At 72.0% G+C, this 56416-nt stretch carries 53 protein-coding genes and 1 pseudogene (2 of these 54 cut by a window edge); 30 read left to right on the forward strand and 24 right to left on the reverse strand.

The genetic code is table 11. The features are described from left to right. Both ABEA82_RS32995 and ABEA82_RS33000 read right to left on the reverse strand, forming a co-directional pair. Positions 1 to 30 carry the 5' portion of a PaaI family thioesterase gene (locus ABEA82_RS32995; protein WP_345665395.1) on the reverse strand. It extends 459 nt beyond the left edge of the window, so 30 of the gene's 489 nt are visible here — the first part of the coding sequence; it begins with the start codon at positions 28 to 30; its stop codon lies beyond the left edge, outside the window. Positions 31 to 86: 56 nt separating this feature from the next. Further along, the gene (locus tag ABEA82_RS33000; RefSeq protein WP_345665396.1) at positions 87 to 2366 is read right to left on the reverse strand and encodes an FdhF/YdeP family oxidoreductase; all 2280 of its coding nucleotides are present in this window, start codon (positions 2364 to 2366) and stop codon (positions 87 to 89) included. Positions 2367 to 2654: 288 nt separating this feature from the next. On the opposite strand from ABEA82_RS33000, the gene polA reads away from it, so the two are divergent. Further along, positions 2655 to 5381, forward strand: a complete 2727-nt coding sequence (gene polA / locus ABEA82_RS33005; RefSeq protein ID WP_345665397.1) for a DNA polymerase I — start codon at positions 2655 to 2657, stop codon at positions 5379 to 5381. 528 nt (positions 5382 to 5909) lie between these two features. Here polA and ABEA82_RS33010 read toward each other — a convergent pair. Continuing rightward, positions 5910 to 6767 (reverse strand): DUF4184 family protein, encoded by an 858-nt coding sequence (locus tag ABEA82_RS33010; protein ID WP_345665398.1) that lies wholly within the window; start codon positions 6765 to 6767, stop codon positions 5910 to 5912. 362 nt (positions 6768 to 7129) lie between these two features. Between ABEA82_RS33010 and ABEA82_RS33015 the strand changes: the two genes are divergently transcribed. The 3 genes from ABEA82_RS33015 to pgfA all read left to right on the forward strand — a co-directional run bounded on the left by ABEA82_RS33015 (position 7130) and on the right by pgfA (position 10194). After that, positions 7130 to 8902, forward strand: coding sequence for a lytic transglycosylase domain-containing protein (locus ABEA82_RS33015; RefSeq protein ID WP_345665399.1), 1773 nt, complete (start codon positions 7130 to 7132; stop codon positions 8900 to 8902). Between the two features lie 139 nt (positions 8903 to 9041). After that, complete coding sequence (locus ABEA82_RS33020) at positions 9042 to 9176, forward strand: SPW_0924 family protein (RefSeq protein WP_345665400.1); 135 nt, start codon at positions 9042 to 9044, stop codon at positions 9174 to 9176. Positions 9177 to 9201: 25 nt separating this feature from the next. After that, the gene (gene pgfA / locus ABEA82_RS33025; protein ID WP_345665401.1) at positions 9202 to 10194 is read left to right on the forward strand and encodes a cell envelope lipid trafficking protein PgfA; all 993 of its coding nucleotides are present in this window, start codon (positions 9202 to 9204) and stop codon (positions 10192 to 10194) included. Here pgfA and hrpB read toward each other — a convergent pair. Further along, positions 10184 to 12724: an ATP-dependent helicase HrpB gene (gene hrpB, locus ABEA82_RS33030; protein ID WP_345665402.1), complete on the reverse strand. Its 2541-nt coding sequence runs from the start codon at positions 12722 to 12724 to the stop codon at positions 10184 to 10186. The genes pgfA and hrpB overlap by 11 nt on opposite strands. Before the next feature lie 112 nt (positions 12725 to 12836). Next, positions 12837 to 13649 (reverse strand): class I SAM-dependent methyltransferase, encoded by an 813-nt coding sequence (locus tag ABEA82_RS33035; RefSeq protein WP_425588578.1) that lies wholly within the window; start codon positions 13647 to 13649, stop codon positions 12837 to 12839. Positions 13650 to 14010: 361 nt separating this feature from the next. On the opposite strand from ABEA82_RS33035, the gene rpsA reads away from it, so the two are divergent. From rpsA to ABEA82_RS33055, 4 genes are all read left to right on the forward strand, one after another. Continuing rightward, positions 14011 to 15504 (forward strand): 30S ribosomal protein S1, encoded by a 1494-nt coding sequence (gene rpsA, locus ABEA82_RS33040; protein ID WP_345665403.1) that lies wholly within the window; start codon positions 14011 to 14013, stop codon positions 15502 to 15504. A gap of 168 nt (positions 15505 to 15672) precedes the next feature. Next, positions 15673 to 16611 carry a PAC2 family protein gene (locus ABEA82_RS33045; RefSeq protein ID WP_345665404.1) on the forward strand — a complete coding sequence of 313 codons (939 nt, stop codon included), beginning with the start codon at positions 15673 to 15675 and terminating at the stop codon, positions 16609 to 16611. A gap of 124 nt (positions 16612 to 16735) precedes the next feature. Then, on the forward strand, positions 16736 to 17356 hold the full coding sequence (gene coaE, locus ABEA82_RS33050; protein ID WP_345665405.1) for a dephospho-CoA kinase: 621 nt from the start codon (positions 16736 to 16738) through the stop codon (positions 17354 to 17356). A gap of 50 nt (positions 17357 to 17406) precedes the next feature. After that, positions 17407 to 17787, forward strand: coding sequence for a tetratricopeptide repeat protein (locus ABEA82_RS33055; protein ID WP_345665406.1), 381 nt, complete (start codon positions 17407 to 17409; stop codon positions 17785 to 17787). 32 nt (positions 17788 to 17819) lie between these two features. On the opposite strand, the gene ABEA82_RS33060 is transcribed toward ABEA82_RS33055, so the two are convergent. After that, complete coding sequence (locus tag ABEA82_RS33060) at positions 17820 to 18083, reverse strand: DUF6343 family protein (RefSeq protein WP_345665407.1); 264 nt, start codon at positions 18081 to 18083, stop codon at positions 17820 to 17822. 160 nt (positions 18084 to 18243) lie between these two features. On the opposite strand from ABEA82_RS33060, the gene ABEA82_RS33065 reads away from it, so the two are divergent. The 3 genes and pseudogenes from ABEA82_RS33065 (at position 18244) to ABEA82_RS33075 (ending at position 20039) form a co-directional block, all read left to right on the forward strand. Further along, positions 18244 to 18924, forward strand: coding sequence for a class I SAM-dependent methyltransferase (locus ABEA82_RS33065; RefSeq protein ID WP_345665409.1), 681 nt, complete (start codon positions 18244 to 18246; stop codon positions 18922 to 18924). Positions 18925 to 18933: 9 nt separating this feature from the next. Continuing rightward, positions 18934 to 19455: pseudogene (locus ABEA82_RS33070) on the forward strand (protein kinase family protein); the annotation flags it as partial. A 122-nt stretch (positions 19456 to 19577) separates the two neighbouring features. After that, a complete protein-coding gene (locus ABEA82_RS33075; RefSeq protein WP_345665410.1) occupies positions 19578 to 20039 on the forward strand; it encodes a DoxX family protein in 462 nt (153 codons plus the stop codon). 18 nt (positions 20040 to 20057) lie between these two features. On the opposite strand, the gene ABEA82_RS33080 is transcribed toward ABEA82_RS33075, so the two are convergent. After that, positions 20058 to 20579 (reverse strand): RNA-binding S4 domain-containing protein, encoded by a 522-nt coding sequence (locus ABEA82_RS33080; RefSeq protein WP_345665412.1) that lies wholly within the window; start codon positions 20577 to 20579, stop codon positions 20058 to 20060. 337 nt (positions 20580 to 20916) lie between these two features. Between ABEA82_RS33080 and ABEA82_RS33085 the strand changes: the two genes are divergently transcribed. Then, complete coding sequence (locus tag ABEA82_RS33085; RefSeq protein ID WP_345665414.1) at positions 20917 to 21621, forward strand: uracil-DNA glycosylase; 705 nt, start codon at positions 20917 to 20919, stop codon at positions 21619 to 21621. 35 nt (positions 21622 to 21656) lie between these two features. On the opposite strand, the gene ABEA82_RS33090 is transcribed toward ABEA82_RS33085, so the two are convergent. Further along, positions 21657 to 22313: a GntR family transcriptional regulator gene (locus tag ABEA82_RS33090; protein WP_345665416.1), complete on the reverse strand. Its 657-nt coding sequence runs from the start codon at positions 22311 to 22313 to the stop codon at positions 21657 to 21659. Positions 22314 to 22484: 171 nt separating this feature from the next. On the opposite strand from ABEA82_RS33090, the gene ABEA82_RS33095 reads away from it, so the two are divergent. Together ABEA82_RS33095 and ABEA82_RS33100 are read left to right on the forward strand one after the other, a co-directional pair. Continuing rightward, a complete protein-coding gene (locus ABEA82_RS33095; RefSeq protein ID WP_345665518.1) occupies positions 22485 to 23936 on the forward strand; it encodes an NCS1 family nucleobase:cation symporter-1 in 1452 nt (483 codons plus the stop codon). A gap of 5 nt (positions 23937 to 23941) precedes the next feature. Further along, positions 23942 to 24679: an aspartate/glutamate racemase family protein gene (locus ABEA82_RS33100; protein ID WP_345665418.1), complete on the forward strand. Its 738-nt coding sequence runs from the start codon at positions 23942 to 23944 to the stop codon at positions 24677 to 24679. Here the strand turns inward: ABEA82_RS33100 and ABEA82_RS33105 are convergent. Together ABEA82_RS33105 and ABEA82_RS33110 are read right to left on the reverse strand one after the other, a co-directional pair. Then, a complete protein-coding gene (locus ABEA82_RS33105; protein ID WP_345665420.1) occupies positions 24674 to 25279 on the reverse strand; it encodes a gamma carbonic anhydrase family protein in 606 nt (201 codons plus the stop codon). The genes ABEA82_RS33100 and ABEA82_RS33105 overlap by 6 nt on opposite strands. A gap of 10 nt (positions 25280 to 25289) precedes the next feature. Continuing rightward, positions 25290 to 25703, reverse strand: coding sequence for a RidA family protein (locus ABEA82_RS33110; protein WP_345665422.1), 414 nt, complete (start codon positions 25701 to 25703; stop codon positions 25290 to 25292). A 153-nt stretch (positions 25704 to 25856) separates the two neighbouring features. Here ABEA82_RS33110 and ABEA82_RS33115 point away from each other — a divergent pair, with 153 nt between their 5' ends. Next, positions 25857 to 26633: a nucleotidyltransferase domain-containing protein gene (locus tag ABEA82_RS33115; protein ID WP_345665424.1), complete on the forward strand. Its 777-nt coding sequence runs from the start codon at positions 25857 to 25859 to the stop codon at positions 26631 to 26633. Positions 26634 to 26639: 6 nt separating this feature from the next. Here the strand turns inward: ABEA82_RS33115 and ABEA82_RS33120 are convergent, their stop codons facing one another. Next, positions 26640 to 27617 (reverse strand): expansin EXLX1 family cellulose-binding protein, encoded by a 978-nt coding sequence (locus ABEA82_RS33120; protein ID WP_345665425.1) that lies wholly within the window; start codon positions 27615 to 27617, stop codon positions 26640 to 26642. Positions 27618 to 27877: 260 nt separating this feature from the next. Between ABEA82_RS33120 and ABEA82_RS33125 the strand changes: the two genes are divergently transcribed. Continuing rightward, positions 27878 to 29776, forward strand: coding sequence for an FUSC family protein (locus tag ABEA82_RS33125; protein WP_345665426.1), 1899 nt, complete (start codon positions 27878 to 27880; stop codon positions 29774 to 29776). A 51-nt stretch (positions 29777 to 29827) separates the two neighbouring features. Here the strand turns inward: ABEA82_RS33125 and ABEA82_RS33130 are convergent, their stop codons facing one another. Next, complete coding sequence (locus ABEA82_RS33130) at positions 29828 to 30772, reverse strand: endonuclease/exonuclease/phosphatase family protein (RefSeq protein ID WP_345665427.1); 945 nt, start codon at positions 30770 to 30772, stop codon at positions 29828 to 29830. Between the two features lie 52 nt (positions 30773 to 30824). Between ABEA82_RS33130 and ABEA82_RS33135 the strand changes: the two genes are divergently transcribed. Then, the gene (locus ABEA82_RS33135) at positions 30825 to 32189 is read left to right on the forward strand and encodes an amidohydrolase (protein WP_345665428.1); all 1365 of its coding nucleotides are present in this window, start codon (positions 30825 to 30827) and stop codon (positions 32187 to 32189) included. A gap of 265 nt (positions 32190 to 32454) precedes the next feature. Further along, positions 32455 to 32637: a hypothetical protein gene (locus ABEA82_RS33140; RefSeq protein WP_003989511.1), complete on the forward strand. Its 183-nt coding sequence runs from the start codon at positions 32455 to 32457 to the stop codon at positions 32635 to 32637. A gap of 25 nt (positions 32638 to 32662) precedes the next feature. On the opposite strand, the gene ABEA82_RS33145 is transcribed toward ABEA82_RS33140, so the two are convergent. The 3 genes from ABEA82_RS33145 to ABEA82_RS33155 form a co-directional block, all read right to left on the reverse strand. Further along, entirely contained in the window at positions 32663 to 34636 is a 1974-nt protein-coding gene (locus tag ABEA82_RS33145) for an ABC transporter ATP-binding protein (protein ID WP_345665429.1), read from the reverse strand. Positions 34637 to 35018: 382 nt separating this feature from the next. Beyond that, complete coding sequence (locus ABEA82_RS33150) at positions 35019 to 35453, reverse strand: hypothetical protein (protein WP_345665430.1); 435 nt, start codon at positions 35451 to 35453, stop codon at positions 35019 to 35021. Next, on the reverse strand, positions 35450 to 36139 hold the full coding sequence (locus ABEA82_RS33155) for an ATP-binding protein (RefSeq protein WP_425588576.1): 690 nt from the start codon (positions 36137 to 36139) through the stop codon (positions 35450 to 35452). Before ABEA82_RS33155 ends, ABEA82_RS33150 begins: the two co-directional genes overlap by 4 nt. 220 nt (positions 36140 to 36359) lie before the next feature. On the opposite strand from ABEA82_RS33155, the gene ABEA82_RS33160 reads away from it, so the two are divergent. The 3 genes from ABEA82_RS33160 to ABEA82_RS33170 all read left to right on the forward strand — a co-directional run bounded on the left by ABEA82_RS33160 (position 36360) and on the right by ABEA82_RS33170 (position 38366). Next, positions 36360 to 37220, forward strand: a complete 861-nt coding sequence (locus ABEA82_RS33160) for a helix-turn-helix domain-containing protein (protein WP_345665432.1) — start codon at positions 36360 to 36362, stop codon at positions 37218 to 37220. Continuing rightward, entirely contained in the window at positions 37221 to 37475 is a 255-nt protein-coding gene (locus ABEA82_RS33165) for a DUF397 domain-containing protein (protein WP_003989506.1), read from the forward strand. It begins immediately after the preceding gene. Between the two features lie 78 nt (positions 37476 to 37553). Beyond that, positions 37554 to 38366 (forward strand): SAM-dependent methyltransferase, encoded by an 813-nt coding sequence (locus ABEA82_RS33170; RefSeq protein ID WP_345665433.1) that lies wholly within the window; start codon positions 37554 to 37556, stop codon positions 38364 to 38366. Positions 38367 to 38414: 48 nt separating this feature from the next. On the opposite strand, the gene pdxR is transcribed toward ABEA82_RS33170, so the two are convergent. Continuing rightward, positions 38415 to 39827 (reverse strand): MocR-like pyridoxine biosynthesis transcription factor PdxR, encoded by a 1413-nt coding sequence (gene pdxR / locus ABEA82_RS33175; protein WP_345665434.1) that lies wholly within the window; start codon positions 39825 to 39827, stop codon positions 38415 to 38417. A gap of 98 nt (positions 39828 to 39925) precedes the next feature. Here pdxR and ABEA82_RS33180 point away from each other — a divergent pair, with 98 nt between their 5' ends. Continuing rightward, positions 39926 to 40402, forward strand: coding sequence for a carboxymuconolactone decarboxylase family protein (locus ABEA82_RS33180; RefSeq protein WP_345665519.1), 477 nt, complete (start codon positions 39926 to 39928; stop codon positions 40400 to 40402). Positions 40403 to 40454: 52 nt separating this feature from the next. Here the strand turns inward: ABEA82_RS33180 and ABEA82_RS33185 are convergent, their stop codons facing one another. From ABEA82_RS33185 to ABEA82_RS33195, 3 genes are all read right to left on the reverse strand, one after another. Continuing rightward, on the reverse strand, positions 40455 to 41945 hold the full coding sequence (locus tag ABEA82_RS33185) for a glutamate synthase subunit beta (RefSeq protein WP_345665435.1): 1491 nt from the start codon (positions 41943 to 41945) through the stop codon (positions 40455 to 40457). A gap of 126 nt (positions 41946 to 42071) precedes the next feature. Beyond that, positions 42072 to 42551, reverse strand: coding sequence for an anthrone oxygenase family protein (locus ABEA82_RS33190; RefSeq protein WP_345665436.1), 480 nt, complete (start codon positions 42549 to 42551; stop codon positions 42072 to 42074). 260 nt (positions 42552 to 42811) lie between these two features. After that, positions 42812 to 43510: a DUF2293 domain-containing protein gene (locus tag ABEA82_RS33195; protein ID WP_345665437.1), complete on the reverse strand. Its 699-nt coding sequence runs from the start codon at positions 43508 to 43510 to the stop codon at positions 42812 to 42814. Positions 43511 to 43576: 66 nt separating this feature from the next. On the opposite strand from ABEA82_RS33195, the gene ABEA82_RS33200 reads away from it, so the two are divergent. Together ABEA82_RS33200 and ABEA82_RS33205 are read left to right on the forward strand one after the other, a co-directional pair. Beyond that, positions 43577 to 44209, forward strand: a complete 633-nt coding sequence (locus ABEA82_RS33200) for a nucleoside/nucleotide kinase family protein (protein WP_345665438.1) — start codon at positions 43577 to 43579, stop codon at positions 44207 to 44209. A 129-nt stretch (positions 44210 to 44338) separates the two neighbouring features. Next, positions 44339 to 44767, forward strand: a complete 429-nt coding sequence (locus ABEA82_RS33205) for a CBS domain-containing protein (RefSeq protein ID WP_345665439.1) — start codon at positions 44339 to 44341, stop codon at positions 44765 to 44767. Positions 44768 to 44845: 78 nt separating this feature from the next. Here the strand turns inward: ABEA82_RS33205 and ABEA82_RS33210 are convergent, their stop codons facing one another. Further along, entirely contained in the window at positions 44846 to 45973 is a 1128-nt protein-coding gene (locus ABEA82_RS33210) for a magnesium and cobalt transport protein CorA (RefSeq protein ID WP_345665440.1), read from the reverse strand. Between the two features lie 282 nt (positions 45974 to 46255). Here ABEA82_RS33210 and ABEA82_RS33215 point away from each other — a divergent pair, with 282 nt between their 5' ends. Next, positions 46256 to 47050, forward strand: a complete 795-nt coding sequence (locus ABEA82_RS33215) for a methyltransferase domain-containing protein (RefSeq protein WP_345665441.1) — start codon at positions 46256 to 46258, stop codon at positions 47048 to 47050. Positions 47051 to 47069: 19 nt separating this feature from the next. On the opposite strand, the gene ABEA82_RS33220 is transcribed toward ABEA82_RS33215, so the two are convergent. Together ABEA82_RS33220 and ABEA82_RS33225 are read right to left on the reverse strand one after the other, a co-directional pair. Beyond that, a complete protein-coding gene (locus ABEA82_RS33220) occupies positions 47070 to 47984 on the reverse strand; it encodes a carbohydrate kinase family protein (protein ID WP_345665442.1) in 915 nt (304 codons plus the stop codon). Next, a complete protein-coding gene (locus tag ABEA82_RS33225; RefSeq protein WP_345665443.1) occupies positions 47981 to 48889 on the reverse strand; it encodes a pseudouridine-5'-phosphate glycosidase in 909 nt (302 codons plus the stop codon). The genes ABEA82_RS33220 and ABEA82_RS33225 overlap by 4 nt, the downstream gene beginning before the upstream one ends. Positions 48890 to 48995: 106 nt before the next feature. Here ABEA82_RS33225 and ABEA82_RS33230 point away from each other — a divergent pair, with 106 nt between their 5' ends. After that, positions 48996 to 49424: a VOC family protein gene (locus ABEA82_RS33230; RefSeq protein ID WP_345665444.1), complete on the forward strand. Its 429-nt coding sequence runs from the start codon at positions 48996 to 48998 to the stop codon at positions 49422 to 49424. 42 nt (positions 49425 to 49466) lie between these two features. Here ABEA82_RS33230 and ABEA82_RS33235 read toward each other — a convergent pair whose 3' ends face one another. Together ABEA82_RS33235 and ABEA82_RS33240 are read right to left on the reverse strand one after the other, a co-directional pair. After that, positions 49467 to 50021 (reverse strand): methylated-DNA--[protein]-cysteine S-methyltransferase, encoded by a 555-nt coding sequence (locus tag ABEA82_RS33235; protein ID WP_345665445.1) that lies wholly within the window; start codon positions 50019 to 50021, stop codon positions 49467 to 49469. 47 nt (positions 50022 to 50068) lie between these two features. Next, positions 50069 to 50953, reverse strand: coding sequence for a glycerophosphodiester phosphodiesterase (locus ABEA82_RS33240; protein ID WP_345665446.1), 885 nt, complete (start codon positions 50951 to 50953; stop codon positions 50069 to 50071). A 283-nt stretch (positions 50954 to 51236) separates the two neighbouring features. Between ABEA82_RS33240 and ABEA82_RS33245 the strand changes: the two genes are divergently transcribed. From ABEA82_RS33245 to ABEA82_RS33260, 4 genes are all read left to right on the forward strand, one after another. Continuing rightward, entirely contained in the window at positions 51237 to 52109 is an 873-nt protein-coding gene (locus ABEA82_RS33245) for an MHYT domain-containing protein (RefSeq protein WP_345665447.1), read from the forward strand. 40 nt (positions 52110 to 52149) lie between these two features. Continuing rightward, complete coding sequence (gene uvrB, locus ABEA82_RS33250) at positions 52150 to 54297, forward strand: excinuclease ABC subunit UvrB (RefSeq protein WP_345665448.1); 2148 nt, start codon at positions 52150 to 52152, stop codon at positions 54295 to 54297. A gap of 139 nt (positions 54298 to 54436) precedes the next feature. Then, entirely contained in the window at positions 54437 to 55015 is a 579-nt protein-coding gene (locus ABEA82_RS33255) for a TerD family protein (RefSeq protein ID WP_010039633.1), read from the forward strand. Positions 55016 to 55091: 76 nt separating this feature from the next. Continuing rightward, on the forward strand, positions 55092 to 56416 hold the 5' portion of the coding sequence (locus ABEA82_RS33260) for a TerD family protein (protein WP_345665449.1). The gene runs 691 nt beyond the window's last position; only the first 1325 of its 2016 coding nucleotides appear in the window; its start codon is at positions 55092 to 55094; its stop codon lies off the right edge, out of view.

The raw sequence follows: 56416 nt of genomic DNA on the forward strand, positions 1-56416 counted from the left end.
CGGGAACTTCACATGCTGCTGCTCACCCATGGGGCCCGGCTCCGTTCGTCCTCATCGCTCGGCTGCGTCTCTCGCTGAGCGAACGCTCAGTCGGTGGCCGATTGTTCCAGACGCACCACGACGGACTTGCTGGCCGGGGTGTTACTGGTGTCCGCCGTGGCGTCCAGCGGCACCAGCACGTTGGTCTCCGGGTAGTACGCGGCGGCGCAGCCCCGGGCCGTCGGGTAGTGCACCACGCGGAATCCGGGCGCCCTGCGCTCCACGCCGTCCTTCCACTCGCTGACCAGGTCGACGTAGCCGCCGTCCGCCAGCTTCAGGGCCCGGGCGTCCTCGGGGTTGACCAGCACGACCCGGCGGCCGTTCCTGATGCCCCGGTAGCGGTCGTCGAGGCCGTAGATCGTGGTGTTGTACTGGTCGTGCGAGCGCAGTGTCTGCAGCAGCAGGCGGCCCTCGGGCAGCTCCGGGTACTCCACGGGCGCGGCGGTGAAGTTGGCCTTGCCGGTGGCCGTGGGGAAGCGGCGCTCGTCGCGCGGGGCGTGGGGGAGCGCGAAACCGCCGGGCCGGGCCACGCGCGCGTTGAAGTCCTCGAAGCCGGGGATCACGCGCGCGATACGGTCCCGGATCGTCGCGTAGTCCTTCTCGAACTCCTCCCAGGGCGTGGCGCTGCTCTCGCCCAGCACGCGGCGGGCCAGGCGGCAGACGATGGCCGGCTCGGACAGCAGCTGCCGGCTCGCGGGCTCCAGCCGGCCCCGGGAGGCGTGCACCATGCCCATCGAGTCCTCGACGGTCACGAACTGCTCTCCGCTGCCCTGGAGATCACGTTCGGTCCGGCCGAGCGTCGGGAGGATCAGGGCCCGCGCGCCGGTGATCGCGTGCGAGCGGTTGAGCTTCGTCGACACGTGCACGGTCAGCCGGGCCCGGCGCATGGCCGCCTCGGTGACGTCCGTGTCGGGGGAGGCGGAGACGAAGTTGCCGCCCATGGCGAAGAAGACCTTCGCCTCGCCGTCGCGCAGGGCGCGGATGGCCCGTACGACGTCGTAGCCGTGCTCGCGCGGAGGGGCGAAGCCGAACTCCTTCTCCAGGGCGTCCAGGAACGCCGGGGCGGGGCGCTCGAAAATGCCCATGGTGCGGTCGCCCTGCACGTTCGAGTGGCCGCGCACCGGGCACACGCCGGCGCCCGGGCGGCCGATGTTGCCGCGCAGGAGGAGGAAGTTGACCACTTCGCGGATCGTGGGAACGGAGTGCTTGTGCTGGGTGAGGCCCATGGCCCAGCAGACGATGGTGCGCTCGGAGGCGAGGACCATGCGGAGGGCTTTCTCGATGTCCTCCTGGGTCAGGCCCGTCGCCTTGAGCGTCTCGTCCCAGTCGGCGGCGCGGGCGGTCTCGGCGAACTCCTCGTAGCCATGGGTGTGTTCTTGGACGAACGCCTCGTCGACCGCGCCCTCGGTGTCGAGGATCAGCTTGTTGAGAAGCCGGAAGAGGGCCTGGTCGCCGCCGATGCGGATCTGGAGGAACAGGTCGGTGAGGGCGGCGCCCTTGAGCATGCCCTGCGGGGTCTGCGGGTTCTTGAACCGCTCCAGTCCCGCCTCGGGCAGCGGGTTGACGCTGATGATCTTCGCCCCGTTGGCTTTGGCCTTCTCCAGGGCGGAGAGCATGCGCGGGTGGTTCGTGCCCGGGTTCTGGCCGGCGACGATGATCAGGTCGGCCTTGTACAGGTCCTCCAGCAGGACACTGCCCTTGCCGATGCCGATGGTCTCGGAGAGCGCCGATCCGGACGACTCGTGGCACATGTTCGAGCAGTCGGGCAGGTTGTTCGTGCCGAGCTCGCGGGCGAAGAGCTGGTAGAGGAACGCGGCCTCGTTGCTGGTGCGGCCGGAGGTGTAGAAGACGGCCTCGTCGGGGGAGCCGAGGGCGGCGATCTCCTCGGCGACGATGTCGAAGGCGCGCTCCCAGGTGACCGGCTCGTAGTGCGTGCCCCCGTCGGGCAGGTACATGGGGTGGGTGAGGCGGCCCTGCTGTCCCAGCCAGTAGCCGCTGCGGCCGGCCAGGTCGGCGACCGGGTGCGCGGCGAAGAACTCGGGCGTCACCCGGCGCAGGGTGGCCTCCTCGGCGACGGCCTTCGCGCCGTTCTCGCAGAACTCCGCCTTGTGCCGGTGCTCCGGCTCGGGCCAGGCGCAGCCCGGGCAGTCGAAGCCGTCCTTCTGGTTCACGCTCAGCAGTGTCAGCGCGGTGCGCTTCACACCCATCTGCCGCTGGGCGATGCGCAGCGTGTGCCCGATCGCCGGGATCCCCGCTGCCGCGTGCTTCGGGCCGGCGACCTGTGGCGCGTCCTGAACCGGATCACTCTTGGGCGGCTTCGACACCATCGCACGCTCCCCTTCGACTGCGCAGTGAGGTCCGCGTCAGATCCTCGCACGGGGTGGTGACATCGGTGCCGGGGCGGGGGCGGATACGGGCCGGGTGTGTGCACGGGCACACAGGGCGACGTCCGGGGTTCTCACCCGGTGAGCTTCGTCGGCGGCGGGGGGAGAGGGGCCTTCGGCTGGGGGAGAGGGGCCTCCGGCTGGGGGGAGGGGCCGGCTGCGCTGTCCCGGGGTGCCGGTCGGCGTCGGGGGCGGGGCCGAGTGTCAGTGGGGCGTGGCAGGATCGGGGGCGTGGCAGAGACAGCATCGAAGACGACCGACAAGACCTCCGGCGGCAGCCGCCCGCGACTGATGCTCATGGACGGGCACTCGCTGGCCTACCGTGCGTTCTTCGCGCTGCCCGCGGAGAACTTCACCACCGCGACGGGCCAGCCGACGAACGCGATCTACGGCTTCGCGTCGATGCTGGCCAACACGCTGCGTGACGAGGCGCCCACGCACTTCGCGGTCGCCTTCGACGTCTCCCGCAAGACCTGGCGGTCGCAGGAGTTCACGGAGTACAAGGCGAACCGCTCCAAGACGCCGGACGAGTTCAAGGGCCAGGTCGACCTGATCTGCGAGCTCCTCGACGCGATGGGCGCGGCCCGCTTCGCGGTGGACGGCTTCGAGGCCGACGACGTCATCGCCACCCTCGCCACCCAGGCCGAGGCCGAGGGTTACGAAGTGCTGATCGTCACCGGCGACCGCGACTCCTTCCAGCTGGTCAGCGAGCACACCACGGTGCTGTATCCCACCAAGGGCGTCTCCGAGCTGACCCGCTTCACCCCGGAGAAGGTGTTCGAGAAGTACGGGTTGACGCCCGCCCAGTACCCCGACTTCGCGGCCCTGCGCGGCGACCCCTCCGACAACCTCCCCGGCATCCCCGGCGTCGGTGAGAAGACCGCCGCGAAGTGGATCAACCAGTTCGGCTCCTTCGCGGAACTCGTCGAGCGCGTGGAAGAGGTCAAGGGCAAGGCCGGCCAGAACCTCCGCGACCACCTGGAAGCGGTCAAGCTCAACCGCCGGCTCACCGAGCTGGAGCGCCAGGTGGAGCTCCCCAAGGGCGTCACCGACCTGGAGCGGGCCGCCTACGACCGCAAGGCCGTCGCGATGGTCCTGGACACCCTGGAGATCCGCAACCCCTCGCTGCGCGAACGCCTCTTCGCCGTCGACCCCGGCGCCGAGGAGGCCGAGACCACCCCGATCAGCACCGACGGCGTCCAGCTGGACGGCACGGTGCTCGGCACCGGCGAGCTCACCGGCTGGCTCACGGAGCACGCCACCCAGCCCCTCGGCGTCGCCACGGTCGACACCTGGGCACTCGGCACCGGCTCGGTCGCCGAGGTCGCGCTCGCCGCCCCCGGCGGACCGGCCGCCTGGTTCGACCCCACCCAGCTGGACGAGGCCGACGAGAGGGCCTTCGCGGCCTGGCTCGCCGACGCCGCCCGGCCCAAGATCCTCCACAACGCCAAGGGCGCCATGCGCGTCTTCGCCGAGCACGGCTGGAGCGTCGAGGGCGTCACCATGGACACCGCGCTCGCCGCCTACCTGGTCAAGCCGGGCCGCCGCTCCTTCGACCTGGACGCGCTCTCCCTGGAGTACCTGCACCGCGAGCTGGCCCCCGCCGCCGAGGCCGACGGCCAGCTCGCCTTCGGTGAGGACGAGGGAGCCGAGGCCGAGGCCCTGATGATCCAGGCCCGTGCCGTCCTCGACCTGGGCGAGGCCTTCGAGAGCCGCCTGGAGGAGGTGGGCGCCGCCGACCTCCTGAGGGACATGGAGCTGCCCACGTCCGCGCTGCTCGCCCGTATGGAGCGGCACGGCATCGCGGCCGACCGGGCCCACCTGGAAGCCATGGAGCAGATGTTCGCCGGTGCCGTCCAGCAGGCGGTGAAGGAGGCCCACGCCGCGGCCGGGCACGAGTTCAACCTGGGCTCGCCCAAGCAGCTCCAGGAGGTCCTCTTCGGCGAGCTCGCCCTGCCCAAGACCAAGCGCACCAAGACCGGCTACACCACGGACGCGGACGCGCTCGCCTGGCTCGCCGGACAGACGGACAACGAACTGCCGGTGATCATGCTCCGCCACCGCGAGCAGGCCAAGCTCCGCGTCACCGTCGAGGGCCTGATCAAGACGATCGCCGCCGACGGCCGTATCCACACCACGTTCAACCAGACGGTCGCCGCCACCGGCCGCCTGTCCTCCACGGACCCGAACCTGCAGAACATCCCGGTCCGCACCGACGAGGGCCGGGCGATCCGCCGCGGCTTCGTCGTCGGCGAGGGCTTCGAGTCCCTGATGACCGCCGACTACAGCCAGATCGAACTGCGCGTGATGGCCCACCTCTCCGAGGACGAGGGCCTGATCGAGGCGTTCACCTCGGGCGAGGACCTGCACACCACGGCCGCCTCCCAGGTCTTCGCGGTCGAGCCGACCGCGGTGGACGCCGAGATGCGCCGCAAGATCAAGGCCATGTCGTATGGCCTGGCCTACGGCCTCTCCGCCTTCGGCCTCTCCCAGCAGCTGAACATCGAGGCGGCGGAGGCGCGCGCCCTGATGGACGCCTACTTCGAGCGGTTCGGCGGCGTACGGGACTACCTGCGCCGGGCGGTCGACGAGGCCCGGGCGACGGGCTACACCGCGACGCTCTTCGGACGCCGCCGCTACCTCCCCGACCTCAACAGCGACAACCGCCAGCGCCGCGAGGCGGCCGAGCGGATGGCACTCAACGCGCCCATCCAGGGCACGGCGGCCGACATCGTCAAGATCGCCATGCTGAAGGTGGACAGCGCGCTGAAGGAGGCCGGCCTGACCTCCCGCATGCTGCTCCAGGTCCACGACGAGATCGTGCTGGAGGTCGCCCCGGGGGAGCGCGCGACCGCCGAGGAACTCGTCCGCCGCGAAATGGCGAACGCGGTCCAGCTCCGCGTCCCCCTGGGCGTCTCGGTGGGCTCGGGCCCGGACTGGGAGTCGGCAGCGCACTAGTACGTTCCCGGAGCGGGTGAGACGGGGCCCTCGGCAGGAGCACGGCCGAGGGCACCCGCCAGTGGCAGCCGGGGGAGCCCCGATGTCGGACGCGTCACTCGCGTGGCCCCCGAGAAGGCGCCCGTGCTCCCGGCGGTCGCAAGGATGCGGGCATGGGCATACGCACGCTCCTCCGCCGCACGGCAACAGGCGTGGCACCCCCGCAGGTCCCGCCCTTCGCGGTCGCCGCGAGCACGGTCCGCGTCCCCGCCACCTTCACTCCGGCCCTGCGCCGGGCGACGGAGGACCTACGGCGGCACCTGGCCCCCACACGGGGACCGGTAGGCATCACCGGCGCGGACACGCCCACCGCGCCAGGCCCGGGCATGCCCGCTCACCTGGGCGACACCGAAGCGGTCCCCGGCAACGCCAGGGCCTCTCTCAGCCGTCCTCGCCCCTGGGCCGGCCTGGCCCGCGGCTGTCTGACTCTCGTCCTCGCGCTGTCACCACGGTCCCGCCCCGCGTTCGTCACGACGGCCACCGGCCCTCTCAGCGGGCGGCCGGACGGCTCGGCTCCGCGTCGTCGGCGCGGCCGGGACCGGCCGGGACCGGGACCGGACGGCGCACCCTGACCACCAGGCCGTACAGCAGCAGCGCCGGAACCAGCCCCGCGCCCGCGCCGAAGCACACCGTCGGAATGATCTCCCAGGGCTTCGCGACCGAGCCCCAGTAGGCCCACCAGTGCGAGGCCCGCTGCACCGCCCCCAGCAGCGCGAAGCCACCGATCATCGCACCGGCCGCCCACCGGTCCCGCGCCGCCAGCACCGGGACCCCCACCGGCTCGCGCACCGGAACCCGCCGCAGCCCGTACGCCACGAACACGACGAGCACGACGGCGGCGACCGCCGAACCGCCGTACTGCAGGTACCAGTACAGCGGCGAGCCCGCCACCTCCCGGCCCAGCACCGGGAACAGCCGCATCCCCCACCGGTCCAGGTGCGTGAACGCGTCCCACACGACGTGCGTCAGCGCACCGAGCACCGCCGACACGTACCACCGCACCACCAGGGACGGCCGCACCCGCGCGCGTGGCACCCCGCACCGGAGCAGCGCGGCCACCCGCCCCTGCCGGGCCCGCGGCAACAGCGCCACCAGCGGCTCGCGCACCAGCAGCCACAGTCCCACCAGCACCCAGGCGATGAGCACATCGACCGTGAACACCCCCGCCAGGGAGTGCGTGACGTCACCGAACTCCATCGCCCCGGACACCGCACTCGCCGCGTAGTAGGTCATGTCGGGCGCGAAGGAGCCCGCCACGAGCACAGCCGGAACCAGCGGCCCCCGGCCGGTGCCGTCGGCGCGTACGGCGGGCAGCACGGCCGCGGCATGGCTCAACGTGAACGGCAACTCGGCTCCTCGTGACGGTCGTTGCCCGGGCGGTCGGAGGGCCCAGTATGCGGGATCGCGAACACCGGCCGCCCGCCACGCCCGCCACGCCCGCCACATGACCAAGTGGTGAAAATCGGTCACAACGGGTGCCCGAGCAAAGGAAGTTGTCGTAGGGTCGCCAGGGTCACCGTGCCCGGGACCGGAGAAACACGGGCCGGAGAAACACGGGCCGGAGGGCAACCACTCGGCCCCCTCGGTCGTCACAACAGAGCGAACGCAACAGAAGACCGCGAACGCAACACGAGCGTGCGAACGCGGAACAGCAGCGCGCGACACACGGAGAGAAGGGCGCTCGGGCGCCCACGGGAGGGGTTCACTCTATGGCGGCGCAATTCGGCAGGAGGCTGCGCAAGGGGGCGGCAACCACCGCCGTGGCCGCGGTAGCGGTCGCGGCCCTGTCCGCCTCCCAGGCTCCGGGTGTGAACGACCACGGCAGACGGAGCGCCGCGGACGCCATACCCTCGCCCGACGCGAGCACCTCCGACGGCAGCGCCACCGGCAACTCGCCCTACTACACGGACCTGCCACCGCTCAACAGCCCGAACCCGTCACCGAGCACCGGAACCGGCCCCGTCACCCCCGGCACCACCGAGGCGGGCATCCCCGCCACCGTCCTCGACGCCTACAAGAAGGCCGAGACCGCCCTGCGCGACGCCAAGCCCGGATGCAACCTGCCCTGGCAACTCCTCGCGGCCATCGGCCGGGTCGAGTCGGGTCAGGCCCGCGGCGGCCGCGTCAACGCCGACGGCACCACCACCTCACCGATCCTCGGCCCGCAGCTCGACGGCAACGGCTTCGCCCTCATCAAGGACACCGACAACGGCGCCTACGACGGCAACAGCGACTACGACCAGGCCGTCGGCCCGATGCAGTTCATCCCGTCCACCTGGGCCTGGGCGGGCCGCGACGGCAACGACGACGGCAAGAAGGACCCCAACAACATCTACGACGCCGCGCTGGCGGCCGGCCACTACCTGTGCCGCGGCAACTGGGACCTCTCCGACCAGAGGGACCTCGACCGCGCGATCCACAGCTACAACAACTCGCGGGAGTACCTGAACCTCGTCATGAGGTGGCTGGAGTACTACCGCAAGGGCACGCACGAGATCCCCGACGGCACCGGCACCCTGCCCGACAACCGCAGCGACAACGGCGCCGGGACGAGCCCCACGCCCTCCTCACCTTCCACACCCTCCACGCCGAACTCCCCGAACACGCCGGGCTCCCCGAACACGCCGGCTCCGGGCGGCTCGACGCCCACGCCCAGCCCCAGGCCCGAGAAGCCCGGCGGGGGCGGCACGACCCCGAAGCCCCCCACCACCCCGCCCACCACCCCGGGCACGCCGCCCACGACGCCCCCCACCCCCACCGACACGGTGGACCACCTGGAGGACGCCGGGACCGCGAAGCTCACCGCCATGGCCGGCGACGCGTTCGGCAAGCGGATCAGCACCCGTGCCGAGACGAAGGCCGGCGAGGCCGTCGGCAAGGTCCGGATCCGCTTCACGATCCTCGGCGACACGGACACCACCTTCACCGGCGGCGAAAGCGTCGCCACGGTCGCCACCAACAGCTCCGGCGTCGCCGTAGCGCCCGCCTTGCAGGCGGGGGAGAAGACGGGTGGAGTCACGGTCCGCGCCACCGTCGTGGGCCGTACGGTCCCGGGCCTCGACTACAAGGCCACCGTCACCGAACGCGCCGCCGACAAGCTCGTCCGCACCGGTGACGCGGCGCTGACCTGCACTCCGGGCGGCGAGTTCGCGAACCAGGTCGAGGTGAAGGCCACCTACCAGGGCGCCGTCGCGGACGGTGTCGCCGCCACGGCCACGCTGATCAAGTCGGCGGACGACCCGACCGCCGACGACAAGGGCCCCTACTTCAAGGACGCCGACGGCAAGGCCGTACGCACCCTGACGGCCCTGAAGACGGACGCCAAGGGCCTGCTGAAGCTGCCGAAGCTGTACGCGGACGACACCACCGGCACCTTCCTGCTCCGGATCAGCACAGCGGGCGGCGCGACCCTCACCGTCGAACTGACCGTGGCGGCGGCCGAGACCTCCTCACCGAGCCCGTCGGCCGGCACCGGCGCCTAGCCCCCGCGTCACGGCACACGAAGCCCCTCCTCCAGGGAGGGGCTTCGTTGTGTGTGCAACGTGTTCTCATCTCCGCCGCCCGTTGCTACGGTGCCAGAAACCTGACGGTGTATCAGCTCCGCCCGTGGGGAGGCCCCATATGCGCACCCTCGTCGCCGCCGCCACCGGTCTCGCCGTCGCGCTCGCCGTGGTCCTGACACTGACCGCCCTCGGCACCCCCTCCGGCGGGACGTCCCCGAAACCGCTGCTGACGACGGTGCCCGCACACCCCTGACCGCCCGCCCGGGAGGGAGACCGAGATGCGCCGCAAGGCCGGCCTGGTCCTGCTCGCCCTCGCCGTGTTCTTCGCGGCGCTGTCCCCGCTGCTGCGCTGGTACGCCTTCCCGCGCCTCGCCAAGGTCCCCGCGAACCAGTACCAGGACATGGTCCTGGAGGCGAAGGACGCCACCCTCCTCGACTACGCCACGATGCGGGCGAAGAAGGTCTCGAAGGTCACCATCGTCCAGACCCTCAAAGGCGACGTGGAGGCCTCCGAGCGCATCGAGGAGTCGGCCGGCCGGGACGTCGTCGTCTGGGACGGCCTGTCCTACGTCGTCGGCCCCGACGGCGAGATGGTGTCCGAGATCCCCGAACGCTACATCTTCGACGCACACACCCAGGACCCCGTCCACGCCACCGGCGAGATGGTCGACGGCGACCCGGTGCGCCGCCAGGGCATCGAGTTCAAGTGGCCGTTCCTGACGGAGAAGCGGGACTACGAGTACTTCGACGCCCAGGCCCGCGTCACCGCCCCCATCCACTACAAGGGCACCCAGGACTTCCGCGGCCTGGAGGTCTACTACTTCGAGCAGACCATCCCCTGGACCAAGGTGAGGATCCCCAAGACCCTGCCCGTCGAGGGCCTCACCCCCGAGGCGGTCGCCGGGACCGGCACGACCCGCTGGTACACCACGGTCCGCAAGTTCTGGGTCGAACCCCTCACCGGCGCCCCCGTCTACGGCGAGGAGCTCCACCGGGAGGAACTGCGCGGCGGCACCCTCCTCGGCGACCGCGACAAGGTGACGGCGTTCGCCGGACACGTGAAGATGCGCGAGGACTACATCGATCACACGGTCGACCTCGTCAAGTCCAACCGCACCCTGGTCCTGCTGATGACGTCGTACCTGCCGTGGGGCTTCCTGGCCCTGGGCCTGTCGCTCCTCACCCTCTCCCTCTATCTGGAGGTTCGCGGCCACAGGCCGGCCGGCCGCGCCGCCACGGAGACCGAGGAGCCCTCGACGGTCAGCGCCTGAGCCGGGCGTTGGTGTGCCGGGTCGGCTCGGCGGTGGCCGGGTCCTCGGGCCACGGGTGTTTCGGATACCGCCCGCGCAGCTCCGCCCGTACGCCCTTGTAGCCGTCCTTCCAGAAGGAGGCGAGGTCGGCGGTGACCGCGGCCGGCCGACCGGCCGGGGACAGCAGATGGACCAGCAGCGGCACCCCGGCGACCCGCGGTGACTCCTGGAGCCCGAACATCTCCTGCAACTTCACCGCGAGCACCGGCTGCTCGGGCCGGGACCAGTCGATCCGGATCCTCGACCCGCTCGGCACGGTGATCCGCTCCGGAGCGAGTTCGTCGAGCCGGCCCGCCTCCCCGGAGGCCCAGGGCAGCAGCCGCGCGAGCGCCTCCCCGGCGTCGATCCGCGCCAGATCGGCCCGCCGCCGGGCCCGGCTCAGCTCCGGCTCCAGCCACTCCTCCACGCGCGCGTGGAGCGCCTCGTCGCTCACCTCGGGCCAGGGCTCGCCGACACGCAGCCGCAGAAACGCGAGCCGCTGCCGCAGGACCCCCGCCTCGGCCGACCACCGCAACAGCCCGAATCCCTCCTGTCGCAGCCCGTCGAGCAGCGCGCCGCGCACGAGGCCGGGGTCGGCGTCCCTCAGCGGCCGCACCGCCAACTCCACGGCCCCCAGCCGCTCCACCCGCCGGGCCACGACGTCCCCGCCGTCCCAGCGCACCTCGTCCCGTTCGTCGAGCAGCGCACCCGCGGCGAGCCGGGCCACGTCCTCGTCGACGACGGCTCCCGACTGCACGCGCGCGTGCCCCCTGCCGACGGGACGGTCGGCGACGGCGACGGCGATCCAGGGGGCATCACGCAGTCCACTCCCGTCACCGACCTCGGCACGGGTTCCGGAGACCATGAGATACGAACCGCCGTCTGCCTTGGCGACACGCTCAGGAAAGGCGAGAGCGGCGACCAGGCCTACGTGCCGATCCCCGGAGAGATCGCCGAGGCCCGCGGCCCCCGCCTCTGGAGGCAGGTCACGCGTGGGCGGGTGGGAAAGTCCGGCAACAACGGCCCGCAGCCGCCGAACCTCACTCCGCCACCGCGAGGAATAGGCGTCACCCCCACGCCGGGCACTTCGCAAGGCACCCGCCAGATCATCGCCGTACTCTCGAGGCGCCTCCTCACTCAACAAGGCGACGACCTCGACGGCCCGCTCGGCCCCCACCCACGGCATCGAGTCGACCAGCGCCCGTCCCAACCGGGGATGAAGCCCCAGCCGCGACAGGGAGACTCCCCGCTGCGTGGCCCGCCCGGCGGAGTCGATCGCCCCCACCGCCGCCAGCACATCCCGCGCCGCCGCCATCGCCCCACCCGGCGGAGGATCCAGCAGCGCCAGCCCCGACGCGTCCGGATCCCCCCAGCACGCCACCTGCAACGCGAACGCCGTCAGATCGGCCACCTTGATCTCCGGCGACGGGAAACGCGGCAGCCGCGCGTCCTCGGCCTCCGCCCAGCACCGGTACACCGCCCCCGGAGCCTCACGCCCGGCCCGGCCCGCCCGCTGCCGCCCGGCCGCCTGCGACGCCCGCACCGTCGTCAGCGCGCTCAGCCCCCGCGCGTGGTCGACACGAGGCTCCCGCGCCAGCCCGGAGTCGACGACCACCCGCACGCCGGGAACCGTCAGCGACGACTCCGCCACGGACGTCGTGAGCACCACCCGCCGCCGCTCCCCGCCGGCCAGCACCGCGTCCTGCACGGCCGCCGGCGCCCGCCCGTGCACCTGAAGCACCTCGACGTCCCCGAGGCCGGCGAGCTGCCCGGCGACCCGGGTGATCTCCCCGACGCCCGGCAGGAAACACAGCACGTCCCCGTCCCGCTCGGCCAGCGCCCGCCGCACCACCGACGCGACATGGGTGAGCAGCGCCGGGTCGACCCGCATCCCGTGCGGCGGACGTACGGGCCGCACCGGCGGCGCCCAGACGACCTCCAGCGGATGCGAGGACCCCCGCGCCTCCACCACCGGCGCCCCGCCCAGCAACCGCGCCCACCCCTGGGCGTCGGTCGTGGCCGAGGCCGCCACCAGCCGCAGCTCCGGCCGCAGCGTCTGCCGTACGTCCCACAGGAACGCCGCCGCGGTGTCCGCGTCCAGATGCCGCTCGTGGCACTCGTCGAGCAGCACCACGTCGACACCGGCCAGCTCCTGGTCCCGCTGCAACCGCTGCACCAGCACACCGGTGGTGACGACCTCCACGCGCGTGTGCCGCCCGACGACCCGTTCCCCGCGCACCGTGTAGCCGACGCTCTCGCCGGCCTTCTCGCCGAGCAGCCACGCCATCCGCCGTGCCGCCGCCCGGGCCGCGATCCGCCGCGGCTCGGCGACGACCACCCGCCGCCCGGGCCCCTCCCCGAGCAGCCCCGCAAGCTCCAGCGGCACCAGCGTCGTCTTGCCGGTGCCGGGGGGCGCCACGAGAACGGCGGTGCCGTGCCCGTCCAGCGCCTCGGTCAGATCGGGCAGGGCACCACGTACGGGAAGGGCTTCCAGGGCGTCGTAACGGATCACGCCCCCAGTGTCGTACGCCCGCACCATGAAGAGGGGCGCGGGGAACCGCGCGACCGGCCAGGACGGCGCCGCGGGCGGCAGACGGCCGGAAGCGGCCGTCCCGCGCGGTGGCTCAGTCCCGCTCGCACACGAAGATCGCCGTTCCCGGGATCAGATTCCCGCGCAGCGGCGACCAGCCGCCCCACTCGGCCGTGTTCCAGGCCGGCCACTCCGGCTCCACCAGATCCACCAGCCGGAAGCCGGAGGTCACGACGTCCCGGACCCGGTCGCCGAGCGTCCGGTGGTGCTCGACGTAGACCGCGCGGCCCTCCTCGTCCTGCTCGACGTAGGGCGTGCGGTCGAAGTAGGAGGAGGACACCGACAGCCCCTCGGGTCCCGGCTCGTCCGGGAAGGCCCAGCGGATCGGATGCGTCACCGAGAAGACCAGGCGGCCCCCGGGCCGCAGCACCCGGCGCACCTCCCGCAGGACCAGCCGGGGATCGGCGACGAACGGCAGCGCCCCGTACGCCGAACAGGCCAGGTCGAACGAGCCGTCCGCGAAGGGCAGCGCCACGGCGTCGGCGCACACCAGGGGGAACGGGCCGCCGATGCGCAGCGCGTGCTGCAACTGCCGGTGCGAGATGTCCAGGGCCACCGGGCGGGCGCCCTGGCCGGCCAGCCAGCGCGAGCACTGCCCGGCGCCGGCGCCGAGCTCCAGGACGTCCTTGCCCTTCAGCTCCTCCGGCGGACCGAGCAGCTCGGCCTCCACCTCGTCCAGACCCTCGGGACCCCACACGAAGCGGTCGTCGCCGAGGAACGTGCCGTGCTCGACCTGGTACTCGTCCGCGTTGCGGTCCCACCAGCCACGGTTGGCGCGGGAGCTCTCCGTGACACCGGCAGCACGCCGGGTGGCCTCGGGTTCGGACGCTTCGGGCTCTTGGATGATCGGCTCCCTCGTCGTACTCTTCCGTCAAGTCGGCCCGGGAGGGCCGCAAGGGGGGTGTTGTACGCCCTGCGTGGCCTCGGACGACACGACTTGTGCCGGGTATGCGGCGTTCCGCCCCGCGTGGACGGCTTCGCGCATTGACCCTGCCCGGCTGCCCCCGTATGCTACAAGTTGCGCTGCGGGCCTGCGCACCTCAGACGTAGCAGGCTGCGCTCGCATCTGTATGTATGTCCCCTCGGTTGTCGAGGCGCCACCGTTTTTGAGTGGCGCTTCCTTGGCTGTCCGGCTTCTGCAGAGCGAAACGGGCTCCCGGCGTAGCAGTACCTACGACTTCAATGTCCGTACCGGAGCCCTTTCCCACATGACGAGCAGCACCGAGACCACCGCCACCACCCCGCAGGTAGCGGTCAACGACATCGGTAACGAGGAAGCCTTCCTCGCCGCGATCGACGAGACGATCAAGTACTTCAACGACGGCGACATCGTCGACGGCGTCATCGTGAAGGTCGACCGGGACGAGGTCCTGCTCGACATCGGTTACAAGACCGAAGGTGTGATCCCGAGCCGCGAGCTCTCGATCAAGCACGACGTCGACCCGAACGAGGTCGTCGCCGTCGGTGACGAGATCGAGGCCCTTGTTCTCCAGAAGGAGGACAAGGAAGGCCGCCTGATCCTCTCGAAGAAGCGCGCCCAGTACGAGCGTGCCTGGGGCACCATCGAGAAGATCAAGGAAGAGGACGGGATCGTCACCGGTACCGTCATCGAGGTCGTCAAGGGTGGCCTCATCCTCGACATCGGCCTCCGTGGCTTCCTCCCGGCCTCCCTGGTCGAGATGCGCCGCGTCCGCGACCTCCAGCCCTACGTGGGCAAGGAGCTCGAGGCCAAGATCATCGAGCTGGACAAGAACCGCAACAACGTGGTCCTGTCCCGCCGTGCCTGGCTGGAGCAGACCCAGTCCGAGGTCCGCCAGACGTTCCTCACGACCCTCCAGAAGGGTCAGGTCCGTTCCGGCGTCGTCTCCTCGATCGTCAACTTCGGTGCCTTCGTGGACCTGGGTGGCGTCGACGGTCTGGTCCACGTCTCCGAGCTGTCCTGGAAGCACATCGACCACCCGTCCGAGGTTGTCGAGGTCGGCCAGGAGGTCACCGTCGAGGTCCTCGACGTCGACATGGACCGCGAGCGTGTCTCCCTGTCGCTGAAGGCGACCCAGGAAGACCCGTGGCAGCAGTTCGCCCGCACCCACCAGATCGGCCAGGTCGTGCCCGGCAAGGTCACGAAGCTGGTTCCGTTCGGTGCGTTCGTCCGCGTGGACGAGGGCATCGAGGGTCTGGTCCACATCTCCGAGCTGGCCGAGCGCCACGTGGAGATCCCGGAGCAGGTCGTCCAGGTCAACGACGAGATCTTCGTCAAGGTCATCGACATCGACCTCGAGCGCCGTCGCATCAGCCTCTCGCTGAAGCAGGCCAACGAGTCCTTCGGTGCCGACCCGTCGGCGGTCGAGTTCGACCCGACCCTGTACGGCATGGCCGCGTCCTACGACGACCAGGGCAACTACATCTACCCCGAGGGCTTCGACCCCGAGACCAACGACTGGCTCGAGGGTTACGAGAAGCAGCGCGAGGAGTGGGAGCGCCAGTACGCCGAGGCGCAGACCCGCTTCGAGCAGCACCAGGCGCAGGTCATCAAGTCCCGCGAGGCCGACGCCGCCGCTGCCGCCGAGGGTGGCGAGGCCGCCGCTCCGGCCGCGTCCGGTGGCGGTTCGTACTCCTCCGAGGGCCCGGACAACTCCGGCGCGCTTGCCTCGGACGAGGCGCTTGCCGCGCTTCGCGAGAAGCTGGCCGGTGGGCAGAGCTGAACGCCCGCTGAGCTGTAGCTCCTGACCGAGGGGCCGTACCTTTCGAGGTGCGGCCCCTTGGTGTTTTCCGGGTCGTGGTCCGGCCGCCAAGATCGAATTTCTCCCCTCCGGGAATGCCTCCGCCCGCAACGGCGTTGTGGAGTATGAACACGAGGAGGGGCGGTCACAGTGCTTGATCCGCAGGGTTTGTACGCGTGGGAGCCGAAGGGGCTGGCCGTCGTCGACATGGCGCTGGCCCAGGAGTCGGCCGGTCTTGTCATGCTCTACCACTTCGACGGATACATCGACGCCGGTGAGACAGGGGACCAGATCGTCGACCGGGTGCTCGACTCGCTGCCCCACCAGCTCGTCGCCCGGTTCGACCACGACCGGCTCGTGGACTACCGGGCCCGCCGCCCGCTGCTGACGTTCAAGCGCGACCGCTGGAGCGACTACGAGGACCCCGCCATCGAGGTGCGACTGGTACAGGACGCCACCGGCGCTCCCTTCCTGCTGCTGTCCGGGCCCGAGCCGGACGTGGAGTGGGAGCGCTTCGCCGCGGCCGTGAAGCAGATCGTCGAGCGGCTCGGCGTCCGCCTCTCGGTCAACTTCCACGGCATCCCCATGGGCGTCCCGCACACCCGGCCCGTCGGCCTCACTCCGCACGGCAACCGCACCGACCTCGTCCCGGGCCACCGCAGCCCGTTCGAGGAGGCACAGGTGCCCGGCAGCGCCGAGTCCCTCATCGAGTACCGGTTGCTCCAGGCGGGGCACGACGTCCTGGGCGTGGCCGCCCACGTCCCGCACTACATCGCCCGCTCCCCGTACCCGGACGCGGCCCTGACCGTCCTGGAGGCCATCACGGCGGCGACCGGACTGGTCCTGCCGGGGATCGCCCATGGCCTGCGCTCGGAGGCCCACCGCACCCAGACGGAGATCGACCGGCAGATCCGCGAGGGCGACGAGGACCTCACCGCCCTGGTCGAGGGCCTGGAGCACCAGTACGACGCCGTCGCGGGCGCCGAGTCCCGCGGCAACATGCTCGCCGAGCCGGTGGACATCCCGTCGGCCGACGAGATCGGCCAGGAGTTCGAGAAGTTCCTGGCGGAGCGAGAAGGCGACAACTGACCCCGGGGGGAGCGCCCCGAAGGGGGCGCGGGGAACTGCGCGACCAGCCCGACACGACCCGCCCACGCATGACGGCCCGCACCACCCGGATCCGCCTCCCGGCGGAGCGTCTAGGCTGCGGCACATGCTGAAGGTTGGCCTGACCGGTGGTATCGGCGCCGGCAAGAGTGAGGTGTCACGGCTGCTCGTCGAGCACGGAGCCGTGCTGATCGACGCGGACCGCATCGCGCGGGAGGTCGTCGCACCAGGGACCCCTGGTCTCGCCGCGGTCGTGTCGGCCTTCGGCGAGCAGGTGCTCGCCGCCGACGGCAGCCTGGACCGGCCGAAGCTCGGCTCCATCGTCTTCGCCGACGCGGCGAAGCTCGGCACCCTCAACTCGATCGTCCACCCCCTGGTCGGCGCCCGCTCCCGCGAGCTCGAAGAGGCCGCCGCCGAGGACGCGGTCGTCGTGCACGACGTCCCGCTCCTCACCGAGAACGGCCTGGCACCGCTGTACGACGTCGTGATCGTCGTCGACGCGAGCCCCGAGACCCAGCTCGACCGGCTCGTGCGGCTGCGCGGCATGACCGAGGAGGACGCCAGGGCGCGGATGGCCGCGCAGGCGACACGGGAGCAGCGGCGCGAGATCGCGGACGTCGTCATCGACAACGACGTCCCGCTGGAGGATCTGGAGCGGCGTGTGAGGGACGTGTGGTCCGAGTTGGAGCGCAGGTCGCAGGCGTCCCGGCCGTCCCCTCCGGAATAGGGTCACCGCGAGGGCGCGTTGAAGCCGTCCAGTGAGGGAAGGACTCTGCCGTGCCCGAGATCAGCGGATCCAACGGACGTACCCCGGAGACGGACGTCATCGACTTCCGTGCCGCCGAGCAACTGCTCGCGGCGCGCGATCCACGGGGCGCGGTGAAGCTGCTCGACGAGGTCGTCGCCGCACACCCGGAGAACACCGCCGCGCGACTGCTGCGCGCGCGGGCCTTCTTCGCGGCGGCGCAGCTGAGGCCGGCCGAGCTCGAGTTCTCCATCGTTCTGGAGCGCGAGCCGGACAACGCGTTCGCGCACTTCGCGCTCGCCCGCACATATGAGCGGCAGGGGCATCCCGAGCGCGCCCAGCGCCATTTCCGCCTGGCCGCCGCACTGGACCCCAACCCGGAGTTCCTGAGGGCGGCACGCTTCGACTCGTGAGCCGGCCGCTCAGGGTGCGGCTCATGCGACTCTCAGGGGCGGTTGTCCGGCGGCCGGTAGGGCGGGATGTCGCGGCCCGGCTGGTAGTGCGGGCCCTGGCGGATGTGCCTGACGACCACGACGAGATCGATCGTGACGACCAGCAGCAGCACGCCGCAGGCGATGGCCCAGCCGGTCCGCCCGACGATCGTGAACGCGACCGTCCCGAAGAGCGTCCAGATCAGCCCCCACAGGCTCAGCCAGAAGCGCGCCCGCAGAGCACTGCGCGCAGTCGTCGGTTCACTGCCTGTACGCATCGCGATCTCCACTCCTGTTTGCAACGTACTCCTCGCCGCGGTCGCTGACCAACAGGAGCGATCGGGCCCGCACGGGACTGCGCTCACTCGGACGGGTGATGACGGACGGCACGGGAACTGGCGTGCGGGGGCGGGCCGTTGGACGGGCATGGAGCTGAAGATGCGTGAGGGCTACGAGGGGACGGGGCCGGGGGCCATCACCCCGGACGGCTGTGCGGTGGAGTTGTATTCGCGCCTCCCCATCGGCGAGGAGCCGGACATCATCGCCGCCGCGGTGCCCAGGGGAGCGCACATCCTGGAGCTGGGCAGCGGGGTCGGCCGTATGACCCACGCTCTGCTGGAGCGCGGGTTCACGGTCACGGCGGTGGACGAGTCCCCCGAGATGCTGGAGCGGGTCCGCGGGGCGCGGACGATATGCGGGCCGATCGAGGAACTCGACCTGGGCGAGAAGTTCGACGTGGTGCTGCTGGCGTCGTTCCTCGTGCACGCCGGGGACGCCGAGATCCGCAGAGGCCTGCTGCGCACCTGCGTGCGCCACCTCGCGGAAGGCGGCAGCGTGCTGATCCAGCGGGAAGGCGAGGACTACCACACGAACGTGCCACGCGAACGGGTGGACCCCAGTGGCTTCACCCTACGGATCGTGTCGGCGGAGCCGGTCGGCGACGGGGTCAACTCGGTGCGCGCGGAGTACGAGTTCCCGGACGCGGTCTGGACCCACACCTTCCGCGCCCGCCCGCTGACCAAGGAACAGTTCGAGGAGGCCCTGCGGGAGACAGGACTGAGGGTGGACGAGTACCTGACGGACGACGGGATCTGGGTGAGAGCGGTGCAGGCGGCTTAGGCGGACAGGGTGGGTGAGGGGCGGTACGGGGCAGGGGAGCGGCGGCGTCTTACCGGCTACGACACAGTCGCGACAGAACTGGCGCTGCTCGGCGACACCGCGTTGTGCGAGCTGCTGGACACCGCCGTGCCGCTGGGCACCGGCATCGGAGGAAAGTCGGCTCGCCTGGACGTGTCCGGCACACCGGTCTTCGTGAAACGGGTGCCCCTGACGGACCTTGAGCGGCGGCCGGAGCACCTCCGGTCCACGGCCAATGTGTTCCGGCTGCCCACCATGTGCCAGTACGGCATCGGCGGGCCCGGATTCGGGGCGTGGCGAGAGGTCGCCGTCCATGCGATGACCACGAACTGGGTGCTCTCCGGACAGTACCGGGGCTTCCCTCTGATGTACCACTGGCGCGTTCTGCCGGACGAGGCGCCGGCGTTGCCGGACGAACTGGCCGACGTGGAACGAACCGTGGCCTACTGGGCCGGAAGTACGGAGGTGCGGCGTCGCATCGAGGCGCTGCGACAGGCCTCGGCAAGCGTCGCAACTATGGGCAGTGGGGCGCGTGAGCCGGAGCGGAAAAATCTGCCGGACGGCGATGAGTTCGAGGGGCAGGGGAGGTCTACTTCTGCGTCATCACCACGGACCGCTCACCCCAGGAGACCTCCATGTCCTTCACGCCTGAGACCACCGCCCTCGCCTCCGCCCCGGCCGGGGGTGTTGTCGCCGAGTCCGCGACCGCTCGCGGGCGGCGTGCCCGGATCGCGCTGCGCGGTCTTCAGGTGCTGCTCGCCCTCTTCTACGCGGTCGCGAGCGCCCTGCCCAAGCTGATCGCGCACTCTTCGGCCGTCGAATCCTTCGAGCAACTCGGCTGGGGCAGGGCGGGGATGTACACCATCGGCGCGCTCGAACTGGCCGGAGCGGTCGCCCTGTTGATCCCGGTGCTCCAGTCGGTGGCGGCGATGGCGCTGAGTGCGCTGATGGTGGGCGCGTTCATCGTCCAGATCGCTGTCTTCGACGGTCAGTACGCAGCGACACCGCTCATCCTGATCGTGCCGCTCGCCCTCATCGCCTGGGCTCGGCGGGGGCGCAACGCCGATCTGCTGCGACTGCTGCGGCTCCGTGCGTGACTCCGCCGCGTGCACTGCTCACGACCCTGGCTTGTCCGGCCCTCCGCCGGGGCCGAAGCCGGGGCCCGGGCCGGGCAGGCCGCGCAGGCGTTCCAGCTCGCGGCGGTCGCGCTTCGTCGGGCGGCCCGCGCCACGGTCGCGGATACCGGCCGGGGCGACGGCCTCGCGGGGCGGGGGCGGTGGGGAGTTGTCGATGTAGCACTGCACGGCCACGGGAGCGCCGACCCGCTTGCGGATCAGCCGTGTGACCACGACGACCCGCTCCCGGCCGTCGTGCCGCAGACGTACCTCGTCACCGACGCGCACCGCGTGGGCGGGCTTCACACGCTCGCCGTTGACGCGCACGTGCCCGCCCCGGCATGCGGTGGCGCCCATGGAACGGGTCTTGACCAGGCGTACCGACCAGATCCAGCTGTCGACGCGTACGGTCTCACCGGTCTGCGGCCCCGCCGCCTCGGCGGCGGCGACCGCCGCGGCGACCTTCGGGTCCTGGGCCTCCGCCCCGCCCACCCCGCCGCTCTCCGCACCTTCAGAAGCCATGTCCCCGACCTTAGCTCTCCGAGAGGCCCGTCCGGGCGGGGTAAAACGTCCCGGGGCCCGTCCGCGGCGGGCAGTACCTTCTCGGCCTGGCGCGGAGGAGCCCCCGCGGTCCGTCTCCACCTCGGCACCGGTCCAGTCGTCGGGCGTTGCGGCCGGGCCCGGTGCCGTGGTTGGTGACCGGTGTGGGGCTGCTGGGCGGGGCTCTGGTCTGGCTTCGTCGTGTCGAGGTGCGGTCCGTGCCGGGTGCGACCGTCGCCTCGGGATCACGCGCCGGCATGTCCTGAGCCTTCCGCCTCCCGGTGAGGGGCGCAGTCCCACCGCCGCCTACGGTGGAGGCATGGACGCCAGCGGTCTTCCCCTCCTGGACCAGCGCATCTCGGACTGCCGGGCCTGTCCGCGGCTCGTCTCCTGGCGTGAGGAGGTGGCGCGGGAGAAGCGTGCCGCGTACGCGGACTGGACGTACTGGGGACGGCCGGTGCCGGGGTTCGGGCCGGCGGACGCCAGGCTGCTGATCGTGGGGCTCGCACCCGCGGCCCACGGCGGGAACCGCACCGGCCGGATGTTCACCGGCGACCGGTCAGGAGACGTGCTGTACGAGGCGCTGTACGACGTCGGCCTCGCTTCCCAGCCGACCGCCGTGCACGCCGACGACGGGCTGGAGCTGTACGGGGTGCGTGTCACCTCGCCCGTGCACTGCGCCCCGCCCGCCAACAAGCCCACCCCCGAGGAGCGGGACACCTGCCGCCCCTGGCTGGTGCAGGAGCTGCGGCTGCTTCGTCCGACGCTGCGTGCCGTCGTCGTGCTCGGTGCCTTCGGCTGGCAGGCCGCACTGCCCGCGTTCGCCGAGGCGGGCTGGTCCGTGCCCCGGCCGCGCCCCGCCTTCGCCCACGGAGCCCGCTTCGAGCTGGACGGCCTGGATCTCTTCGGCTGCTTCCACGTCAGCCAGCGCAACACCTTCACCGGCCGGCTCACCCCGGAGATGCTGCGCGACGTGCTGCGGACGGCCGCACGGGCCGCGGGGCTGCCGACGGCCGGGGACTGACGGAAGAGGGCGCTACGGCCAGGGCGCTTCCTCGGCTAGGGCGCTTCCTCGTCCCCGAACAGATGCCGCATCGTGGAGCGGTAGTTGGTCCGTACGTGCGTGAGCGCGTGCGCGCGGGCCCGGTCGGGATCGCCCGAGGCGATCGCCTCGTAGAGCTCGCGGTGCTCCACGAGGAGCTGGGGCCACTCCTCGTTGCGCCGGGTCATCCAGCGCAGCCGGCCGGCGACCGGTTCCAGGGCCTCGGTCAGCAGGCTGTTGCCGGCCATCGCCATGATGCGGTCGTGCAGGCGGCTGTTGAGGTCGGTGATCAGCTCGGCGTCCCCGGCCTCGGTGGCGGCGGCCGCGCGGCCGATGAGCTCCTGGACCTCGGCCAGGTCCTCCGGTGTCGCACGGGACGCGGCGAGTCCGGCGGCGTAGACCTCCAGGGCCTCGCGCAGTTCGAACAGTTCCTTGACGTCGGTCGGGGTGAGACGGCGTACGACCGTGCGGCGGGGCGTCTCGAAGTGGACGAAGCCCTCGGCGACGAGCGCCCGGATCGCCTCGCGTACCGGGACGCGCGAGACGCCGAAGCGCTCCGCCAGCTCGCGTTCGACCAGGCGGTCGCCGGGAAGCAGGCTGCCCGCGATGATCTGCTGCCGCAGCTCGGCCGTGACGCGTTCGCGCACCGCTCCCAGGGGTTCGATCTTCGTCATGCAGCCCATCTTCGCCGAAGCGAGGTCTCTTTTACGGAGCGTTAACAGGAGCGATATCCGTCAGAACTGTTGACGACGAGACCATGTGCGCAGTTTGGTATACCAAACGCACCGGCCGTGCAGCCCCCCGCAGCGCAGTCCTCCGTCGTCCCCTTGCTCATGGAGGCCACCGTGTCCCTCGCCGACCGAGCCGCAGCCACCGGCGCCCCAGCGTTCGTCCCCGATCCCCGCCTCACCAACGAAGACCTCGCGCCCGCGAAGAAACGCAACTGGAAGGTCTTCGATCTCTTCGCCATGTGGATGTCCGACGTCCACAACCTCGGCAACTACACCTTCGCGGCCGGACTGCTCTTCCTCGGCATGAACGTCTGGCAGATCTTCACGTCCCTGCTCGTCGGGTTCGTGATCATCTACATCGGCATGAACTGGATGGGGAAGATCGGACAGCGCCACGGCGTGCCCTTCCCGGTCGTCAGCCGGATCGCCTTCGGTGTCTGGGGGGCCAACATCCCGGCGCTCATCAGGGCCGTGATCGCCATCATGTGGTACGGCATCCAGACCTACCTCGCCTCCGTCGCCGTCAACGTGATGCTCCTCGCCGCCTGGCCGAGTCTGGAATCGTGGACGCACAACTCCTTCCTCGGCCTGGACGCGCTCGGCTGGGTCTCCTTCATCGCCCTGTGGCTGGTCCAGGCGGCGATCATCAGCCGGGGCATGGAGTCGGTCCGCAAGTTCCAGGACTTCTGCGGCCCGGCGATCTGGCTCGTGATGATCGCCCTGGCCGTGTGGATCCTCTACAAGGCCGGCTGGACGATCTCCCTCACCTCGACCCCGCACCCGGTCTCCGTCGGCGAGCAGTGGCGCCAGTGGTTCGGCGCGATCGGTCTGGTCCTCGCCACCTACGGCACCCTGATGCTCAACTTCTGCGACTTCTCCCGCTTCGCCCCCGACTACAAGTCGGTCAAGCGCGGCAACTTCTGGGGCCTGCCCATCAACTCCACGGCCTTCGTGATCGTGTCGGTCATCGTCACGGCGGGCGCGTTCGAGGTCTTCGGCAAGGAGATCACCGACCCCGCCTACCTGGTCGCCGAGATCGGCAACACCTGGGTGCTGGTCCTGGGCGCGCTGACCTTCGCCATCGCCACCATGGGCGTCAACATCGTCGCCAACTTCGTCTCACCGGCGTACGACCTCGCCAACGTCTGGCCGCAGAAGATCACCTTCAAGGTCGGCGGCATGATCAGCACGGTCGCGGCCCTGCTCGTCACCCCCTGGAACCTCTTCTCCAACCCGACCGTCGTGAACTACTTCCTCGGCGGCCTCGGTGCCTTCCTCGGCCCGCTGTTCGGTGTGATCATGGTCGACTACTACTGGGTCAAGCGCGGCCGCGTGAACGTCGACGAACTGTTCGACGCCTCTCCCGGCGCCCGCTACCACTACCGCAAGGGCTTCAACCCCAAGGCACTGTGGGCGTTCCTGCCGGCGGCGGGTGTCGCGGCGGTCCTCGCCCTGGTGAAGACCTTCAGCGACGTCGCGCCGTACTCCTGGTTCATCGGCACGGCACTCGCGGCCGGACTGTACACGGCGCTGTGCCGCCCCGAGCGCGCCACCGCGGAGGTCTGAGAGACGTGCGGATCGTCGTCACCAACTGCAACACCACGCAGGAGATGACCGAAGAGATCGTGCGAGGTGCCCGGGCCGCCGCAGGCCCGGGCACCACCGTGACGGGACTGACCCCCGCCTGGGGGCCCGAGTCCGCGGAGGGCTGGCTCGACAGCTACCTCTCCGCCGCGGCCGTCCTGGACACGCTGCGCACCTACGACGGACCGCCGTACGACGCCGTCGTCATGGCCGGTTTCGGGGAGCACGGGCGCGAGGGCGTCCGCGAACTGGTGGACGTACCCGTCGTGGACATCACGGAGGCCGCGGCGCACCTGGCCTGTCTGCTCGGGCGGCGGTACGGCGTGGTCACCACGCTGGAACGCTCCTGCGGCCAGATCGAGGACAGCCTGGAGACGGCGGGCGTGGGCCGCAACTGCGCCGCGGTCGTGGGCACGGGCCTGAACGTGCTCGACCTCGGCGACGAGGAGCGCACCGAGACGGCGTTCCTGGCCGCCGCCGAACGGGCCTGCGCCGCCGGGGCCGAGGTGCTGGTGCTGGGCTGCGCCGGCATGACCGGGCTGCAGCGCGCGGTAGGGGAGAAGCTGGGCCTGCCCGTCGTCGACGGGGTGGCCGCGGCGGTCAGGCTCGCCGAGTCGCTGGTGGCGCTGGGGCTGACGACGAGCCGGGTGGGGAGTTACGCCGAGCCGCTGGCGAAACGGAGGGTGTGGGGGAGGCCCGGACGGCAGCAGCGCCCTGGCTCATGACGGGCCGCCGAGCGTGACGTCGTCGCGATGGGCCCCGTAGAAGGCCACCTGCCGGGCCATCACCTGCCTCATGGGGGTGCCGCGCGGTACGGCGTACACCGTGCCGGGGAAGTCCAGCGCCTCCTGGATCTGCCAGAGTTCGTCGTGCTCGCCGGGCGCGAAGAGCCGGGCCCGGGGCGCGCCCGCGGCGATCCAGCCGATGGGCAGGACGGTGCCGGGCGGCAGTACGGAGTTGACGTGCAGCACGCTGTGGATGCGCAGCTCCGATCCGGCGCCCGCGACGGCGCCGGGGAAGACACAGGCACCGGTGGCGACGAAGACCTCGTCCTCGAGGGTGGCCCCGTTGACATGGACGTGCGGTCCGACGAGCACCGCGTCACCGATGGCGGTCGGGTGCCCGGCCCGCCCCCGCACCAGGGCGTTCTCCATGACCACGACGTCCGAGCCCACCCGCACCTCGCCGTCCTCGGCGGTGAGCACGGCCCCGTGCAGCACACGGCTGCGCTCGCCGAGGACGACGGCCCCGCACAGGACGGCCGTCGGGGCGACGTAGGCGGACTCGGGGACCACCGGGCGCCGCCCGCGGTGCTCGATCAGCATGGAGTTCTCCTCAGGTCGGCGCCCCGTCGGGCACGACGGCTGTCGCCGTAATCTCCACCAGCTGCCCGGTGTACCCGAGGCACGCCACGCCGATCAGCGTCGACGAGTGCGGACCGGTGCTGAGCCCGGACGCCTCGACGACGCTCCACACGGCGGACAGCACGGCCGGCTCACCGCTCACGACGTACACCTCGGTCGCCACGACGTGCGCGAGATCGCTCCCCACGGAGGCCAGTTGCTCCGTCAGGTTGGCGATCACCTGCTCGGCCTGCCGTACGGGGTCCCCGGGACCGACCAGCTCACCATGGGCGTCCAGCGGCACGGATCCGGCGAGGAACGCCAGCCGCGTGCCGGCCTCGACGACGGACGCGTGGGAGTAGGCGGGCGGCGGGAAGAGGCTCGGAACGGTGACGCGGCGGATCACGGCGGACTCCGATCTGGGGCGACGGCTCTGGTGGTGGCACGACAACCCACCGATCATGCGAGGTCCGGAGCCCGCGCGCACCCGTATTTCGGTTCCCGCGGACCGGGTGGCAGCCCTACCCTTCCCGGACACCGCCTCCCCCAGGAGCCCACCGTGCCCCTCCCGTCGGACCAGACCTTCCTCGACACCGCCGCCGACCGTCTCGCCGCCATCCCCACGGTCCGGGCCGTCACCCTCGGCGGCTCTCGCGCCCAGGGCACCGAACGCCCCGACAGCGACTGGGACCTGGCGGTCTACTACCGGGGCGCCTTCGACCCGGACGACCTCCGGGCTATCGGCTGGCAGGGCGACGTCAGCGAAGTCGGCGCGTGGGGCGGCGGCGTCTTCAACGGAGGCGCCTGGCTTACCGTTCAGGGCCGGCGCGTGGACGTCCACTACCGTGATCTCGACGTCGTCGAACACGAACTGGCGGAAGCGGAGCGGGGCCGCTTCCGCGTCGAGCCCCTGATGTTCCACCTGGCGGGCATCCCGACGTACCTGCTCGTCGCCGAACTGGCGATCAACAAGGTGCTGCGGGGCGCCCTGCCGTGCCCCGGCGCCTACCCAGCGCCCCTTCGTGAGACCGCCCCGCGGCACTGGCACGGCATGGCCACGGCCACCCTCGCGTACGCCAAGGCGGGCCACGCGCCGAAGGGCTCGGTCACCCAGGTCGCCGGCGCGATCGCCCTCGCCGCGACCCAGACGGCGCACGCGGTGCTGGCGGCACGCGGGGAGTGGGTCACCAACGAGAAGGGGCTCATGGCCCGAGCCGGTCTCGGCGAAGTGGACGCCCTGGTGGCGAACCTGGCGCCGAGTCCCGACGCCCTCGTCCGGGCGGTCGCCGACGCGGAGGCGCTGTTTCACGCCGGACGGGCGGATGGGACTCCCTGAGCGCGCTCAGTGCCGGGCGAACTGGACGCGGGTCGGCTGTACCGCGTCCGGGCGCAGCGCGATGCCGTTGACGGTGAGTTGTTCGCCGTAGATGTCGGTGAGCCGGAGGGCGCCGCCGCAGCCGGTGCCGTCGGGGGAGAGGAAGTAGTTGTACTCGGTGCGGGTCAGACGGCTCCAGCCGCTCCCGGTGCTCACCTCCAGCCGGGCCAGCGGATTGCGGTGACCGAGCGCCTGGACGCCGCACCAGTGGCGGCTGGAGCCGGACTTGTAGCGGATCGAGACGGTGTCCGACGTACTCGGGCTCAGCAGGCTCCATGTGATCGGGATGCGGCCGGCGGACAGGCCGGCGAGCTTGGCGAAGGCCTCCTTGCTGAGGTCGAGCTGCCCGGGGGCGCAGGGCGAGGGGCATTCGTTGGTGATCCGGACCGTGACGGAGGCGCCGTTCGCCGCGCGGACGAGGATGTACGCCCCGCAGGCCTTGGAGGTCTCGTAGTCGGTGGTGTTCATCGCGGCGACCATGAGGTCGGGGCTCGGGCCGTACAGGCAGGCGCCGTCGCCGTCTCCGGCGTCGTAGTGCGTGGCGACCCCCGTGTAGGAGACCTGGGGCTTGATCCGCCCCGCCAGGGGCGCCGAGTCGGACACGGCCCGCTGGGCGGGTCGCGGACTGGCGGCGGGCGAGGGCCGGGCCGGCGCGGGGGTCGTGGTGCGCGCCGGGGTGGGGCTCACCGTGGACGGCTTCGGCTTCGACTGCCGCTTCGACTGCCGCTTCGACTGCGGCTCGGCCTTCGCCTTCGGTGTCGTGGGCGTGGCGCTCGCCCGCGCAGTCGTGGAGCGTTCGGCCGCGGCCCGCACGGTCTCCGGCTCACTTCCGGGGCGGAGCGCCACCATCAGCGACACGAGGAGTGCGACGGCCGCCAGGGCGACCGCGGAGGCGAGGGCCGTACGCCGCCTGCGAAGGGGACGCCGGTGGGAACGGGATGCCACGGATGAGTCCTTGTCTCGTTCGGGAGAACACGCGCTTGCGCCTCATCAGTGGCCGCCGAGCCCCAAAAGGTTGCCGCCCGTCCGCGGGGTCTCCGGAGCGACTGCCGTTTGTGGTCATAAAGAATCCGGCCCTCACGCGGTCCGTCACATCGCGGAAACCTTTCCTCCAGGAACCGCGCCTACCGTGAACAGCCACACCCCGCCCCGGCCGCCGTCGCCCGAAGGCTCACCCCCGCCCTCGACGAGACGACAGGAGCCCCGTGTCCCGGACCCGCCGCCTCACCCTCGCGCTGCCGCCCTGGCTCGCCCACGCCCTGCGTGCCCAGCGGGGGCCGGTGCCCTGGAGCGCGGTGACGCGCGGGGCGTTGTCCGCGGGGCCGCTGCTGCTGGTGGCCGTGCAGGCCGGGCGTACCTCCCTCGGGGTGGTCGCCGCCATCGCCGCCATGCTCGCCGGGATCAACGACCGGCCCGGGAGCCGGCGGGCCTCGGTCAGGCGCCTCGGGGTGCCGGCACTCGGTGGTGCCCTGGGGATGCTCATCGGGACGTACGCCGGGCAGCAGACCGGGGCGGTCGTGCTGACCGTGATCCTCACGCTCGTCGGGCTCGTCGCCGGCGGCATCAGTGCGATCGGGCCCGTCGCGTCCGCCTTTGGGACGCAGTTGCTCGTCGGCTCGGCGATCGGGGCCGGGATGCCTCTGCCGGAAGCGGGGTGGCAGCGTGCGCTCGCCTTCCTCGCCGGCGCCGGGTGGCTGGTGGTGCTGCGGCTCGTGCTGCCCACGCCCGGGTCGCTCGCCGGGGACTTCCGGTTCGACGGGGAGCGCAAGGCCGTGGCCGGTGTGTACGACGCCGTCGCCGAGCTCCTCGACGCCGTCGGCGGGCCGCAGGCCATGCGCCGCCGGGCCGCGCTCACCGCCGCCCTCGACCACGCCCAGGACGCCCTCACCGGACCCCGGTTGCGGCGGTACGCCTCCTCCTCCGCCGAGCGGCGGCTGCACGCGCAGTACGCCGCCGCGCTGCCCCTCGCCGAGGCCGCCACCGCGCTCGCGTGGGCCGGAGAGGCCCTGTCGGAGCGGGCCTCCGAAGGGCCCCGGCGGCTCGCCGCCGCCGTGCGCGGCAACACCCACACCGGGCCGCTGCCCGCGCCCACCCGATCGGCGCCCGCGCTGCGCGCCCTCGACGACGCCCTGCTGCACGCCGCCGAGGTCTTCGACCAGGGCCGGGGCGGAGACCTGCACACCCGGAGCCGTACCCTCAGGGACCGGACGCGGTCCGCCTTCGGCGCCGCCGGACGCGAGTACGGGCTACGCGTCGCCCTCTGCTTCGGAGCCAGCGCGGCGATCGCCCAGGTCCTGCACAAGGGCCAGTGGTACGGGCAGCACGACCACTGGTACTGGCTGCCGGCCACCGCCGTCTTCCTCGTCAAGCCCGACCTCGGCCCCCTGGTCTCGCGGGTGCTGAACCGGGCCGCCGGGACCGTGCTCGGCGCCGTCCTCTTCGCCGGGTTCGCCGCCGTCCTGCCCCACCCCGACGGGCTCATCGCGCTGGTGGCCCTCAGCGGAGCGCTCATCCCCGTAGCCACCCGCCACTTCGCCGCCCAGACCGCCGTGGTCACCGTCCTCGTCCTCGCCCTGGTCATGGTGGGCGGCGAGGCGCAGGCCTCCATGGGGCGGATCGGCGAGACGCTGCTGGCCTGCGCGATCGTGCTGATGGTCGGCCACCTGACGATGCCGGGGCAGAAGGGCGGGGGCGTGCGGGGCCGGCTCACGGCCGCGAGCGAGGCCGCGTACGCCTACCTCACCCACGTCCTCTCCGAGGCGGACACCCCGCGGATCGGCACGTCCGGCACCCCCTCCGACCACCGTGCCACCCGCTGGACCCTGCGCCGCGAGGCCTACCGCACCCTCGCCGAGGCCCGGTCCGCCATCACCCTGGCGGCCCACGAACTCCCCGCCCTGGCCCGGCACACCGAGGGCGCGGACGAGGTGGCCGATCTCCTCGAACGCCTCGTCGACACCACGACCGCCTGCGCCGTCCACCTCGACGACACGGGCCGCGTCGACGCACGGCACACCGAGCGCCTCGCCGCCCTCCTCGACCAACTCGACGGACCCGGTGCGCGGCTGGGCGTGCGGCTGCCACGGGCACCCCTCGCCGGATAGCGCCCTCACCCGGGGGCGCCCCTTTGCGGGGGCGGACGCCGCTGGGCCGCCTCAGCCGACCCGTATCCACACCGGCGCGTGGTCCGAGCCGGGGGCGCCCCTGCGCTCCGCCGGGTCGGGGCCGATCGACGGGAGGCCGGGCGGGCCCTCGCCGGGCAGCCCCGTGCCCGCCGAGGTCACCCGGTGTGCCAGGCGGTGGCTCACCAGCACATGGTCGATCAGCTCGCGTCGCCCGGAGTTGACGCGGGACCAGCGCTGTCCGGACGGGATGAGCGGGGCCACGTCCCACAGCCGTGACGCGTCACCCCCGTCGGCCCTGTCGTAGCCCGGCGTGCCGATCTCCGAACCGGGCGGGCCGAGCAGGATCTGGGTCGTCGCCGCCTGCGCCTCGTCGTTGAGGTCGCCCAGCACGGCCACGTCCCTGGCCCGCCCGTCGCCGTCCAGCAACTCGTCCGCGAGGGCGCGCAGCGCCGTCGCCTCGGCGGCCCGCCGGTACAGGGCGTAGGCGCCGTAGCGGGCCCGTTCGCCCTCGTCACGCGGCTGGAACCGGCCGTCCGGGTACGTCAGCAGCTTCGACTTCAGGTGGCAGACGGCCACGCGCAGGGGCCCGTCCCCGACCTCCACCGCCAGAAAGCCCCGCCCCGCCCGCGCCACCGTCAGCCCCGTGTCGTCCACCTGCACGGGACGCAGCTCCGCCGGGAACGCCGTCGTGTCGGCCACCACCCGCAGCTCGGCACGGCTCAGGAACCCGACCCTTGTGCCCCGGCTGTCCGGGTGCTCGGACAGGGCGAGGTGCCAGTCGTCGTCGAGCATCCCGGCCAGGTCCTTCAGAGCCTCGGGGTCCCCGACCTCCTGCACGCCGAGCAGCGTGGGGTCGAGTTCCGTGACGACGGCGGCGAGTGCGGCGAGCTTCGCGTCGTACGCGGCCTCGTCCTTCGGGCCGAACGGGCCGCCGGGCCGGTACAGGTTCTCCAGGTTCCACGTGCCGAGCAGCATGCCGGGCTCCTTTCCGAAGCCGACCCCTACGACCCAGTCGTACGTTGGCGTGATGACGCCTTCCGCCGCGGACAGTCCCGCAGAGCTCATCATCAGCGCATGTACCGTCCTCGTGCACGACGATCAAGAACGCATCGGGTTCCAGGAGGACGCCGCGATCGTCGTACGCGACGGGCTGGTCGAGGCGGTGACGACCACCGGGGCGGTCGCGGACCTCGCCGCCGCCGAGCGCCTCGACGCCCGCGGTCAGGTCGCCCTGCCCGGTCTGATCAACTGTCACACGCACGCGCCGATGGTCGCGCTGCGCGGCCTCGCCGAGGACCTGCCCACCGAGGAGTGGTTCAACGACGTGGTCTGGCCCGTCGAGTCCAACCTCACGGCCGAGGACGTCGAGCTGGGGGCACGGCTCGCCTGCGCCGAGATGATCCGCGCCGGCGTCACCTGCTTCGCCGACCACTACTTCGCCATGGACGCGGTGGCGGCAGTGGTCGCCGAGTGCGGTATGCGGGCGCTGCTGGGCGAGGCCTACTTCTCCTCGCAGGGCCCCGAAGGCCGGGAGCGGTCACTGGAGTTCGCGCTGCGCCACCGCGGCTTCGCGGACGGCCGGATCACCACCGCCCTCGCGCCCCACGCCCCCTACACCGTCGACGACACCGACCTCACGGCCACCGCGCGACTCGCCCGCGAACACGCCCTGCCCGTGCACCTCCACGCCGCCGAGAACCGCGACCAGACCGACACCAGTCTCGCCCGCCACGGCGTCACTCCGATCCAGGTCCTCGAACGCACCGGCATCCTCGACACCGACGTGCTCCTGGCCCACGGCACCGGCATCACCGACCGGGACCTTCCCCTGCTGGAGCGGGCGGGCGGTCGTACGGCCGTCGCCACCGCGCCCCGCGGCTACCTCAAGTTCGCCTGGCCCGGCACCACACCGGTCCGCGCCCTGCGCGACATCGGCGTCGACGTCGGACTCGCCACCGACGGGGCCGCCTCCAACAACTCCCTCGACGTGTGGGAGTCCATGGCCCTCACCTCGCTGATCCAGAAGTCGTCCGAGGGCGACCCCCGCTGGCTGACCTCCCGCCAGGCCCTCCACCACGCCACGCTCCAGAGCGCCCGGGCCGTGGGACTCGGGGGCAGCGTCGGCAGCATCGCGCCGGGGCGCAGGGCGGACATCGTCCTGGTCGATCTCACCGGACCGCACACCCAGCCCGTGCACGACCTCGCCGCCACCCTGGTGCACAGCGCCCGCTCCGCCGACGTCCGCACCACCGTCGTCGACGGCCGGATCCTGATGCGTGACCGGAAGCTCCTGACGATCGACGTGCCGGAGGTCGTGGGGGAGCTGGAGCGGCGGCTGCCCGCGCTCGTCGACCGCAGCCACGGCCGGCGCATCCAGGAGTACGACACCTGACTCGCCGGGCCGGTCCGCCTGCCTCGTGACCGGATACGGGACGTCCGCAGGACAGGAGGGGCCCATGGCGCCTACGGATCCGGGATCACGACGAGTGCGACCAGTGATACGGAAGGTGAACACATACGCCAAGAGGCTGAGAGGTTGGTCACACTTGGCGGTGAACGAGTGTCAACTACGTCTCAGAACCGTCACTTCGCGAGCCGTTCACCCCATGGTTGGCGTTTAACTCTACGAGTACAGCGCTACATGGAGGTGCAGGGTGGTGAACGGGCGAACGGTGCTCGAGCGCTTTCCCGCCGGCGGGCCGCGAGGCTCCTGGCCGGCGGAGGAGTTCGCGCAGGCGCGGCGTCTGGAAGGCCTGCCTGCCGAAGTTGTCATGGACCTCGCGACGGACATGTTCCTGGTGATCGTGCGCAGCGGCGACGGCGCCGACGCCACCGCATGACGGACGGCCCGGGCAAGGCCCTCGCTCAGCCCGCCTTCGGCGCCGGCACCCTCTGGACGGGAGCGGGTGGCGTGACCGGCGAGGGCGGCTTGGTGAACTGCTCCGCCTGGAGCGCGTACAGCTCGGCGTAGAGGCCGCCGGTCGCCAGCAGCTCGTCCGGTGTCCCGGACTCCACCAGCCGGCCCTGGTCCAGGACGTGCACCAGGTCCGCATGGCGCACGGACGCCAGCCGGTGCGTGATCAGCACGACCGTCTGGCCGCTGTCGGCCAGGGCGCGGATCCGCTCGAACACCTCCAGCTCGGCCCGGGCGTCCAGCGCCGCCGTCGGCTCGTCCACGATCAGGATGCGGCCCCTGCGGTACGCCGCGCGGGCGATGCCCAGCCGCTGCCACTGGCCCCCCGACAGTTCGTGACCGCCGCTGAAGTTGCGGGCGAGCAGGGTGTCCAGTCCGCGCGGCAGGTCGGCGACCACCGTCTCCGCCCCGGCCTCGGCGATCGACGTGGCCAGCCGCTCCTCGCACAGCGGCGCCGACGTGCGGCCCAGGGCGACGTTCACCCGGGCCGTGAACGGCCACCGCTTGAAGTCCTGGGCCACCATCGCGATCCGCTCGGCCAGCCGGTGCCGGTCGGCGGTCGCCGCGTCCACGTCGTCCCACACGATCCGCCCGCGCTCCGGGGTGTAGAGCCCGGCGAGCAGTTTGACCAGGGTCGTCTTGCCGGAGCCGTTCTCGCCGACCAGCGCCACGATCCGGCCCAGTGGGAGGGTGAGCGTCACGTCGTCGAGGGCGGGACGGGCCGACTCACCCGGATACCGGAAGGTGACGTTCTCGAAGCGGATCTCGCGCGGGTTCTCCGGCAGCGCCCGCCCGCCCACCGGGATCGCCCGCTGCGCCGCCTCGGTGTACAGCCGTTGCAGGTCGCCGACGAAGAGGGCCTCTTCGTGCAGCGCGTTGACCTCCACCACGAGCGTGTCGAGGCTCTGGGAGCCGGTGCGGATCGCGATCACGGCCGTACCCGCCACCGACAGGGCCATCGCCCCCGCCACCAGCAGCCCGCCGAGCGTCGCGTACGTCGCCACCGTCGCCAGGCCCGTCCACGCCGCGGCGATCAGGCCGGTACGCGCGGCGAGCCGGGCGAGGCGGGCCTGCTCGGCCTCCGCCGTCTCGGACATCGCGCGGAAGTGCCGCAGCAGGAACCCGCCCACTCCGTGCACCCGGATCTCGGGTGCCGCCTCGGGCTCGATCAGCAGACTGCCGAGCAGGCGGCCCGCGCGGGCGTGCTGCACCCAGGCGTGGAACGACTCGTAGCGCCGCCGGGCCATGGTCAGGGCGCTCCACGCGCTCGGCAGCGTCATCGTCACCAGCAGCGGCAGGAGCGCCGGGTGCAGCACGGTCAGCACGCCGGCCGCCGCGACCAGCGAGATCATCGCGTTGATCACCCGTGTCCCGTACATGATCATCCGGCGGGCGGAGGCGGCGCCGTACTGGGCGGTGTCCAGCAGCTTGTGGAAGGCGTGGTCCTCGATCGCGGCCAGCTCGACGGTCGCGGCCCGCTCCAGATAGAGCTCGGTGGCCACCCGCTCCACCTTGGGCTCCAGCCGGCCGGTGGCGTACGTGCTCGCGGCCCGCAGCAGCGCCGCGAGCAGCATCACGGCGGCCACCGTGACCAGCGCGGGCACGGCGCCGCGCAGCCGGTCCTCGATCGAACCGCCGCCCATCAGCCCGGCCAGCACGCTGTTGACCGCGAGCAGGCTCACCGCCTGCGCCACACCCCGGCCGGCCTCGGCGGCCAGGACGATCCGTGCGGCACCCCGGTCGGCCTGCCGGGCGAGCCGCAGGCTGGACGTCAGCAGGGACGGCAGCCGGGTGATCATGGCCCGGAAGTTCAGCTCCAGGAACGCGTCGGCGTGCTGGTTCCAGCCCATGTCGTAGCGCAGCGGTCCGCCGAAGAGCAGCCGCTCCGACTCGGACACCTCCGGCGCGGTCCGCTTCTTCCCCACGGTCGACCGACCTCCCACCTCGTGCCCCGCCTTGTGAGGCGGACCACTATTGCGGTGGCGGAGCCCGTCCGGGCAGGGCGCAGCCCGGGGCGCCGGGTGCGCGCGGGCGCACGACCTGACCGGGGGAGGCGTCGGGCGGCGCGGGGGTGTGGGGTGGTGTGGGGGTGCGGGCGTGCGCTTGGCTGCTCGACCGGTCTGTGCTGCTTGATGGGCTGGTGGTGGTCGATCGGCTGGTGGTGCTCGCTCTGGTCCGTGTTGTCCGACCCACCGGGCGTGCTCTAGGTCCCGTGCTGCTCCACCGGCCCGTGCTGCTCGGACAGCCCGTGCTTCTCTACCGGCTCGGCCGTCCGGGGGTGCTCGGCCCGTCCGCGCTCGCCGGGGCCTACGCGCTGACCGGCCGCGACCAGGCCGGAGCTGTGCCCGTCACGCGGCACAGGGTCAGGTACAGCGGGATCGGCGGGGTGTACGGAAGCGTGCCGTCCGGGCGGTGGATCAGGTCGGGGAGCCGCGGGAGGTCCGGGACGACCGCGCCGGTGGCGTACTGGGCAGGGGGTGGCCATTCCAGGGCGTGATCGGAGTCGGAGGGCACCAGCCACCACCAGGTCGTCCCGTCGGCGTAGACGCAGCCCACGCGGGGCAGCCGGGGCATGACCAACGGGCCGAGACGGGCGGGTACGGCGACCGCGTCGCAGCCGAGCGGGGCGGTCATGCCGTCGGGCACCGCCAGGCGCAGCGCCTGGCCCGGGGTACGCAGCCCGCGCTGGAGGCGGGCCAGGGTGTTCAGGTGCAGGACGCGGCCGGCGCGCCCGGGACTCATACGGGCCTCCGCAGCCCGCGCCGCCCCTGGGCGGGGACCTCGTCCATGCCCTTCGTGTGGCGCGCCGGGTGCGCCTCGTCCCCGTCGCCCGGGCCGTCGGACGGGCCCGGCTTCGGGCGGGCGCCCCAGCCGAGGTCGCACCGGGGCTCCGGTGGCTCGTGCGGGGTGTCCGCCGTGCGCGGCAGCTCGGCCCAGACCAGCAGCCCGGGGCCGTGCTCATGGGCTCCCCAGGCGTCGCACAGGGCGTCGACGAGGAGCAGTCCCCTCCCGTGCTCCTCCTCGGGCCGGGTGCGGCTGGCCGCGTGGGGCTGGCCCGGAGCGCAGCCCTCGTCACGCACGGCTATCCGCACCAGGTCGTCGCCGTCGTGGAGTTCGCACACTATGTGCGTGCTCGCCGTGTGCACGATGGCGTTCGTGACCAGCTCGGAGACCACCAGGGCCGCGCTGTCGCAGGTGTCCTCGCACACCGACCAGCCGGTCAGGCGGGCCCGCGTCAGGCGTCTGGCCTGTGCGGGGGAACCCGGATGTGCGGCCAGCTCGAAACGGAACCGGCGCCCGGCGGCGGCCCCCGCGGGGACTGCTTCCGTGGCGGCACCGAGGCTGTGGGGGCCTGCGGCGGCGTCTGTTCCTAAGGGCGCGGACGGAATCACGCTTGCCACTATCTCCCCGCCGTGAACACTTGGCAAGTGTCACTCTGAAAATTGCAGAGTGCTGTGTGACGGTCCGGAGGGCCGTGGCACACTGCTCGCAACAGCACCCCGCGCGGCGCCAGTTGAGACCTTCGAAGAACTGTTCGGAACATCTGTTCGGAAACTCAGCTCTTCGGTCAGGGTCTTCGCATGGCGCCGCCGGGCTGTCAGCGTTCTTGTGTGGCCGGCTCGTCAGAACTCTTGGTGGAGGTGGAGCGTGAGTGAACCGCGGTCCGCGCCGACGGTCGGTCAGGTCGTCCTCGGTCGACGCCTGTTGGACCTGCGGGAAAGCGCCGGGATGAAGCGCGAGGAGGCCGCCCGCATCCTCCGTGTCGCTCCCGCCACCGTCCGCCGTATGGAGATGGCCGAGGTCGCGCTCAAAATCCCCTACCTGCAACTGCTCCTGAAGGCCTACGGAATCTCCGACGAGGAGGCCGACGCCTTCGTCCAGCTGGCCGAGGAGGCCAACAAGCCCGGCTGGTGGCAGCGTTTCCACGACATCCTGCCCGGCTGGTTCTCGATGTACGTGAGCCTGGAGGGTGCGGCCGACGTCATCCGGAGCTATGAGCCCCATTTCGTCCCCGGGCTGCTCCAGACCGAGGACTACGCACGCGGAGTGCTCCGCTCGGGCGCCATAGGGCAGACCCGGCCCGCCGACATCGAGCGTCATGTCGCCCTGCGGATGCAGCGCCAGGAACTGCTCACCCGCAAGGACGCGCCCCGGCTGTGGGTCGTGATGGACGAGACCGTGCTGCGGCGCCCGGTCGGCGGCCCGGAGGTGATGCGTGCCCAGATCGACAGACTGCTCGAGGCCACGAAGCTGCCCAATGTGACGCTGCAGGTCGCCCCGTTCCAGGTCGGGCCGCACCCGGGTACGTACGGGCCGTTCGTGCTGTTCCGATTCGCCATGCCCGAACTGCCGGACATGGTCTACAGCGAGTACCTGACCGGCGCGGTCTACCTCGACGCGCGCGCCGAGGTGGCGACCCACCTCGAGGTCATGGACCGCATGGCGGCGCAGGCCGCTACGGCACATCGCACGAAGGAGATCCTCCGGGATCTCCGCAAGGAGCTCTGAATGGACCGCATCAAGCCGCGCAAACAGGTCTACAACGGCATGCCCGCGCGTGACTTGGGCAGCGAAGGCTGGCACAAGCCGTGGAGCGGTGGGAACGGGGGGAACTGCCTGGAGGCGATGAAGCTCGCCGACGGCCGGATCGCCGTCCGTCAGTCCACCGACCCGGACGGCCCCGCGCTGATCTACACCACCGCCGAGATGACGGCCTTCATCGAGGGGGCCAAGGCGGGGGAGGCGGACTTCCTGCTGTCCTGACGTGCTTGCCGTCGTTCACGTTCAACTTCCATACGCTGATGCTTACTTGACCGTCCCTCGCCTCTTACGGAGTGCCTCATGACCGGGCAGAACCCCACCTCGGCCGTCCCGATCGACACGACCAGACCCCATCCCGCGCGGATGTACGACTGGTACCTCGGCGGCAAGGACAACTACCCGGTCGACGAGCAGATGGGCCGGCAGATGCTCACCCTCGACCCGAGGGTGCCGGTCATGGCCCGGGTCAACCGCGCGTTCATGCACCGGGCCACGCGCTGGCTGGCCCACAGCGGCGTACGGCAGTTCCTGGACGTCGGCACCGGCATCCCGACCGAGCCCAACCTGCACCAGGTCGCCCAGGGCATCGCCCCGGACGCCCGGGTCGTCTACTGCGACAACGACCCCATCGTGCTGGCCCACGCGGCGGCCCTGCTGCGCGGGACGGACGAGGGGGCCACCGAGTACCTCCAGGCCGACGTGCGCGATCCGGACGCCGTCCTGGAGGGCGCGAAGAAGGTCCTGGACCTCACCCGGCCCGTCGCGTTGTCGCTCGTCGCGCTGCTGCACTTCGTCTCCGACGAGGACGGCGCCCACGACCTGGTCCGGCGCCTGCTCGCCGCACTGCCCTCCGGCAGTTACCTGGTGGTCACGCACGCCACCGCCGACTTCACGCCGGAGGAGTCGAAGGCGGCCACCGAGAAGCTGCGCGCCGCGGGTGTCACCCTGGCCCTGCGCTCCCGCGAGGAGTTCACCCGCTTCTTCGACGGCCTCGACCTCGTCGAGCCCGGCATCGAGGTGCCCCACCGCTGGCACCCCGAACTGGGCGAGCCGGTGCCCGGCCAGGAGGACGGGGTGATCCCGGGGTACGGGGCGGTGGCGCGCAAGCCGTAGGACGCCCCGAGGACGCCCCGAGGGCTTCCCGGTCGGGCTCCGGGCCGGTCAGGGCGGTGGCAGTGCTCGGCACAGCGCCTCCAGGGCCGGCCCGTACGCGTGCTCGGAGGGGGTCGCGTACCCCACGACCAGGCCGTCGCCCGCCGCCATGTCCGTGGCCGGGTGCCGGAACGCGGCGAGGCCGTCGAGACGGACGCCCTGCCAGACGGCGGCCTTGACCGTGGACGCCTCGGTGCCGGGCGGCAGCCGCAGCACCGCGTGCAGACCGGCCGCGACACCGGTGACCTCGATGTGCGGCGCGTGCGCGGCGAGCGCCGCGACCAGCCGGTCCCGACGGCCCCGGTACCGCTGCCGCATCCGCCGTACATGACGGTCGTACGCCCCGGAGGCGACGAAGTCCGCCAGGCACAACTGGTCGAGGACGCTCGCCCACGCCTCCCGTTCCCCCTTGGCTGCCAGGACGGCGCCGACGTACCGCTCCGGGAGCACCATCCAGCCCAGCCGCACCGCCGGTGACAGGCTCTTGCTGACCGAGCCGATGTGGATCACATGCTCGGGATCGAGTCCCTGTACCGCGCCGACCGGCTTGCGGTCGTAGCGGAACTCCCCGTCGTAGTCGTCCTCCAGGACCAGCCCGCCTCGCGCGCGTGCCCAGTCGATCACGGCGGCCCTGCGCTCGGGATGCAGCGGCCCGCCGGTCGGGAACTGGTGCGCCGGAGTGAGCAGCACGGCCCGCTGGCGGCCCAACCGGTCGACCTGGGCGCCGTGTTCGTCGAGAGGGAGCGGCACGGTCCGCACACCGGCGGCGGCGAGGACCTCCCGGTGGAACCCGAGCCCGTACGCCTCCACCGCCAGGGGCCCGCGCAGGACGCCACCTCCGAACAGCAGCCGCAGCGCGTGCGCGAAACCGGAGCAGATCACGATCCTGCCGGGCTCGGTCCGTACGCCACGCGCGCGTGCCAGGTACTCCGTGAGGGCCTCCCGCAGTTCTGCCCGGCCGGCAGGGTCACCCGGGCCGAACACCTCGTTGGGGGCCTGCTGGAGGGCCCTTCGGTAGGAGGCCAGCCAGGCGGTGCGCGGGAACGCGGAGGCGTCCGGCGTGCCCTGCGTCAGGTCGTGCCGGGGTCCCCGCGCGCGTGGCGGGGCCTTCCGGGGCACGCGCGCGGCCGGCCGCAGCGGTTCCGCCCGCTCCGCGACCCGGGTGCCCGAGCCCTGGCGTGCCGTGAGCCAGCCCTCCGCGACGAGTTCGGCGTACGCGTCGGCCACCGTGTTGCGGGCGACCCCGAGGTCGGCCGCGAGTGACCGGTACGGCGGCAGCCGCGTGCCCGGAGCGAGCCGCCCGCTGCGTACGGCCTCGCGCAGGGCGCGGATCAGCGCCGCACGCCGGCCGCCCGGCCCGGTCAGCTCCAGATGGAGGTCGGCCCCGATCCGTTCCGCGGAATTGACCCACGAATCAGCCATGGAAATGCACCCTACAGCGGGTCTTTCGGGCCCATAGGTTGAAGGGCATGACGACGAACACGAGCACGATCACGAGCACCAAGACGAGCACGGAGACGATGACGAGCACGTCCCCGGCGCAGGGGAAGGCGCCCCGGCTGGAGTTCGCGAAGTCCGCCCCGAAGGCCTTCCGGGCCCTCATCGCCTTCGACGCCGCCGCCCGTGAGGGCCTCGACCCGGCCCTCGTCGAACTGATCCAGATCCGCGCCTCGCACCTCAACCACTGCGCGTACTGCCTCCACATGCACACCAACGACGCCCGCAAGGCCGGTGAGAGCGAGGACCGGCTGCACATGGTCGCCGTGTGGCGCGAAGCCCGCCACTTCTTCACCGAGCGGGAGCAGGCGGCCCTGGCCCTCACGGAGGCGATGACCCTCGTGGCCGACGCGGGTGTCCCGGACGACGTCTACGCGCAGGCCGCGTCCCACTTCGAGGAGCGGGAACTGGCCCAGGTCCTCGCCCTGATCTGCACGATCAACACGTGGAACCGGGTGGCGCTGTCGACCGGGAAGGTCGCGGGCACGGACGAGCGGTGACGCTTCAGTCGCCGGGTGCGCCGAGTGGCCGGGTCGCCGGGTCGCCGGCGCGCTACACCGCCATGGGCCGGTCGTACGGCCCGATCGGCGCCGGCAGTCTCGAGCTGCCCGTCAGGTGGTGGTCGACGGCGGCCGCCACCGCCCGCCCCTCGGCGATCGCCCAGACGATGAGCGACTGGCCACGGCCGGCGTCCCCCGCGGCGAAGACGCCCGGTACGTTCGTGGCGAAACCGGGGTCACGCGCGATCGTGCCGCGGGGATCCATGTCCAGTCCCAACTGGTCGACGAGCCCGTCCGCACGGTCGGGCCCGGTGAAGCCGAGGGCGAGCAGCACGAGATCGGCGGGAAGCGTCCGCCCGGTGCCGTCCACCGGGCGGCGCCGCGCGTCCACCTCGACCAGGTGCAGCGAGCGCACATGTCCCTGCCGGTCACCGTCGAGGCGCAGCGTGGACGCCGCGAACAGCCGCGCGTCCGCGTCCGCGACCGGAGCCGTCCGCAGGTCACCGGCCTCCTCGTGGGCGGCGGACAGCCGGTAGAGCCGCACGGGGTATGTCGGCCAGGGATCGGTGTCCTCGTCGCGCTGCGCTCCGGGCAGCGCGTAGATGTCCAGCTGGGTCACGGAGGCGGCGCCCTCCCGGACGGCCGTGCCCAGGCAGTCGGCCCCGGTGTCGCCGCCGCCGATGATGACGACGTGCCGGCCGGCGGCCGACAGCGGGGACGTCTCCAGATCGCCCTGGCGCACACGGTTGGACAGCGGGAGGTACTCCATCGCCTGGTGAACGCCCGTCAGCTCCCGCCCCGGCACGGGCAGTTCACGCCAGGCCCTCGCCCCCGTGGCGATCACCACGGCGTCGTAGCGACTCTTCAGTTCGGCGGCCCCGACGTCCCGTCCGACCGCCGTCGACGTACGGAACTTGGTTCCCTCGGCCACCATCTGCTCCAGCCGCCGCTCCAGGTGGTGCTTCTCCATCTTGAACTCGGGGATGCCGTACCGCATCAACCCGCCGGGCCGGTCGTCCCTCTCGTACACCGCGACCGTGTGCCCGACGCGGGTGAGCTGCTGGGCCGCGGCCAGTCCGGCGGGCCCCGAACCGATGACCGCGACCGTCTTGCCCGACAGACGCTCCGGCGGCCGAGGCGGCGCGAAGCCCTCCTCCCAGGCCCGGTCGGCGATCGCGCACTCGACGTTCTTGATGGTGACGGCCGGCTGGTTGATCGCCAGCACACACCCCGCCTCGCACGGCGCCGGGCACAACCGGCCGGTGAACTCGGGGAAGTTGTTGGTGGCGTGCAGCCGGTCGGCCGCCGCCCGCCAGTCCTCCCTGGACACCAGGTCGTTCCACTCGGGGATCAGGTTGCCCAGCGGGCAGGCCTCGTGACAGAAGGGGATGCCGCAGTCCATGCAGCGGTCGGCCTGCTTGCTGATGATCGGCAACAGCGCCCCGGGCACATAGACCTCGTTCCAGTCGCGCACCCGCTCCTCGACGGGCCTGCGCGGCCACTCCTGGCGCGGGGTGGTCATGAATCCCTTGGGATCGCCCATGGCCGTCTTCCTTGCGTACGCGTGTCGCAGGCCGTGCGTAACCGGGCGGCACTCCTCCGGCCACGATACGTCCGCGGCGGCCCGCACGCAGGGCAGTGGACAGCACGTTCTCGCAGGCCGGGGGCTTCAGGTGAGCGCCAGCAGGTACGCCACCGCCGCCCCGGCCGAGGCGGCCGTGCGGACGTGGTTCCACATCGTCCACTCGCGCACGTACACCGGCCAGTACGCGGCCGCCTCCGAGGTGCCCGGATCCATCCTGAGCAGCGCGTCGTTGCGCGGCACGTTCGCGACCATGGTGAGCCCGAACGAGCCGAACAGGTACAGCGCGCTGCCCACCAGCAGCTCCACCGTCCCCTCGTCCGGCCACAGCACGAACGTCACCACGGCGATCACCGCGCACACCAGGGCCGACCCGAGGAACACCACCATGAAGGGCGGTGTCACCGCCGCCACGTTGATCGCGTTCATCGCTGCCACCCCCTGAGCGGGCGGCAGCGTGGCGAGGCCCCGCATGACGAAGGTCGAGAAGCCGCAGAACACCCCGGCCACCAGAGCGGTCCCGAGCACCCCCAGCACCGTCAGCACGAAGTACGGTCCGTCGATCATGTCAGCCTCTTCCGCCCGTCGAACCGGGATCCTGCCCGGCACCCTTCCTCACCACAAGTGAATTGCCGTACGAGCACGGTGACCATGGCCGAGCGGCGCGGGGGCATGCGCGAACGTCACGGGCCCGCCGATCGGCCCTGCCCCCGGGCGCGGGGCCCGACAGGCGCGCGTGCCCCACCGTACGGCCGGCCGGCCACGCCGGTGCGGCGACCTGCCGAGGAGCCCCGCGGCCGGCTCCCGCACGCCGGGGCCCTCGCAGGTCACCCCGCGGAATCGAGCCCCTCCACCGTCCACCCCCTCAGCACCGCCTCCACCACCGGCGCGATCCGCCGCCGCGCCTCGTACCGCGGTACGCCACTCATCAGCAGCCGGTCGTACGGCGTGTCCAGATGCCGTACGGACGCAACGACCGCCGAGGTCACGGCCCCCTCGGTCAACGCCCGCCCCGCCGCGCTGCGCCCCACCCGCCCGCTGCCCCGCTCCGCGGCGTGCGCGGCGACGGCCTGCGCCCGCGTGTCCGGGCACCCCGGAAACAGCCGCCGTATCTCCGTCGCGAACGCCTGGACGAACAGCTCGTCCTGGACCGCCCGCCGCCGCGCGTCCCGCACCCGGCGCCGCCGTCGGGCCTCGGCGTCCGCGAGACACCGCTGCTCGGCCCTCACGAGTGCCGCCTCCTCCACCAGAACGCCCTGCCGTTCGTAACGGCTCTTGCGCCGGTTGAACCGCACGACCACCGCCGACAGCCCGCTCTCCTCCCGCGATCTGCGCGTGAGCGCGGTGTCGCCGCGCGGCACGAACACCAGATGCGCGAGGTCGGCGCAGTCGAGGCACCGCGGGGCACCGTCCTCCAGGACGAGCAGCGGCAGTGGCCCTCGTCGGCACTCGGCGCAGTGCCGCCTCCGGAGGGGCTGGAAGACGAGAGGTCCGGTGTGGGGCGGGAGCGTCGCGCGGGGGGCCATATGGGGTTCATTCCCCTGCGGACTGTGACCGGCACGCCCTGCCGCGCTCTGACGCATCATGGGCATGTGCGACTCGAAGCGATCACCTGGGACCGGCTCGGCGACCTGCTCGCCGAGCGTCTGCTCGACCTGAAGCCCGCCGACGGCAGCCCCTGGCCGCGCATCGCCTTCGACGGCGCCCCGGCCGCCCGCCCGGGGGATCTCGCCCAGCGCGTCTCCGAGGCCCTGCGCATACGCGGCCGCTCCTCGCTCGTCGTCGGCACGGACGGCTTCCTGCGCCCCGCCTCCGTGCGACTGGAGTACGGCCACCGGGACGTGGAGTCCTACTACAGCGGCTGGTACGACACCGGCGCGCTGTGGCGCGAGGTGTTCGGCCCGCTCGAAGCCGGCGGCGACGGCAGCGTCCTGCTCGACCTGTGGGACCCGGCCGCCGACCGGGCCACCCGCAGTCCCAAGGTCCGGCTCCCGCCCGGCGGCGTGCTGTTGCTGCACGGGCCTTTCCTCCTCCGGCACTGGTTCCCCCTCGATCTGAGCGTGCACGTCTCGCTCTCCCCGGGCGCCCTGCGCCGTCGCACACCCGACGCCGAGCACTGGACCCTCCCGGCCTTCGAGCGCTACGAACAGGAGAGCGACCCGGCGGGCGCGGCCGACGTCCTGGTACGGGCCGACGATCCGCGCCATCCGGCGTGGGGCGGCTGAGCCGCCGCAGGGCCGGCGCGGGACGCTGTTCCCGTGTGCGAGGGCCGGACCGCGCGGCGAGAATGAAGGGCGTCGGGACTCGCGGTGCGTCCCGTGCCGCGCCGGCCGTCCGGCACCGGGAGGTACTTCATGACCACCGCCGGAGACATCATGCACCGCGGCGCCCAGTGGATCCCCGCCCACGAGACCCTGGACCGCGCCGCCCAGCTCATGCGCGAACTGAACGTCGGAGCCCTGCCTATCAGCGACGAGAACGAACGGCTCTGCGGCATCCTCACCGACCGGGACATCGTCGTCGGCTGCGTCGCCGTGGGCCACGACCCGGCCAGGGTCACCGCGGGCGAGATGGCCAAGGGCACCCCCCGCTGGATCGACGCGAACGCCGAGGTCGGCGAGGTCCTGCGCGAGATGCGGGAACACCAGATCCGCCGGCTGCCCGTGATCCAGGACAAGCGCCTGGTCGGCATGATCAGCGAGGCCGACCTGGCCCGCCATCTGGCGGACGACCAGATCGCCTCCTGGGCCGGGAGCGTCTACGCGCGGACCGTTCCGGGCTGACCCAACGAACCGCCCCGGGAACCGCCCTGGGACCGGCCCGCGATCCCTTTGCGGTCACTCCGCGGGTCCCCGTCGCCGTCAGAGCCAGCCGCTGCGCCGGAAGCCCCGGTACAGCACCAGGCACGCGACGGATATGACGCCGATGACCATGCCGTAGCCGTATCGCCAGTGCAGCTCCGGCATGTGGTCGAAGTTCATGCCGTACACCCCGCAGACCATCGTCGGCACCGCGATGATCGCGGCCCACGCCGTGATCTTCCGCATGTCCTCGTTCTGCGCGACCGTGACCTGTGCGAGGTGCGCCTGGAGGATGGAGTTGAGCAGCTCGTCGAATGCGGCGATCTGCTCCTTCGCGCGCAGCAGATGGTCCGAGACGTCGCGGAAGTACGCCTGTATCTCCGGGTCGACCGCCCGGATCGGCCGTGTGGCGAGATCCTCCAGCGGCCGGCTGAGCGGCACCACCGCCCGCTTCAGCTCGAGGAGTTCACGCTTGAGCTGGTAGATGCGCCCTGGATCCGCCCGTGCGCCGGTCTCCGCGAACACGTCCGTCTCGACCTGGTCGATGTCCTCCTGGACCGAGTCCGTGACGGTCAGGTAGTCGTCCACGACATGGTCCGCGATGGCGTGCAGCACCGCGGACGGGCCCTTGGCCAGTTGGTGGGGGTCGGACTCCAGCTCCTCGCGCAGCGGACCCAGCGAGCCGTGCCGGCCGTGCCGCACCGTGATCACGAAGTCGCCGCCGACGAAGACCATGATCTCGCCGGTGTTCACCACCTCGCTGGTCGCCGTGAGTTCCTCGTGCTCGACGTAGCAGACCGTCTTGAACACCGCGAACAGCGTCTCGCCGTACCGCTCCAGTTTGGGGCGCTGGTGGGCCTCCACGGCGTCCTCGACGGCCAGCGGGTGCAGGTCGAAGAGTTCGGCGATGCCCGCGAACTCCTGGTCGGTCGGCTCGTGCAGGCCGAGCCAGACGAAGCCCTCCCGGCTCTTGCGCACCTGCTCCACGACGTCGACCAGGTCGCCGCGCGCGGGGGTGCGGACACCGTCCCGGTACGTCACGCAGTTCACGACCGAGGAGCCCAGCGGGGAGCGGGCCGGGTGACTCAGGTCGACACGCGGGCGCCGCCGGGCCAGCCGAGCCACTTTGCGGAGGCCGCCGACCCCACCGAGGCTCGTGACCTTCCGCAGATTCCCTGCCATGGACATCCGGATCTCCTTGCGTGGCTCTCCTCGCGCCGTTCCCGCGCCTTGGCGGCAGTCTGCCAGTCCCACGTGAGCTGCGGGTAAGCCTGTGGAAACGGCTCGTTCCGCTTTGTTCCCGCCTGTGGACGAAGCATCGGCGCGACGAGGACATCGACACAGCGAAGGCATCGACACGACGAGGACATCGACACGAGTGAAGACATCGACGCCTGTCGGGGCCGTGCGGTTCTGCGTACCGGAGCGTCGACCATCACGGACAAGTGGGGCAACTGGGATGATCTCGGCATGACGCGAACCGATGGTTACCTCCTCGACAACCGGCACACCGAGGCGGCAGAGCACTTCAGCGCCTTCGCCGCTCTCTTCGACCCCACGACGTTCCAGCATCTCGAAGCACTCGGCGTCGGATCCGGCTGGCGGTGCTGGGAGGTCGGTGCCGGCGGCATCTCCGTGGTGTCCTGGCTGGCGAAGAAGGTCGGCCCGACCGGCCGCGTCGTCGCGACCGACGCCGACCCCGCCCGGCTCTTCCCGGCCCCCCGGCCGCCCGTCCGGATGCTCGTGCACGACCTGGTCGCTCAGGAGCCGCCGGGTGACGGCTTCGACCTGGTGCACGCCCGCCTCGCCCTCGTCCACGTGCCCGACCGGGAACGGGCGCTGCGGACCATGGTCAAGGCGCTGCGCCCCGGCGGCCGCCTCCTCGTCGAGGACGCCGACCCCAGCCTCCAGCCCCTGCTCTGCCCCGACGAGTACGGCTCCGAGCAACAGCTCGCGAACCGGCTGCGGCAGGGCTTCCGGCGGCTGCTCGCCGACCGCGGGACCGAGCTGCCCTGCGGCCGCACTCTCCCGCGCCTGCTGCGGGAGGCGGGCCTCACCCGCGTGCAGGCCGACGCCTACTTTCCCATCGCCGCGCCGGCCTGTGCCGCCCTGGAGTCCGTCACGATCCGCCAGATCCGCGACCAGCTGGTCGCCGCGGGCCTCGCCACGGAGCAGGACATCAACCGCCACCTCACGAACGTGACGTCCGGTGTCCTCGACCTCACGACGGCTCCGATGATCTCGGCGTGGGGGCGGAAACCGTAGCGGTGCGGGTCACGAGACATCAGCCGGGCCGGGGCGGTCTGCCGCCCACGTGTTCCACCGCCCTCGCGCCCGCCCGGCAGCCCTCCTGCGCCGCCTCCTCCGGGCCGGCGCCCGCGAGCCGGGCGGCGAGGAAGGCGCCGGTGAAGGCGTCGCCGGCGCCCGTGGTGTCCCGTGGCGTCGCCGGTACGGCGGGAACGCGCGCGCAGACCTTTCCCGAGCGGGCCACGAGGGCGCCTTCGTGGCCCTGCTTGGCGACCACCAGCGGAATGCGCAGGCTCAGCTCGGCCGCCGCCTCGGCCGCGTCGGTCAGCCCCGTCAGCAGGCACGCCTCGTCCCGGCTGGGCAGCAGGAGGTCCACCCCCTCGACGAGCGTGAGGAAACGCTCGGCGCCCAGCTCCCCGAGAAAGCCGGCCGACGCCGGGTCCAGACTCACCGGCACGCCCCGTGCGCGTGCGGCCTTCAGCGCCACCGCCACCAGGGCCCGACTCGGTTCCGAGAACAGGAGATAACCCGACAGGTGCAGCCAGGCCGCTCCGTCGAGCAGCGCGTCCGACCAGTCGGCCGGTTCGAACCGCAGCGCCGCCCCGCTGTCGGTGAGGAACGTCCGCTCCGCCGAAGCGCCCCCGTCGACCAGGCAGATCACCGTGCCGGTCGGCGCCCTCGGGTCGACGACGAGCCGCGGCCGCACACCGTGAGCCACCAGCTCACGCTCGTGCCAGGCGGCGGCCTCCGCCCCCACGCGCCCGAGCAGACGCACTTCCGCCGCACCCCGGTCCGCGGCCCAGCACGCCACGTTGGCGCCCGCCCCGCCCGGCACCGTCCGGATCGAGGCAGCCGTGTCCGTACCGGCCGCGAGCGGCCCCCGGTGCCGTGCCACGACGTCCGTGACGACGTCCCCGACCACCAGCAGCGCCCCGCCCCCGGCCGCTGTCATCCCCGGGACCGGGCCGCCGCGATCCGCGCCGCCAGGCGTACATTGCCGCGGACCGCCGCCAGGTTGGCGCTCAGAGAGGCCCCGTCGGTGTGCCGTACCAGGTAGTCGAGCAGGAACGGGGTCACCGCCTGGCCGGTGATCCCCTCCGCCTCGCACGCGTGCAGCGCGTCCGCGAGCACCCGCGCGTGCAGCTCCGGATCGAGCTGCTCCTCCTCGGGGACGGGGTTGGCGACGATCAGCGCCGACTCCGGCCCCGCGAGCGCGTCCTGGGCCCGCATGACGGCCGCCACCTGCTCCGGCGACTCCAGTGTCCAGTCCACCGGATGTCCCGAGTCGGACAGGTAGAAGCCGGGGAACCGGCCGGTGCCGTACCCGGCCACCGCGACGCCCAGCGTCTCAAGCCGCTGGAGCGTCGCCGGCACGTCCAGGATCGACTTCACTCCGGCGCACACCACGGTGATCCGGGTGCGCGCCAGCAGACCGAGGTCGGCGGACTCGTCCTGGGTAGCCGTCCACTCCCGGTGCACCCCGCCGAGCCCTCCCGTCGCGAACACCCGTACGCCCGCCAGCGTCGCCAGCAGGGCGGTCGCCGACACCGTGGTCGCCCCGCTCGCCCCGGAGGCCACCGCGAGCGGCAGGTCCCGGTGACCCAGCTTGCGGATCCCGTCCTCGTTCGCGACGCGCTCCAGCTGCTCCTTGGCCAGGCCGACATGAGGCCGCCCGTCCAGCACGGCGATCGTCGCGGGCACCGCGCCCTCCTGCCGCACCGCCGTCTCCAGCTCCAGCGCCACCTGGAGGTTGCGCGGGCGCGGCAGCCCGTGGGCGATGATCGTGGACTCCAGGGCCACCACGGGTCGACGCGCGTCGATCGCCTCCCGCACTTCTTCGGACACCACCAGCACCACGCGCCCGCCTCCTGTCAGTCGGTCAGTCGGTCTTCCCTCATCTCTGGCGGGCGGCGCGCCGGGCCAAACCCTTGCGGGCCGTCGGAGGCGTCACGAGCCTGGGGGTATGACGGACCACATGCCACGTCTTGACCACGTCGTCCTCTGGGTGCGCGACCCGGTCGCCGCCGCCGATTTCTACGAGAAGGCCGTCGGTATGGAGACGGTCAGGCTCACCGAGTTCGCCGCGGGGAAGGTGCCGTTCCCCTCCGTGCGCGTCAACGACGAGACCATCATCGACCTCATGCCGCTGACCTTCGCGGAACGCATGACGATGCTGCCCGGAGCCGACGACAGCGCGGGTCACCCCGTCAACCACGTCTGCCTGTCGCTGCCCCGCGGGGACTTCGACGCTCTCCTGAGCCGCCTCGAGGAACGCTCCGTACCGGTGTCGGACCTCTCGTACGACTCCTTCGGAGCCCGCGGCAAGGCCACGCGCAGCTTCTACTTCCGCGACCCGGACGGCAACGTCTTCGAGGCGCGGCACTACGACTGACTTGAGCCGGCGCGCGGCCTCGGAAGAACCGGGCCCGCGGCCTCAGAAGAGGGGCTCGGGCAGCACCCCTTCCAGGGCGAGCAGCTTCCGCTTGGTCTCCAGGCCGCCCCCGAAGCCACCGATACCGCCGCCGCTCTCGACGACCCGGTGACACGGCACCACCACCGGCAGCGGATTGGCGCCCATCGCCGCGCCCACGGCCTGGGCGGCTCCCGGCTGACCCACCCGCCCGGCCAGCTCGCCGTACCCCACGACGGCGCCGTACGGCACGCCCGAGGCCAGTTCGCGCAGGACCTCCCGGTTGAAGCCGGAGATCAGCGACCAGTCCAGCGGCAGGTCGAAATCGCGGCGCCGACCGGTGAAGTACGCCTCGACCTGACGTATCGCCTCGGCCAGCAGCGGGGAGCCGGGCGCCTCGACGGGCTCGGTGCCGAACCGCGACGCCAGCCGCTGGACCGCACGGTCCCGCACCGGTTCCGTGGCGTGGAACACGACGTTGACCAGGCCGTCCCGACTCGCGGCCAGCAGCAACGGCCCGATTCCGCTCTCGACGACCGCCCACACGACCCGCGGCTCGACCTGCCCCTGACTGTCCATGCGCCCACGGTACGACCCGCCACTGACAACGCCCCGCGTCCCGGGCCTCACCAGAGGGAAGGACCGCCCACGGCCTCCCGCACCACGTCCGGCTTGTTCGTGATGATCCCGTCGACGCCGTACCGGGCGACCCGCCGGGCCGTCGCCGCGTCGTCCACCGTCCAGGTGAAGACCTGCATCGGAGTGCCGTGCGGCCCGTCGAAGGCCTGGACGGAGGAGACGTACGCCGTGGAGAGGGTGCTGTACGAGGGATTGATCTGGTCGGCGAAGTCGGCGTAGTCCGGCAGGTTCCTCACCGGCGGGGTGCCGAGCAGACCGGTCTTCACGCCGGGCTTCAGCTCGTGCACCGCTCGCACGCTGGCCGCGCTGAAGCTCTGCACGATCAGCCGGTCCGCCAGGTGCGCCCGGTCGAGCCAGCCCTCGTTGCTGAGGACCTTCAGCGTCTGCTGTTCGATGCCCGGATACAGCTCCGGGTTCTTGATCTCCAGGAGCAGCTTCTGGTGATGCCGCTCGACACGGTGCACGAACTGCTTCAGCGTCGGCACGCGCGTGCCCGCGTACGCGGGACCGAACCAGCTGCCCGCGTCGAGACGGGCGATCTCGGCGGCGGTGAAGTCCTTCACCTTCCAGGGAGCCCGGCCGGGGAACACCTCCTCGGCATCGGTGGTGCGCCGCAGGTTGTCGTCGTGGACGACGACGAGCTCACCGTCACTGGTCCGCTGGACGTCGTTCTCCACCCAGCCGATGCCCAGCTCGGCCGCCTTGTCCACGGCGGCCAGCGTGTTCTCGGGGGCGTACGCCGAGCCTCCCCGGTGCGCCACGACCAGCGGGGCCGTACCGTCGTCGGCCGCTGCCGCGGGGGAGACGGGGAAGAGGAGGCCGGCGGTCCCCAGGAGCGCCGTGGTGGAGGCGGCGACAGCGCGCGCGTGCATGCGTACTCCTCACGTCGAGCGATCACGTCACAGACAGCTCAACTGTGACAGCAGAGGGTCAACGCGAGAGGGGTACAGGATGGCCACAGGTTGAACGCAGATGTCCCAACTCCGCTCACCGGTGCCGCACAACTGGGGCAAGGCCGTGTTTCTTTGCCGGAAAGTCGTTCGACCATTCCGGTGGGGGTCATACTCTCTGCGTCAACCCTGACCGCTGTGCGGTCCTGGGAGGGGGCGCACATCAGGAATTCCGGGACGCAAAGGGCGGGAAGGGCAGCCGCGCATGCAGGGCACGGTCGACGGATTCAGCTACGGCCTGGTCACACCCCTGGTGGCCTACCTCATGGCCTGCCTGGGCGGCGCCCTGGGCCTGCGCTGCACCACCAGATCCATGCTCGTCGCCCAGTCCTGGCGCCCCGGCTGGCTCGCCCTGGGCTCGGCCGCCATCGGCTCCGGCATATGGACCATGCACTTCGTCGCGATGATGGGGTTCACGGTCAGCGGGACCCCGATCCACTACGACAAGGCGATGACCTTCGCGAGCCTGGCCGTCGCGATCGTGATGGTGGGCATCGGGATCTTCATCGTCGGCTACAGGGGAGCCCGGGGAACGGCCTTGTTCACCGGGGGCACCATCACCGGCCTGGGCATCGCGTCGATGCACTACCTGGGCATGGCCAGCATGCGCCTGGACGGGAAGCTCGAGTACAACACGTTCACCGTCGGCATCTCCGTCGCCATCGCCATGGGCGCCGCCACCGCCGCCCTGTGGGCGGCCGGCCAGGTCAGGGGATTCCTGTGGAGCGTCGGGGCCAGCCTCGTCATGGGGCTCGCCGTCACCGGCATGCACTACACCGGCATGGCGGCCCTCGACGTCCACGTGCACGGCACGGACGCGCCTCCCACGGGAGAGTCGCCCGCCTCCCTGCTCGCGCCCATGCTGATCGGCCCGCTCGCCTTCCTCCTCCTCGCGGGCGTCGTGGTGATGTTCGACCCGCTGATGGTCATGGGCAAGCCCACCGTCGCCCCCGTGGAGCACAAGCCCGGCATCCCCGCCCACGCCCACGGCGCCGCCCACCACAGCCCGCGCCGCCTGCGGTTCCGCCCCAGCCGCCCCGTGGCGCACCGAGTCACCCGCACGCCGCAGAACCGCTGATCGGAGCCCGTTGTCAGTGCGGGGTCGTACGGTGGATTCCATGCGGCCCGTTTCTCACATCGAACGCACGGTGGCGCCCATCGAGGTCGTCAGCCCCTACCAGCCGAACGGCGACCAGCCGGCGGCCATCGCCGAGCTCGCCCGGCGCATCCAGGCGGGCGAGAAGGACGTCGTCCTCCTCGGCGCGACCGGTACCGGCAAGTCCGCCACCACCGCCTGGATGATCGAGAAGCTCCAGCGCCCCACGCTCGTGATGGCGCCGAACAAGACGCTGGCCGCCCAGCTGGCGAACGAGTTCCGCGAGCTGCTCCCGAACAACGCCGTCGAGTACTTCGTCTCGTACTACGACTACTACCAGCCCGAGGCCTACGTCCCGCAGTCGGACACCTACATCGAGAAGGACTCCTCGATCAACGAGGAGGTCGAGCGCCTGCGCCACTCCGCGACCAACTCGCTGCTCACCCGCCGTGACGTCGTCGTCGTCGCCTCGGTCTCCTGCATCTACGGCCTCGGCACCCCGCAGGAGTACGTGGACCGCATGGTCCCCCTCAAGGTCGGCGAGGAGATCGACCGCGACGAGCTGCTCCGTCGCTTCGTGGACATCCAGTACACGCGCAACGACATGGCGTTCACCCGTGGCACCTTCCGCGTCCGCGGCGACACCATCGAGATCTTCCCGGTCTACGAGGAGCTGGCCGTCCGCATCGAGATGTTCGGCGACGAGATCGAGGCGCTGTCCACCCTGCACCCGATCACCGGGGAGATCATCAGCGACGACGAGCAGCTGTACGTCTTCCCGGCCTCCCACTACGTCGCCGGCCCCGAGCGCATGGAGCGGGCCGTCAACGACATCGAGAAGGAGCTCGGCGAGCGCCTCTCGGAGCTGGAGAAGCAGGGCAAGCTCCTGGAGGCCCAGCGCCTCAGGATGCGCACCACGTACGACATCGAGATGCTCCGCCAGATCGGCACCTGCTCCGGCGTGGAGAACTACTCGATGCACTTCGACGGCCGCCTGCCCGGCTCCCCGCCCAACACCCTGCTGGACTACTTCCCGGACGACTTCCTGCTCGTCATCGACGAGTCCCACGTCACCGTCCCGCAGATCGGCGCCATGTACGAGGGCGACGCCTCCCGCAAGCGCACCCTCGTCGACCACGGCTTCCGGCTGCCCTCGGCCCTGGACAACCGCCCCCTGAAGTGGGAGGAGTTCCAGGAGCGCATCGGCCAGACGGTCTACCTGTCGGCGACCCCGGGGAACTACGAGATGTCCCGCTCGGACGCTGTCGTCGAGCAGATCATCCGCCCCACCGGCCTCGTCGACCCGGAAGTCGTCGTCAAGCCCACCGAGGGCCAGATCGACGACCTGGTGCACGAGATCCGGCAGCGCACCGAGAAGGACGAGCGCGTCCTGGTCACCACACTCACCAAGAAGATGGCCGAGGACCTCACGGACTACTTCCTGGAGCTCGGTATCCAGGTGCGCTACCTGCACAGCGACGTCGACACCCTGCGCCGTGTGGAACTCCTCCGTGAGCTGCGCTCCGGTGAGTACGACGTGCTGGTCGGCATCAACCTCCTGCGGGAGGGCCTCGACCTGCCCGAGGTGTCCCTCGTGGCGATCCTGGACGCCGACAAGGAGGGCTTCCTGCGCTCCGGCACCTCCCTGATCCAGACCATCGGCCGTGCCGCGCGCAACGTCTCCGGCCAGGTGCACATGTACGCCGACAAGATCACCCCGGCGATGGAGAAGGCCATCGAGGAGACCAACCGGCGCCGGGAGAAGCAGATCGCGTACAACACCGAGCAGGGCATCGACCCCCAGCCCCTCCGCAAGAAGATCAACGACATCGTCGCCCAGATCGCTCGCGAAGACGTCGACACCGAGCAGCTGCTCGGCACGGGGTACCGCAAGGGCCGGAAGGACGGCGGGGGCACCAAGGCGCCCGTGCCGTCCCTCGGTGGCAAGGCGTCCGAGGCGGCCAAGTCCGCCAAGGGCAAGGGCAGGTCCAAGGAGACGGTGCCGACCGACCGTCCCGCGGCCGAACTCGCCGAGCAGATCGAGGAGCTCACCGCGCGCATGCGGGCCGCCGCCGCGGAGCTCCAGTTCGAGATCGCGGCTCGGCTGCGCGACGAGGTGTCCGAGATGAAGAAGGAACTGCGCCAGATGAAGGAGGCCGGACTGGCCTGACAGCGCACCCCGTACGCGCAGTGTTGCAAGACCGACACAAAGTACGGACGGGGGTACGGCACTGTCAGCCCCGCTGCGTAGGGTTCTGATCAACCGCGACTTCGCGGCAACAGGGGACGTTCGAGAGGGGAATCAGCGCGTGACCGTCAACATGACCAAGGGTCAGGCCATCAGTCTGCAGAAGAACGACGGGGGCAGCCTGACCGCGGTGCGCATGGGTCTCGGCTGGCAGGCGGCTCCCCGGCGCGGCCTGTTCGGCTCGCGTACGCGAGAGATCGACCTCGACGCGTCCGCCGTCCTGTTCGCGGACAAGCAGCCGGTCGACGTCGTCTTCTTCCGCCACCTGGTGAGTGACGACGGATCGGTGCGCCACACCGGCGACAACCTCGTCGGCGGTGTCGGCCAGGGCGGCGACGACGAGGCGATCCTCGTCGACCTCTCGCGCGTCCCGGTCCACATCGACCAGATCGTCTTCACCGTGAACTCCTTCACGGGCCAGACGTTCCAGGAGGTGCAGAACGCGTTCTGCCGCCTGGTCGACGAGACCAACGGCCAGGAGCTCGCGCGCTACACGCTGGCCGGTGGCGGCCAGTACACGGCCCAGATCATGGCCAAGGTGCACCGCTCGGGTCCGGGCTGGACGATGACGGCCCTGGGCAACCCGGCCAACGGCCGTACCTTCCAGGACCTGATGCCGGCGATCCTGCCCGTCCTCTGAGGGCACCGGGCCCAGCGGCCCGGCAGGCCGGCCGGCGGCACACGACACCAGACAACGACACAGGGGGACGAAGGCGATGACGGCCGAGCTGGTGCGGGGGCAGAACCACCCGCTCTCCCAGGCCCGTCTCGAGATCCGGGTCTCGGCCGGCACGCCGATCGTGGCCGCGGCCGCGCTCAGTGACGAGAGCGGCCGCATCCGCGGAGTGGAGTGGGTGGCCCACCCGGGCGCCCCCACCCAGCCGGGGCTCGAGGTCTCCCGGCAGGCCGCCGCCGACCACCGCCTCGCGGTGGACCTGGGTGCCGTGCCGGAGGCCGTCCACCGTGTCGGTGTGCTGCTCGCCCTGCCTTCGGGCGGGCCGGGTCCGGTCCGTTTCGGCGCCGTGGCCGCGCCGTTCGTCGCCGTCACCGGCCTCGACGGCGGCGAGATCGCCAGCTACACCATCACCGGCCTGGACACCGAGTCCGCGGTCGTCGCCCTGGAGCTGTACCGCCGCCAGGGCGCCTGGAAGGTGCGGGCGATCGGCCAGGGGTACGCGGGCGGTCTCGCCGAACTCCTCACCGACCAGGGCCTGCCGCAGGCCCGGCAGCTCGCCGACAGCATCGACGACGCGGTGGCCCAGGGCCTGGCCCGCTCGGTGCAGGCGCCCCCGCCCCGTACGGCGGACGGCGACCGCTCACGGCAGGCGGCGGCTCCGGCTCTCGGCCCGGACCAGGGCGGCACCGCCCCCCAGGGGGTACCCCCGATGTCGCCGTACGTCGGGCAGGCCCCGGGCGCACCGGGGCAGCCCGCACCGCAGCCGCCGGCGTATCCGCCCGGCGCGCCGGACCCCTCCGCCGTCACCCAGCCCGACGCGCCCACGGCGAGCGGCGGCCCGATCGACTACAGCCACCCGCGCCGCCGCAACGCCGCCCCGCCCCCGCCTGCGCCCACCGCACCCCCGGCCGCACCCGGGCAGCCCGCACAGCCCGTCGCGGGCGACGCGACCGGCTGGTCCATGGACGAGCGGCTCTACAACCAGGTGTGGGGCATGTTCGAGGACCTCGCCCGCACCATGGCCGCCTACCGCAGCGCCGTGGACTTCGCCGAGTCGCGCATGGACAAGGAGCTGGAGCAGCTCCTGTCCGACCCGCGCAGCCGGATCGGCGGCCAGGGAGACGCCGCCCGTGAGGCAGTCCGGGCCCGGCACGCCCAGCTCGTCGCCCAGGCCAGGGAGGTCCTCGACCGGGACCTCGCCCAGCTCACGGCCGAGGCCGAGGTCGTCGAACCGGCCCTGCCGCCGGCGTACGCCCGCTGGGACAACCCCGTGTGGCACGCCTACCGCGTACCGATGGAGATCCCCATGGCCGTGCGCCTGGGTGACCTCCACCTCCCCGAGGCGGACCGGATCCGCATCCCGAT

The organism is Streptomyces venetus (assembly GCF_039540295.1).
GTDB lineage: Bacteria > Actinomycetota > Actinomycetes > Streptomycetales > Streptomycetaceae > Streptomyces > Streptomyces venetus.

Coding starts and splice junctions, on each gene's coding strand:
- ABEA82_RS33000 (WP_345665396.1), bottom strand. CDS start 2,366: ATGGTGTCGAAGCCGCCCAAGAGTGATCCGGTTCAGGACGCGCCACAG.
- ABEA82_RS33015 (WP_345665399.1), top strand. CDS start 7,130: ATGGCGGCGCAATTCGGCAGGAGGCTGCGCAAGGGGGCGGCAACCACC.
- ABEA82_RS33020 (WP_345665400.1), top strand. CDS start 9,042: ATGCGCACCCTCGTCGCCGCCGCCACCGGTCTCGCCGTCGCGCTCGCC.
- pgfA (WP_345665401.1), top strand. CDS start 9,202: ATGCGCCGCAAGGCCGGCCTGGTCCTGCTCGCCCTCGCCGTGTTCTTC.
- rpsA (WP_345665403.1), top strand. CDS start 14,011: ATGACGAGCAGCACCGAGACCACCGCCACCACCCCGCAGGTAGCGGTC.
- coaE (WP_345665405.1), top strand. CDS start 16,736: ATGCTGAAGGTTGGCCTGACCGGTGGTATCGGCGCCGGCAAGAGTGAG.
- ABEA82_RS33060 (WP_345665407.1), bottom strand. CDS start 18,083: ATGCGTACAGGCAGTGAACCGACGACTGCGCGCAGTGCTCTGCGGGCG.
- ABEA82_RS33065 (WP_345665409.1), top strand. CDS start 18,244: ATGCGTGAGGGCTACGAGGGGACGGGGCCGGGGGCCATCACCCCGGAC.
- ABEA82_RS33075 (WP_345665410.1), top strand. CDS start 19,578: ATGTCCTTCACGCCTGAGACCACCGCCCTCGCCTCCGCCCCGGCCGGG.
- ABEA82_RS33080 (WP_345665412.1), bottom strand. CDS start 20,579: ATGGCTTCTGAAGGTGCGGAGAGCGGCGGGGTGGGCGGGGCGGAGGCC.
- ABEA82_RS33085 (WP_345665414.1), top strand. CDS start 20,917: ATGGACGCCAGCGGTCTTCCCCTCCTGGACCAGCGCATCTCGGACTGC.
- ABEA82_RS33090 (WP_345665416.1), bottom strand. CDS start 22,313: ATGACGAAGATCGAACCCCTGGGAGCGGTGCGCGAACGCGTCACGGCC.
- ABEA82_RS33105 (WP_345665420.1), bottom strand. CDS start 25,279: ATGCTGATCGAGCACCGCGGGCGGCGCCCGGTGGTCCCCGAGTCCGCC.
- ABEA82_RS33130 (WP_345665427.1), bottom strand. CDS start 30,772: ATGCTGCTCGGCACGTGGAACCTGGAGAACCTGTACCGGCCCGGCGGC.
- ABEA82_RS33135 (WP_345665428.1), top strand. CDS start 30,825: ATGACGCCTTCCGCCGCGGACAGTCCCGCAGAGCTCATCATCAGCGCA.
- ABEA82_RS33150 (WP_345665430.1), bottom strand. CDS start 35,453: ATGAGTCCCGGGCGCGCCGGCCGCGTCCTGCACCTGAACACCCTGGCC.
- ABEA82_RS33165 (WP_003989506.1), top strand. CDS start 37,221: ATGGACCGCATCAAGCCGCGCAAACAGGTCTACAACGGCATGCCCGCG.
- ABEA82_RS33170 (WP_345665433.1), top strand. CDS start 37,554: ATGACCGGGCAGAACCCCACCTCGGCCGTCCCGATCGACACGACCAGA.
- pdxR (WP_345665434.1), bottom strand. CDS start 39,827: ATGGCTGATTCGTGGGTCAATTCCGCGGAACGGATCGGGGCCGACCTC.
- ABEA82_RS33180 (WP_345665519.1), top strand. CDS start 39,926: ATGACGAGCACGTCCCCGGCGCAGGGGAAGGCGCCCCGGCTGGAGTTC.
- ABEA82_RS33185 (WP_345665435.1), bottom strand. CDS start 41,945: ATGGGCGATCCCAAGGGATTCATGACCACCCCGCGCCAGGAGTGGCCG.
- ABEA82_RS33190 (WP_345665436.1), bottom strand. CDS start 42,551: ATGATCGACGGACCGTACTTCGTGCTGACGGTGCTGGGGGTGCTCGGG.
- ABEA82_RS33195 (WP_345665437.1), bottom strand. CDS start 43,510: ATGGCCCCCCGCGCGACGCTCCCGCCCCACACCGGACCTCTCGTCTTC.
- ABEA82_RS33205 (WP_345665439.1), top strand. CDS start 44,339: ATGACCACCGCCGGAGACATCATGCACCGCGGCGCCCAGTGGATCCCC.
- ABEA82_RS33210 (WP_345665440.1), bottom strand. CDS start 45,973: ATGTCCATGGCAGGGAATCTGCGGAAGGTCACGAGCCTCGGTGGGGTC.
- ABEA82_RS33215 (WP_345665441.1), top strand. CDS start 46,256: ATGACGCGAACCGATGGTTACCTCCTCGACAACCGGCACACCGAGGCG.
- ABEA82_RS33220 (WP_345665442.1), bottom strand. CDS start 47,984: ATGACAGCGGCCGGGGGCGGGGCGCTGCTGGTGGTCGGGGACGTCGTC.
- ABEA82_RS33230 (WP_345665444.1), top strand. CDS start 48,996: ATGACGGACCACATGCCACGTCTTGACCACGTCGTCCTCTGGGTGCGC.
- ABEA82_RS33235 (WP_345665445.1), bottom strand. CDS start 50,021: ATGGACAGTCAGGGGCAGGTCGAGCCGCGGGTCGTGTGGGCGGTCGTC.
- ABEA82_RS33240 (WP_345665446.1), bottom strand. CDS start 50,953: ATGCACGCGCGCGCTGTCGCCGCCTCCACCACGGCGCTCCTGGGGACC.
- ABEA82_RS33245 (WP_345665447.1), top strand. CDS start 51,237: ATGCAGGGCACGGTCGACGGATTCAGCTACGGCCTGGTCACACCCCTG.
- uvrB (WP_345665448.1), top strand. CDS start 52,150: ATGCGGCCCGTTTCTCACATCGAACGCACGGTGGCGCCCATCGAGGTC.